This window comes from Psychrosphaera sp. HA2-10 (assembly GCF_055693745.1).
Map to the genome: position 1 here is coordinate 400,552 of NZ_CM146341.1, position 57,671 is coordinate 458,222.

The window sequence follows — 57,671 nt, forward strand, 5'->3', positions numbered from 1 at the left end:
ACGCAATCATTGCAGCGGGCTCAGAGCCAGTTAACCTGCCATTTATTCCAGAAGACGATCGTGTTATCGATTCAACTGGCGCACTAGAAATGAAAGATATTCCTGGTGAGATGCTAGTACTTGGTGGCGGCATCATCGGTTTAGAGATGGGTACTGTATACAGTGCGTTAGGCTCTAACGTATCGGTTGTAGAATTCTTGGACCAACTAGTTCCAGCAGCGGACAAAGATATCGTTCAAGCCTACACTAAATACAACAAAGATCGCTTTAACATCATGCTTTCTACAAAAGTAGTTGCAGTTGAAGCAAAAGACGATGGTTTGTATGTAACGTTTGAAGGTAAAAAAGCACCTGCTGAGCCTGTTCGTTATGACAAAATTTTAGTTGCGGTAGGCCGTAAGCCAAACGGTAACCTTTGTGATGCTGATAAAGCTGGCGTAAATGTAGATGAGCGCGGTTTCATTAATGTAGACAAGCAACTACGTACAAACGTAAATAACATCTTTGCAATTGGTGACGTAATTGGTCAACCAATGCTTGCTCACAAAGCTGTGCATGAAGGTCATGTAGCTGCTGAAGTTATCTCGGGCAAAAAACACTTCTTTGAACCTCAAGGTATTCCTTCAGTAGCCTATACAGATCCAGAAATGGCTTGGGTTGGTATCACTGAAAAAGAAGCAAAAGAGCAAGGCTTAAATGTTGAAGCGGCCAAGTTCCCTTGGGCAGCATCAGGTCGTGCGATTGCATCTGCTCGTACAGAAGGTTTCACTAAACTAATTTTTGATAAAGACACACACCGCATTTTAGGTGGCGCGATTGTTGGTATCAACGCTGGTGAAATGCTTGGTGAAATCGGCTTAGCAATTGAAATGGGCGCAGACGCAGAAGATATCGCATTAACTGTTCATGCTCACCCTACGCTAAACGAGTCTATCGGACTTGCGGCAGAGATTTACGAAGGTTCTATTACTGATCTTCCTAATCCAAAAGCGAAAAAGAAATAGCAGTTACTAAATAGTTAAAAAACTATTATTAAACCTTAAAAGAGCGGCCATTGGTCGCTCTTTTTGCATTTTAGTCGTGCTAAAATAGCGATATCCGAAAGTGCTAATGGCATACATATCAGCACAGACATTTTAATATTTACATAATTTCATCCCTATTATTGGGCATTTAACAGGCATCATGGCACATATCAATTCAGTTCGTAGGTTAAGAGAACACGAATTACAGTTCTCAAAAAAAGAATTTAAAGCGCGTGGTGCTGCATTAAAGCGATGCACCGAATGTATGCTGGAACAACGGGAATGTATTTGTGGTTCAGTAAGTCCGGTTGATACTGAACTAGGAGTTTGTATGCTTATGTATCACGCCGAGTACTACAAACCGTCTAATACCGGACAGTTAATCTGTGAGGTGGTTCCAGATAACTTTGCATATCGCTGGCAGCGTACAGAAGTTCAGGACGAATTGTTATCGTTATTAAATTCGGAGACCTGGTTTCCTATAATTGTTTTCGTGCATGATGCCACCGAGCCCTCACGACAAATTCACAACATACCAGCTAAAAGCGAAATTGATGGTAAACGCCCACTGCTGATATTTTTAGACGGCACTTGGCGACAAGCCAAAAAAATGTTCATTAAATCACCTTATTTAGATAACTTTCCCGTTTTGCAACTATCTGGTTTTAACAAAGGCGCTTATCAGCTACGAGAGTCGTACCATGAACATCATCTAAGTACTGTCGAGGTCGCCTTTGAATTGTTTAAGCAAAATGGTGAGTTAGAATTAGGTGATACATTAGAGCAGTTATTTGATAACTTCCGTACTGCCTATCAAGTACATAAGCGTTAAAAAAACATGGTGAAAAAATGAAATTATTTATGGTCTACTTAGGCGGTTCGGCCGGCAAATCAAATATCGAAGTGCATGATATCCGTTTTGTGCTTGGTGACACTATTGAAGATACAATCCCTGAACTTATCGAACAGTGGTATGGCGATAGAAAAGGGTTACATATCGACTGCTACATGGAAATTAAACATGTCGATGGGTATCAGGTAGAAATTAAGACAGTCCCAAGTTCATCACCTCTAGATTTGTATTTTGTTAACCTTGGCGGTTATCAACCAGATAAGTTTACCGAATTACATGAGTTTGGTTTGTTTGTTGCTGCTTCGGGTGATGATGCGAAACAACAAGCAAAAGCATCATTGATGACATACGGTAGTATCCCGCATAAAGATAATTTAATGAATGTTGATGATTGTTTTCCAGTCAACTTGTTAGACGATCGCTTTTATATACATTTAACTGAAAAGCCGGGTGGTCAAACTTTAAAACCGGACTGGTTTGGTTATCGAGTAATTTCCTAAATTAGTAATCTAATTGACTGAAAGCACTCATTTTGTATGTACTGATTACACACGTTGACTTTAAATCTCCTTTCATTACTCTAGTGCTAATTATAAAAAAGTAATATGGATTGGGGATGAATCAAATGAAAAAACTAACTACGGTTGCCGTTGGCGTCGCGTTAGCCTTGGGGGCGCTGTCATTAACAGCTTGTTCACCAAAAACAGAGCAGACTTCACAAGAAGTAAAAGTTGAAGAACAAGCAGAAAAGCAACTTACTTCCGGTATTTCATTAGAAAATATGGATACTAACGCTGCTCCACAGGAAGATTTTTATGTTTACACTAATGGTACTTGGTTAAAAAATCAGGTTATCCCCGCAGATAAGTCAAATTATGGTTCATTTACAAAACTGTATGACGATGCACAAAAAAACTTAAAATTAATCATCGAACAAGCTTCTGCAGATCAGAGCGCCGCGGTTGGTAGTGAACAACAAAAACTTGGAGACTTCTATAATTCCTTTATGGATGAAGAGGCCGTTAATGCAAAAGGTGTTACGCCACTCAAGCCGATGTTTGATTCAATCGACAATATAAAAACTCACGACGACGTTGCTGAAATGTTTGGTGCCTTATATCGTAAAGGTGTGAGTGGTCCTTTAGGTGGTTATGTTTACAACGACGCGAAACAATCAGACCAATACATTTTTTATGTAGGACAATCAGGTTTAGGCCTGCCGGACCGAGATTATTATTTTAAAGAAGATGATAAAAGCAAAGCAAATCGTGAAGCCTATGTAGCCTATATGGCGGACATGTTTGATATGGCAGGTGTTCCAGATGCAAAAGACGCAGCTGCGCGCGTTATGGACTTGGAAACAAAGCTTGCCGATAAAATGTGGACACGAGTAGAGAGCAGAGATGCCAATAAACGTTACAACAAATACTCTACCGAAGAGTTTGTTGAGTATATGGGTGGCTTTGCATGGGAAAAGTACTCATCGGCTATGGGATTATCAACTACCGAGCTGGTGGCTAGTCAAAATACATACATGAAAGCATTAGGTGAGATGTTTACAGACATTGATGTTGAGACATGGAAAGAGTACATGAAGCTTCGTACTTTATCAGAATTCGCATCGCAATTATCTACCAACTTTGCCGACCGTAATTTTGCTTTCTATGGCACAACTCTCCGCGGTATTGAAGAGCAACAACCTCGTTGGAAACAAGCTGTATCAGGCGCAAACTCTATTCTTGGTGAGATGTTAGGTAAGTTGTACGTTGAAAAACACTTTAAACCAGAAGCAAAAGAGCGAATGGAGCAACTAGTTCAAAACGTAATAAAAGGTTTTGAAGTCGGTATTAAAGAACTAGAGTGGATGACGGAAGAAACGAAGATCGCAGCGCTAGAAAAGCTGTCTAAGTTTACTCCAAAAATTGGTTACCCAGATAAATGGACTGACTATACCGCGCTAGAAATTAAGCCAGATGACTTGGTTGGTAACTATATTCGTGCAAGCGAATTTGAAATTCAGAAAAACTTAGACAAGTTAGGTGGACCAATTGACAATACTGAGTGGGGCATGACGCCACAAACAGTTAACGCTTATTACAGCCCAGTTAAAAACGAAATTGTTTTTCCAGCCGCAATTTTACAGCCTCCTTTCTTTAATTTAGATGCTGAAGATGCAGTAAATTATGGTGGTATTGGTGCTGTTATTGGGCATGAAATTGGTCATGGTTTTGATGATCAAGGCGCGAAGTACGATGGTGATGGAAATCTTAGAAACTGGTGGACTAAAGCTGACGAGGAAAACTTCCAAGAGCGTGGTAAAAAGTTCTCTGAGCAATTCAGTAGTTTTCAGGCTTTAGAAGGCGAATTCGTAAATGGCGACTTAACGCTGGGTGAAAATATTGGTGATTTAGGTGGTTTAACAATCGCATTTAAAGCTTACAAAATGTCACTAAACGGCAAGCCATCTCCAGTGCTTGACGGCTTTACGGGTGAACAACGTGTATTCTTAGGTTGGGGACAAGTATGGCGTCGCCTATACCGTGACGAAGAGCTTCGCACTCGTCTGGTAACTGATCCACACTCACCAAGTCGCTATCGTGTAAATGGTATTGTGCAGAATATGCCTGAGTTTTATGAGGCGTTTGATGTTAAGCCAGGAAACGCACATTATTTACCAGAAGAAAAACGCGTAAAAATTTGGTAATAATCTAAATTTTATCGGACATGAAATAGGCTTAAGCTTATTCTTTGTTAAAAGCCCAGCCACTTTGGTTAACATCCAATAGCTGGGCTTTTTGTTATTTAATCTGGCTCAACGTTATTATTGTTCAGATATTAAATCCGTTCGTACCTTCGAAAATCGAGCAAATCTAGGCAATCCACTTTTACTAAATCCAGAATATTCATATGAAATTATATCGCCCACTTTAGGTGGGTTTTCGCGTTCTTTATCCGTAAAGCCAGAGCCAATTTTAAAAATTTGTCCTTTATTATTTCTAACCCACAACGCGCCTAACATACCTTTGTATTTGCCCTTCCCAGGCTGATAAGCGGTGACAACGGCTTCCGCATCGTAGAGCGGTTTTACTTTGAAAATGCCTTTGCTTCGTCCCCGTTCATATGTTGCATTACCAACGTTTAACATAACTCCTTCGCCTAATTCAGCGACGATATGGTTAAAGTATTTAGACAATTCAGCTTTATTATCGAAGACTGTATGAGTGACAAGTTTAAGCCAACTAGGGAAGGGCTGTTGTGAATCAAATATCGACTGAAGTCGTTCTTTACGCTGATAAAAAGCAAGGTTATTGATAGGTAAGTCAAATACCATGTATTTGATGTTACGCCATTCACTATCATCTGCGACCTTACGTCGAATAGCCGCAGATACATCGTCAAATCTATTTCTCGCTATCCATAGCTCACCGTCAAGCGCGTGAGTCGGAAAGGCTTCAGTGAACCAGGTTGGCGCATTGATTAGATTACCTTGCCGAGTTAAAAAGTGGCTACCTGTCCAATACGCTCGCACGCCATCGTATTTTTCACTGACATAAAAGCCTGAAGTATTGTTCGGCAAAGATGAAAGCATTTTTGTGCTGGCTAACATGACGTGTGGAATAGCATTGGATGCAAAAACAATTGGCGGTATTGTGATAATTAAACAAATGAGTAGGGTAATTAAAACAGGCATCTTCTTTCCTTTTTATTGAATATATTTAAAGGCTAGAAGAGGGCGAAAGTAAATTCCGCTGTACTTAGATAATCTGTACGGACAGTAAATAAAAAAGCCACTAAAATTAGTGGCTTTAAGAGGAGTGCTTCGCTAATCACGCGGGTTTGCGCTACTTACGTAAGAACGTCTCGTTTATTAGCTTAGCTGTAGGAACCGTTATAAGTTTTTATCAAAGTATCGAACAATTGTTTTTGCTAAATGTAAGCCTGTTTTCTTGCCTCGGATACTGTGCTTACTGCCAGGGTAAGTCATAACATCAAACTCTTTACCTAAGTCTTGTAAGTGCTTAAATAGCTTGGTTGCGTGAGTAAATAATACGTTGTCGTCCGCCATACCATGGTAAATTAACAAATCACCTTGTAGACCATCAGCGTACATAAATACGTTGCTCTTATCATAGTCTTTGCCATCAACGCCTGGGTGACCCGCGTAACGTTCAGTGTAATGTGTATCGTATAGTGTCCAGTCTGTTACTGGCGCTCCAGATACACCTACTTTAAATACATCAGGAGCTTTAAACATGCTCATAATTGTCATGTAACCACCGTAGCTGTGGCCATAAACACCAATTCGATCAGGGTCAACAAAGTCTAATGTTTTTACATAGTCCATCCCAACTAACTGGTCTTGTAATTCAACTTCGCCTAGGTGCTTATAAATAGGATCTTCAAACTTTTTACCACGATTGTAAGAACCACGATTATCAAGTTGGAAAACCACATAGCCTTTTTGGACTAAGTGTTGAAGTATAAAGTTACGACTACTCCAACTATTTGTCACAAGTTGAGCGTGAGGTCCGCCATAAACATAGTTGATAACAGGGCGTTTACCTTTGAACCCTTGAGGTTCAAAAATACGGTAATGCAATATTTGGCCATCTTCAGCAGTTAATGTGCCAAAACGAGGTTTAACCCAGTCAGAAAGATACGGATAAAGCGCATGATCTTTGTTTACTTGATTTTGCTCCATCCAAGTTAGCATTTCACCTGAAGCTTTATGCAAACTCACTTGTGTAGGCTGCGCTGTGTTGGAATATGAATCTAAATAAATACTAGAGTCTTTCGAAAAAGTAATACTATGGAAACCGCTACGCTTAGAAACCTTAGTGATCTTTTGAGGTTGATCTAAATTGACGCTATAAAGATGACGCTCAGTAGGTGTGTCTTTTCGACCCGTGAAATAGACGTTACCGGTAGACTTATCGAAGCCCTCTAAAGAATCAACTATCCAATCACCTTTCGTTAACTGCGATAATACTTTGCCGTTATAGTCGAAGTGATAAATATGTTGGAATCCATCACGCTCAGACGCCCATAAAAAACTATCGTCTAAATAAACGAGTGCTTCATGTAAATTAATCCACGTATCTGACTGTTCGGTAATAATGACTTTTTGAGACAATGATTGGCGGTCAACAAAACGAAGCTCTAATTTGTGCTGAGCTCGGTTTTGCCACTGATAACTAAATGTGTTGCTATTAGGTAACCACTTACCGCGTGTTAAATAAATGTCTTTATCTTTGCCTAAGTCTATCCAACGAATCGCGTCTTCCGACTTAGTTACATCAAGTAAACCAAGTTCGATATTTACGTTGTTAGTACCGGCGAACGGATAACGTTGATTAAATAGCTTAATGCTATCGGCGTATATTTCGTTACGGGTTGCCACTTGTACCGGAGTTGTGTCTACTTTTGTAAGTGCAATCGTCGACTCATCAGGAGACCACCAATAACCTGTCATTCGCTTCATTTCTTCTTGAGCAACAAATTCGGCCATTGCAAATTTTGTTGTTTCACCACCCGATGTGGTTAATGCTCTTGTTTTGCCCGTTTGAATGTCGATTACATATAAGTTCTGATCGCGAACAAATGAGACAAACGTGCCTTTTGGCGAGAACTTAACATCCGTTGCAAAACCTTCACCATTAGTTAATTTTTTAGCTTTACTTGAACCAAGTTTGAAGTAAAAAATGTCACCGTTTAATGGGAATAGTAGTGCAGAGCCATCTGCAGAGAAGGTATATTCCAAAATGCCTTTGCCAAAAATACGTTGGCGCTCACGACGTGCCTTTTCCTCGTCAGATAAGTTTTCTGGTCCAGATACCAATGACTCTGAGTCAACCAGCATTGAACGTTTGCCAGTTTCAACATTGTATTGCCACAAATCAAAACGGTTGTAGTCGTCTTCTCGCGCTTGAATGTATGTTGCGCGCTGACCATCAGGGGACAGTTTTAATTTTTTTGGCGCAGTGCCTGATAGGGAAGGATCGTCATATATGCGTTCCAGTGTTAATTTTTCAGCGTGTGCCGTTGAGCATAAAACAACAGCAAATGCACACAGGGTGTTAATGAGTTTTTTCATATTATTTTCTTATCGTTAACAGATTAACAAAATAGAGCTAACTGCGCTCTGGGGTGAGGCAATAATGCCAGAAGTTTACTAGCGATTAAATAGATAAGAGTTTGATATTGAGTTTAAAAGGATGAGTGTGGAAATTGCCCGTTGCAAAATCAGGATAACAACTAAATAACGAGTGTTGGCATTTTTAAGTAAAATGGATAACACAAAGAAACGAAACTTGGGTGATATTCTCCGGTTTCGTTTCTAATAGTTATTGCCGACTCTTCCACTGTTAATGTGTTTTCCCTCAATGACGCACTTAATGCTAGGCTAATTAAAACTCTGTTAGCTTGCTTTTTGTTCGTTGGCTTGATGTAAGTTAGTGCCTGCTTATTAAATCCTGCTTGTTCTGCAATATTAAGAAAAACAGAGGCTTCCGTTGTCGGTAAAATCAAATCAAATCTGCCACCGGGCTTAAGTTTTTGCTTGGCAATAACGACTAAATCCGAGAAGGGTAAACCCGAATTATGTCTTGCGGTATTTCTTGCAGCATCATCGCCAACTAACGAGTCGCTAAAATAAGGTGGATTGCAGATAATTAAGTCATAGATTTGCTCTACAGCATCACGATTTTGATCCGACTCATGACTCCAGTCTAAAACGTCAGTATTGAACACTCTAAACGAGCTAGCCCATGGGCTTTTCGAAAAGTTAAAACGAGCTTGTAAAGCCGCATCCTTATCAATTTCGATGGCATCGACTCTTACAAAAGGTAGTCCACTCTTATTGGTGAGGTCATGTAGCCGTTGCGCTACCATTAACGATAATAATCCAGTGCCGGTGCCTATATCCAACACTCGATTGGTGTCATTGTTGATGTGCGCCCAAGCACCCAAAATAATGCCATCGGTGCTAACTTTCATTGCACACTTGTCGTGCCAAATACTAAATTGTTTAAAGCGAAAGTTAGGTTTTGCGGCCATGGTCAATTTTAGGCTATCCGTTATGCGAGAATTTCCGCTATAATAGCAAATCTCTGTCTGTTCCCAAGACATAAGCGTAAACAACTCGGAAATTGCATGACATTTAGTGAATTTGATTTAGACAGCCGTTTAGAAAAGGGTATTAACTCTTTAGGCTACGTAAAACCAACCAAAGTACAACAAGCGGCAATTCCCGAAGCGCTAGAAGGTCTTGATATATTGGCCAGTGCGCCGACAGGAACCGGTAAAACAGCCGCATTCTTAATTCCAGCGATACAATATTTATTAGACTTCCCACGCAATGCCCCCGGTTTTGCGCGTGTCATGGTGTTAGCGCCAACGCGAGAATTGGCTTATCAAATTCATGAAGTTGCTGAAGGTTTATGTAGTAGCACCGATTTAAAGATTGGCGTGATCACGGGCGGTATTAATTACGGTAGCCATAAAGATATTCTTGAGAAAAATAATGACATCCTGATCTCAACACCAGGGCGTTTAATGGAATACATGGATGCTGAAACCTTTCACTGTGAAAACGTGGAAATCTTAGTTTTAGATGAAGCTGATCGCATGTTAGACATGGGTTTCAGAAACTTTATGACTCGAATTGCGGAAGAATCTCGAAACCGTAAGCAGGCTATGTTGTTTAGTGCAACGCTAGAAGGTCGCGGTATTATTGAGTTTTCAAAACAAGTTTTAAATGAAGCTGCTCGAATTGATTGCGACGCTCCGAGACGGGAACGAGGCAAAATAGTCGAGTGGACACACTTAGCGGACAGCCACGATCACAAAGTGGCGATGTTGATGAATTACCTTCAACAAGAAGATGTTCAAAAATCAATTATCTTTGTAAAAACACGTGAGCGATTAGAAGCCTTAGTGCAAACGTTACAAAGTGAAGGGATTTATGCGACTTATTTGCAAGGTGAAATGCCTCAAGATAAGCGTATGAAAGCTATAGATAAAATGAAAAACGGACGAGCAAAAGTTCTGGTTGCTACCGACGTAGCCGCTCGTGGTTTAGATATCAACGATATAACCCATGTTATTAACTTTGATATGCCTAGAACTGCAGACGTTTATGTACACCGAATTGGCCGTACAGCTCGTGCAGGCGCGAAAGGTTTCGCCATTAGCTTTATCGAAGCGCACGAAATGCCGGTATTGAAAAAAATTGAACGATACACAGATCAAGTCTTTAAACACCGCAAAATTGCAGGTTTAGAGCCTAAAAATAAAGAAGCTAAAGTGCCGGCGAAAAAGAAAAAGCCGCATAAGAAAAAATTAGCCAAGGCAAAGGCAAAAAAATCGAAGAAGTAAGTTAGGCCGTATAACTAAAAAGATTTTTACATACGGCATTAGGTTTTAATTAACTTACATTAAAAGGGAAAACCATGAGCAATGACAATATTAAAATCGGTAAACAGTTCTCGTTTATTTTTTGGATACTATTTTTAGTCATAGGTTATTGGTTTTTCTCTGATCAACTCGCATCGCAACAGAATCCAAATCAACGGCCAGTTAGTTTTGTAGATGGCTCAACAAGTACATTAGTCCTGAAACGCAATCGACAAGGGCACTATGTTACATCGGGCTATATAAATAACCAGCCTGTAACGTTTTTATTAGATACCGGAGCAACCGATGTGGCGGTGCCTGAAGCTATCGCTAATCAAATTGGTTTGCAAAAAGGTCAGCCGGTAAGAGTGGGTACCGCAAATGGCACAGCCGTCGCTTATCGCACTGAAATTGATCAATTACGCATAGGGGAGCTTAGATTAAATAATCTTCGCGCTTCTGTCTTGCCGGGCATGAAGTCAAATCAGATATTGCTTGGTATGAGCGCACTTAAACAAGTGTCTTTTTCTCAAGTTGGCGATGAGCTCACCATACAGTTGAGCCAAGGTTATTAAAGATGGTATCCGTGTCAATAAAAGTGATCATAGTTTATAAATAGCACGCATAGCACTTTGCAAAGTAGATAATGAAAAAAATAAACCGTTAAGCAGTCCCTGTTATTGCTTACCTTTTTAGTTAATTTTAGGAACGTAAAATGTATAAGTCGTTAATTCCTCTACAAGTGTCACAAGCATTACTTGAGGACTTAAATAATCAAGATGCCTCTGCTGATATTACCGCGCAACTTATTCCAGCCGATGCCAAGGCATCAGGTAAAGTGATTACCCGACAAGATGCAGTCATCTGTGGTGTTGAATGGGTTAACGAAACGTGCAAACAGGTAGATAAAAACATTTCAATAACTTGGTTAGTGCAAGACGGTGACAAGGTAAAAGCGAATCAAACTTTGTTTACATTTGAAGGACCAGCTCGCACAATTTTAACGGCAGAACGTACGGCATTAAATTTTTTGCAAACCCTATCAGCAACGGCAACATCAACAGCTAGCTACGTAAATTTTGTAAAAGAACTTGGTAGTAAAACTGAAATTTTAGACACTAGAAAAACGATTCCTGGACTTAGGCTTGCACAAAAATATGCCGTTACTTGCGGTGGCGGTAAAAACCATCGGATTGGTTTATTTGATGCGTATTTGATTAAAGAGAATCATCTCCAGGCTGCTGGTGGTATCCACGCTGCGGTTGGTCAAGCCAAACAGTTAAATCCTGGCAAACCAATTGAAGTTGAAGTGGAGTCTTTAGATGAGTTGCAACAGGCTATCGACGCTGGGGCTGATATTGTGATGTTAGATAACTTTTCCGTTGAGCAAACAAAGCAAGCGGTTGAAGTTGCAGAAGGTCGGGTTAAATTAGAAGCGTCAGGCAACATGGATGGAGAGAAGTTTAAACAATACGCTTCGTTAAATGTTGACTATATTTCTATCGGTGGTTTAACAAAACACATCAATGCAATTGATCTTTCCATGCGATTTAATGACTGAACTTAAATTTTGTACCAGTTTTGGCTTGCAATTAGGTAGCAAAGTAGTGTAAAAATTCCGGTGACTGGTTTTCGTGTTCGCAATTGATGTAAGTTGGATGCAAATTTAGTAAAACTGTCGATAAATTATTAGTGACGAATAAAAAGTGTCCTTGGATACGAGGTTTAACACGTTGAATTGAAATTCATTCTTGTAATTTCATTTAACTTAGTCACAATGGAAACAATTTTAAACAATAATAATTTCATGAAAATACATATCAGGAGTATGAATATGAAAAACCGTCAACAAAAAGGTTTTACCCTTATTGAATTAATGATCGTAATCGCGATCATCGGTATCTTGGCATCGGTAGCGGTTCCTCAGTACCAGTCTTACACTTTACGAACTGAAGCAACGACATCAGTAGCGTCAAATTTACGCCCACTACAAAATGCGATTGCAGAATTTGCAGCTCTAAATAATGCATTACCGACAACTATAGACCATTTCACAAGTGTCGGTTATGTTGATCCAGCTACAAACGCTGCTTGGACAAGCTTAACAGCAATGGGTGGTTCTGGCGATGTCGATACGTTAGGCTGGGTAGGAACTACAGGCGTTATAACTGTTACATTTACTGATGGCGTAGATGAGCCGACTGAATTTAAAGCCAAAACGGTACTTATCACAGCAACTCTTACTAACGGTGTCGTTTCTTATGAAGTAACTGGCGGTACACTAAATCCTCAATACCGTCCTCGAATCGGTTAAAGCTATCTACAACCTCGCCTTTAATCTAAAGGTTTAGGTTACGTTCCAAAAGGTCACTTCGGTGGCCTTTTTTGATCGTGTTTTTTAACTACAAGTTGCAAAAAGTCGTGTTCATTAATCTACTTTTAAAAATAACCATTTAAAACTGTTTGTCCCTAAGTTGGTTACTTTAATCAGCTTTTAAAATCTAGACCTATAATTTGTACAAAATTCCAGTAAATCCCTAATTCCTTTTAAGAAACGGTTGCTACCTAGCGCCAAGCACTACATAATCTTATTTAATAATAATCAGGATTAGTTTATTTAAGATATGCCAAATACGTACAAAGGTGCACTGCTTAGACAGCTACTAAGCCATCAACTGATTTCGGATGAAGACGTTGAAAAAGCCAAAGCAAACCGTAGCCAATACCATTCAATGCCAGAAACCTTGGTTGCTGAGAATATCGTCTCGGCGGAAAATCTTGTTTTGTTTGTTAGTCAACGTTTTGGCGTGCCACGTTTTGATATTAGCCAGTTTGATATCGCCACAATTCCTGAAGATGTAAAAAATGAAAAGCTGGCCTTAAAACATCAAGTTTTACCGGTAGCTAAAAAAGGTCGAACTTTATTCTTAGCTACAAGCGATCCTACCGACGTATCGGCACAAGAAGATTTTGAGTTTAATACTGGTATGCAAACTGAGTTTGTAGTGTGTGAACCAGGGCCACTTGCCGCCATGATCCATCATGCCTTTTCTTCACTTGAAGAAGGTTTAGGCGTAGATGAAAGTGACATGCTTGAGTTGGCCGATTTAGAAACTGAGTCAATAGATACCAACGAAAATGTTAATGATGAAAGTGGCTCAGACGATGCTCCAATCGTTGTTTACATTAATAAAATCTTAATGGACGCGATTCGAAAAGGCGCGTCGGACTTACATTTTGAACCATACGAAAAAGAATACCGAATTCGATTTCGTGTAGATGGCATATTAACAGAAGTGGCAAAACCACCAACAGCGTTAGCAGGGCGACTGTCAGCGCGTATAAAAGTTATCTCAAATCTTGATATTGCCGAAAAGCGTAAGCCGCAAGATGGGCGAATTAAGTTAAAAATATCAGCTAAAAAATCCATCGATTTTCGTGTCAGTACGTTACCAACCATTTGGGGCGAAAAAGTGGTAATGCGTATCCTTGACTCATCAAGCGCCATGTTAGGCATTGATGTACTTGGCTACGAAGAAGAGCAAAAGCGTTTGTACATGGAAGCGCTCGAGCAACCACAAGGCATGATTTTGGTAACTGGACCAACGGGTTCAGGTAAAACAGTATCACTTTATACCGGTTTAAATATTCTTAATACGCCAGAGCGAAACATCTCAACGGCGGAAGATCCGGTAGAAATTAACTTATCAGGCATAAACCAAGTTCAAATGAATGTGAAGGCCGGTTTAGACTTTGCATCTGCGCTAAAAGCCTTTTTACGACAAGATCCTGACATCATCATGGTTGGTGAGATCCGAGACTTGGAAACTGCCGAAATATCGATTAAAGCGGCACAAACTGGTCACTTAGTTTTATCGACACTGCACACAAACTCAGCGCCAGAAACACTAACGCGTTTAGCTAACATGGGCGTGCCGGCGTATAACATCGCTAGTTCCGTATCACTGATTATTGCGCAGCGACTCGCGCGTCGTTTATGCTCAAAATGTAAAGAGCCAGAAACGGACCTGCCAGAGCAAGAACTAATACGTGAAGGTTTTAGCCAAGAGCAAATAAAAACCATGACGCTGTTTAAGCCGGTTGGTTGTAATGATTGTACTAATGGCTACAAAGGCCGAGTGGGTATTTACGAAGTCTTAAAGCTGAGCGAACGAATGCGTACTATTATCATGGAAGGCGGTAACTCACTAGATATTGCCAAACAAGCGGACGCAGAAGGTGTAAACAATCTTCGTAAGTCTGGTTTGATTAAGGCTGCCTCTGGGATGACGAGCCTTACCGAAGTTAACCGCGTAACAAACTCTTAACCAAGGAAAATAAGCGAAAATTATGGCAGATAACAACAAGAAAAAAGCCGTTAAAAAGCAGATTGCCTACGTTTATGAAGGATTAAATCGCCGTGGTGGTAAAATTAAAGGCGAAATGTTCGCCATGTCGCCAACCGAAGCGAAAGGACTATTAAAAAAACAAGGCATCACGCCCACCAAGGTTCGTAAAAAGCCAACACCTTTATTTGGTTCGGGTAATAAACCAGTTGATAGCAAAGACATCGCGGTACTAACTCGACAAATAGCAACTATGCTAACTGCCGGCGTACCACTAGTGCAATCACTTGAAATGATCGCCAAAGGGGCCGAAAAACCTAACCTTCAAAAGCTCGTTACCGACGTTTTAATGCACGTTCAGTCGGGCTCTCCAGTCGCAGACGCTTTAAGAACGCAGCCTAAGTACTTTGATGAGCTATATTGTGATCTTGTGGAATCAGGTGAAAAGTCAGGCGCGCTAGACAGCATTTTCGATCGAATCGCCGTTTATAAAGAAAAATCCGAAGCCCTTAAGTCTAAAATCAAAAAAGCCATGACATACCCAATCGCGATTTTAGCGATTTCATTTATCGTTGTGGGTATCTTGTTGGTGTATGTAATTCCTAGCTTTGAAGACATATTTGCAAGTTTTGGTGCTGAATTGCCTGCACCAACTCAAATGGCCATTGCTGCCTCAAAAGTTGCGCAAGACTATTGGGTTTATGTTGTTGCCGGTATAGCCGTTGGGATTTATTTGTTTAAACGAGCATTAAGAACCAACAAACGCTTTGCTGACTCTATGGATGCCTTGTTATTAAAAGCGCCCATTGTCGGTAATATTGTTAATAAAGGTGCCATCGCTCGATATGCACGAACGCTTTCCACCACTTTTGCAGCCGGTGTACCATTGCACGAAGCGTTAAGTTCTGCTGCTGGAGCTTCGGGGAATGCAGTTTATAAGCGTGCAATTCAAGAAATTAAAGCGGATGTGTCGGCGGGTAACATGATGCATGTGGCAATGCGCGCAACGGATCTGTTTCCTGATATGGTAACTCAAATGGTTTCAATTGGTGAAGAATCGGGTGCGTTAGACACTATGCTTGAGCGAGTTGCAAACGTATACGAGCAAGAAGTAGATGACGCTGTAGATGGTATTACAGCACTAATAGAACCGTTTATTATGGTATTTCTAGGCACCATCATTGGTGGTCTTATTGTTGTTATGTACTTACCTATCTTCCAAATGGGTAATGCAGTATAACGATTAATTGCCGACTTTATATTTTATTGATGGTCGGCCCTTTTCTATAAATTAATGAGCAGAAGATCTTTTCATGTTTGATCAGTTTTTTTATTTATTGGAACACTCCAATATTTTTTTAATCTCGTTTGTTACGATTTTATCGTTATTAGTTGGTAGCTTTTTAAACGTTGTCATTTATCGACTGCCGGTAATGATGGAAAAGCAGTGGGCGTGTGAATGCCGAGAACTGTTGGAAGACGAGTTAAAAAACACGAAAAAATCTCAAAAGCAATCTGAACGAGACTTACAGTTCAACTTAGTGAAACCCGACTCACACTGTCCATCGTGCAACGCACCAGTAAAAGCATGGCAAAATATTCCAGTATTGAGCTATTTACTACTAAAAGGTAAATGTGGCTCATGTGCGAACCCAATTTCAATACGTTATCCAGCTATCGAGCTACTGACTGCAGTCGCTTCTGCGATTGTTGCGGTAAAATTTGGTTATTCGCTCCAGACTGTCTTTTTAGTGTTATTAACTTGGGTATTTGTTTGCTTGATATTTATTGATATCGACAAAATGTTATTGCCAGATCAGCTTACTTTACCGTTATTATGGCTAATGTTAATGGCGTCGGTTTGGAACGTATTCTTAGAGCCGAAGTGGGCTATCATTGGTGCCGCTGCAGGTTATTTAAGTTTATGGTTTGTTTACTGGGGTTTTAAGCTCCTAACCGGTAAAGAAGGCATGGGTTTTGGCGACTTTAAATTGCTTGCGGTCATTGGTGCGACGGTGGGTATCGTAAAGTTACCTATGGTGATTCTGCTATCTTCTGCGGTCGGTGCAGTAATTGGCTTAAGTATGATGGCTTTTGGGGATAAAACCAAAAACTCTCAAATTCCGTTTGGCCCTTATTTAGCCATTGCAGGTTGGTTAACCATGCTTTGGGGTGATGAAATGCTAAACGGTTACCTGTCATTGTTATAACCAGCAAAGGTTGATATGTGACTTCAAATACGATCCGCAATTCTAATCTAAAATTATCCACGGCTCCGGTTGTTATCGGACTAACTGGTGGCATTGGCTCCGGGAAAACGGCCGCCAGCGATATGTTCGCTGAATTTGGTGTTACCGTTGTTGATGCAGATGTGGTTGCACGAGAGGTTGTTGAGCCTGGTTCGCCAGTTTTAGTGCAAATTGCTAACACCTTTGGCAAAGACGTTTTATTATCAGATGGTAGGCTTAATCGAGCTAAATTACGTGAACTTATTTTTACGAATGAAAAAGATAAGGTCGCGTTAAATAATATAATGCAACCGGCAATTAGGCAGGCCTTATTAAAACAACTTAGCGAGGCAACTTCTACGTATGTTATTTTGTCGGCACCGTTACTGCTTGAAAATGGTTTAGAGCAATATTGTCATCGTGTGTTAGTCGTTGATGTTCCTTATCAAACTCAATTAAATCGCGCCTCACAAAGGGATCAAGTTTCTACTGAACAAATAACAGCTATTATTGCCAGCCAAATTGATCGTGATAGCAGATTAGCCAAAGCGGATGATGTGATTGATAACAATCAAGATTTGGTATTTCTTAAAGAGCAAGTTGTTAAATTACATAATAAATATTTGACACTTGGGATTGGTTAACTCATATTGGAATAACTTGTTGCCAGTTGGACTAATAACAATAAAAAAGTACGGTTAACCATGAATTCTGTTGTTTACGAACACCCACTAAATGAAAAAGTAAGACTATTAATGCGCTTGGAATTGCTTTTCACGCAATTGTCTGCCCATCAAGATGTCAGTGAACAAATTCATATCCAGCCTTTTTTTAGTGCATTATTTAGTACCATAGAGGTATTAGAGCGTAATGATATTCGTGGCACGTTAACGTACTACCTCGATTTACTTGAAAAAAGCATGTTACGTTGGTCTGCGCATCCTGAAATTCATAATGAATCTCTCCAAAAAAACCTCAAAGAAACTATCAACCTACAATCTCAAATATCAAAAATGAGTAAAGCTTGTCAGGTTTTAAAAGAAGATAAATTTTTAGCGAGTCTGCGTCAGCGCTTTGGTATTGCCGGCGGTACTTGTGACTTTGATTTACCTCAGTTTCATTACTGGCGACTTATGCCTATTGAACAGCGTCAAGAAAATATAAAAACCTGGTTAAACGTATTGGCGCCACTAGAACAAGCTTTAAACTTCTCACTTTTATTTATTCGAGAGTCTGCAGAATTTTCGACACAGCATGCCAACAAAGGGTTTTATCAAGACAGCTGTAACGATAGTGTATCCTTACTTCGTGTTAAGTACGATCCTGAGCTTGGCTATTTCCCCACGGTAAGCGGAAGCAACCGACGTTTTGCAATTAGCTTTATGAAGCCAGATAAAAGCTCTGTAAAAACTTCTGTCAGTGATACAATCGAGTTTGAATTAGCAAACTGTTGATTGGGTAAAGCATGACAACAAAAGTGAACTGTCCTACTTGTGATACAAAAGTAACGTGGGAACCAGCCTCTGAATTTAGACCATTTTGTAGCAAGCGCTGCCAGCTGATTGATTTAGGCGAATGGGCGAGTGAGTCTAATCGTATTGCTGAGTCGCCGTTAGTCTCGTCGATGTCAGAATCTGAATTAGATCAAATTGAGCGACTGTTAGAAGAGCGCGCTTCAGGCTATTTGAATAGTTAATATGATTGTAATCAACGACAATGTTAGCTTGGCCGATAATGAAATCGAAATTCATGCGATCCGTGCGCAGGGCGCGGGTGGACAAAACGTAAATAAAGTATCATCCGCTATCCATCTAAGATTTGATATAAAAGCCTCGAGTCTACCTTTGTTTTACAAAGAGCGACTTTTGGCGATGAAAGATTCGAGAGTGACAAAAGATGGTGAGCTGATCATTAAGTCTCAACAAAGCCGAACACAACAACAAAACCGAGATACGGCAATTGAGCGACTGGTTGAAATTATCCGCTCGGCGATAAAGACGCTACCACCTAGAAAAGCAACAAAACCGACGCGTTCATCCCAGAGAAAAAGGCTCGATAGCAAAACAAAACACGCACAGATTAAAAAAGCACGTGGCAAAGTAGATTTCTAAGGCGGCCACTTATGGCTCAAGCACTTGGGGTTCGGGTGTGTGATCGACTAATTGGTTTTAAGTGTGTTATCACGTCGCCAGAATGTGTCTTGATTGATTTCAATTTCCCAAAACTCAGCCGGGTTCCATGTGAATCCCCTCGGAAATTGTTTTTCATAATAAGCGCTGCCAAAATCCGAGCTCTTTCGGGCTTGCTCGTTCAATAGATTGGACTCATAACTTACTAAGGTTTGCGAAAAGTCATCGTATTTGATTTGCCGACGAGTCATTTGTTTTACTATGGCACTGTTATACTCAGGAGGATTCATGCCAATAACAATAGCTCTTTCTGGCTGCCCAGACTCTTTAGAAATAAAATAAATGCCAGAGCCTAGTGGAAATTGTCCAACCATTTTTAAAAACTGCTTACCAAAACCCGCATGGATGAGCTCTTTGTCTATTCCGCTTTTAATAATATCGTAGGCTTTATAAATAATAGAATAGTCGTGCTTAGGCTTAGTAGACAGCAAAAACGACGAGTAAATCATTGGGATACGAAGCAGGTTACCCATAGCATTATTTGGTTTCACATAACCTTTTAAAATTGATTCTGTTAAATCGTAACGATTAACGGCATTTTTATAATCTTCCGCTTCTTGAAAACTAAAGGCTTCTTGATCTGGTTTGCCTAAACCATATTCTAAATATCGATTTGTATTTTCAAAAATGGCTTTAATCAAGCCTTCTCGCTCTTTGTCATTTAGTAGTCGGTAACGATTGCCTTTATAAAACTGGCTGGCATCAACACTGTAACTACCAATTTGATGAATCAATGATGCTATTACAATTGGCCTAAGCACTTCGCATATATAATGATTCAACATGTCAGGATTTGGCTCTAGAACATCTTCATTATCTGCACTTGGAACCATAGTTGGTACTTTTTCTAAAATGCTTTTATCGTCGATCAAGTTGTGTTCGACTAGGTTGTGAAAAAGGCACGCTGTCCAAGCCGCAATGTAAATTGGTTTGTTTTTTTCATTGCTAGGGCAACGCGAATGCGCAGAGGGTAAAGGTGAACGTAGCACCAGAGTAGTTATAAACTTATTCGCGTCTTTTTCATTAAGGGTATTTTCTATAATAATATCAGCAAGCTCATTAACCATTGCAGTGCGACGGCGATATCCACCTAAGATACGAGGCTCTAGCGTTTTTATTGCAGCACGACTTTTATCTATAATTTGTTGTAATTCGTTAAGATAGGCTTCGGTATCAGATTGATCTTTAATTGCCGGGTAATAACCATTACTTTTTTCAAAAGCAATAATAGTTTCGAGTTGATGTTTAGCTTCATTTAAACGATTTTGTTCTTTTTGGTAGCGGCCAATAGTGTCATCAAACTCGAGATAAAATTGTTCAGCGTCACCGATCAGAGCCAGGTACTTATTTTTGACCTGCTTTAACACGTCGGTGATGAACAAAGATGATGCCATTAAAAATCCTTAAAAAAGCTATATTATTTATATAGTTGTAATGCATAAGTTAGCACGGTGCTAAATCTAAAGCATAGAGTTTGATTACTACATTATGTTATTGAATGATAAATATAAGCAAACATATTTTTTTTACAAAACTTCGCGTATAATTCGCGCCCAGAATTTAGAATCTTTAATTTTAATTTATATAATGGAGTTTAACCATGGCGTTAGAACGTACTTTTTCAATTATCAAACCAGACGCAGTAGCTAAAAACGTAATCGGTGCTATCTACAACCGTTTCGAATCTGCTGGTCTACGTATCGTAGCATCAAAAATGGTACACCTTTCACAAGAACAAGCTGAAGGTTTCTATGCTGAGCACAGCGAACGTCCTTTCTTTGGCGCTCTAGTATCTTTCATGACTTCTGGTCCTGTTATGGTTCAAGTTTTAGAAGGCGAAAACGCTGTTCTTAAAAACCGTGAAATCATGGGTGCGACTAACCCTGCTGAAGCACTTGCTGGTACTTTACGTGCTGACTATGCTGCATCTATCGACGAAAATGCGGTACACGGTTCTGACGCTCCTGAGTCAGCTGCACGTGAAATCGCATACTTCTTCTCTGCTGACGAACTTTGCAACCGCACTCGTTAATTTTTGCAGATAAGAATTAAATAAAAAGGACTTTAGCTTGCTAAGGTCCTTTTTGTATTTTTTGCTATAACTCTTTTAATTTTTTTATGCTACGTGAACCGCGACTCACATAAGTAGTAATAAAAGTAATTTAGGCAGGGGTTATAGCAAAAACTATGTACGCGTGTAACAACGCATCTTAATAACGATACAAGCTACATCGAGGTCAATATGTCTGTAGAAACTGTTAATCCAACTGCTGTTGAAGCAAAAGCTAAGAAAAAATTTAATTTATTAGATTACGATCGCATGGCACTTCGTCAATTTTTCAAAGATGAGTTAAATGAGAAACCGTTCAGAGCTGATCAAGCGATAAAGTGGATTTATCAGATGGGGCAAACAGACTTTTCAGAAATGACCAATTTCTCTAAAGTATTGCGCGCCAAACTCGCTGAAAAATGTGAAGTTCGAGCGCCAGAAATTTCAGTTCGTCAAGAATCTACGGACGGCACTATTAAATACGCCATGTTGCTTGAAGGTGGTCAAGAGGTCGAGGCGGTTTGGATTCCAGATGGTGATCGCAAAACCTTATGTGTTTCATCACAAGTCGGCTGTGCATTAGAGTGTACTTTCTGCTCAACAGCGCAACAAGGCTTTAACCGTAACCTAACGGTCGGCGAAATTATTGGTCAAGTTTGGCGAGTAGCGCAAGATATTGGCTGGGATGGAATGTCTACTAATCGCGCTGTGACAAACGTAGTAATGATGGGCATGGGTGAACCACTCTTAAATGTTAAAAATGTCGTTCCAGCTATGGAACTTATGATGGATGATTTTGCATTTGGTTTGTCTAAACGCCGTGTGACAATAAGTACATCAGGTGTTGTCCCTGCACTTGACCTGTTAAAAACAAAAATTGATGTGGCACTTGCTATTTCATTGCATGCGCCAAACGACGAACTTCGAGACATACTTGTGCCTATTAATAAAAAGTACAATATCCAAGAATTTTTAGCATCTTGTCGTCGTTATATAGATGGATCTACAGCTAACAAAGAAATTACCATTGAGTATGTCATGTTAAACGGTATTAATGACTCTATGGAACAGGCTCGTGAATTAGCACAAACCTTGCGCGGTACGCCTTCTAAAATTAATTTAATTCCATGGAACCCGTTCCCTGGTGCGCCGTATGAGAAATCATCAAACAGTCGAGTGGACCGATTTGCAAAAGTAATGCAAGAAGAAGGTTATACCTGTATTGTAAGACGTACTCGTGGTGACGATATTGATGCTGCGTGTGGTCAACTAGTTGGTGATGTTGTGGATAGAACCAAACGTTTATTAAAAAAACAGATGAAAGGTGATTCAATATCAGTCAAACTGGTTTAGTTAATAATAAAAATAACTAACAAAAGAAGTGGGTTATGGGACGAATTCTATATTTGCTTTGCTGTGTAACTTTGTTATCAGCTTGTGTTACGGAAAAGACATTCATCGATTCAAAAAAACAGGTACGTAGTTTTGAATTTGATCGCAACGAGGCTGCTCGAACTCGCTTGATTTTAGCGTTGAGTTATTTGGAAACAAATCGTTTTGAGCAGGCTAAGTTTAATTTAGAAAAAGCCTTAGAGTTCAACCCGAAACGTGCCGATGTTAATTATAGCCTGGGCTATTATTATCAAATGGTTGGCGAGATGGAGATAGCTGAAAAGTATTATCTTGAAGCTATCGATCTTGAGCCAGAAAATCCAGACACTTTAAATAACTACGGTACCTTTTTATGTAACGTAGGGCAGTTAGATAAAGCGGCCGTTTACTTCAAAAAAGCCATCAATATATCTAAATATACTCGAGCTGCAGACAGTTATGAGAACTTAGCGATTTGTGCGTTAACTAACGATCAAATTTTACAAGCTCAAGAGTATTTTGAGATGTCTTATAAGCATAACCCAGGTCGAGCTTATAACTTGTTATCTCTAGCAGGAATTAAGTACGCAACCGGTGATTTAGTTGCTGCACTTGAGTTTTACGCACGTTTTAATCGAATTGGTCAGCCAACGCCTCGCAGCCTTTTACTAGGCCATATTTTAGAAAGTAAACGAGGTCGTTTAAATCAAGCAAACCAGTATGCCGATCAAATTGTGGCAGAATTTCCCGATAGCACAGAAGCGCTTTATGTCACCACTAACTCAATACTTAATAGCGAGTTTGAACAATTAAGACTTAAATATCAGGCAAAGCATAATGCGAGTCCTAAAATTAAGATTATTCGCAAATCCCCTAGTAATTCAACTGCAAACAATTCAAGCAGAACAACAGCGCAGCCTAACTCATCAACGACAAACGCCAGAGTGACGACAAACAGAACTCCGTTAGCGTTACCGACGGTAATAGCTTCAGCAGTGCAGCAAGTATCGTCGAAGTCAGAATTTGCAGAGGAATTACAAAAAAAAGTAGAGATGTTTTCTAAGCCCTTAACCGATACAGAGTCAGTGAAATTACCTGAGGAAGTTCAATCATCGGTCATTTTGAAAAAAGAAGCGCCTTTACCACAAGAGCAAGTATTAGTAACAAAAGTCGCCGCGTCAAAAGTAGTGAATGACCGTGCAAGCACAGTAAATACCCGAGTTTATGTAGCACCTGAACCGGTTAATTTGATTGTACCAACTTATCAAGTTCAAGCGGGCGATAACCTATATCGAATTTCTGTAAACTTTAACGTAAAAGTTGCAAAATTGATGGAATGGAATGCGTTAAGTAACCAAGAGGTAAGCCTTGGTCAAACTCTTTTTGTGGCGGAGCCAGAGCCGTTTGTTACATTAGAAAAAGAGTTACAGGTGTCTGATGTTGCCAAGCAGGAAGGCGTAGAGTTAGAAGCGTTATTGCGTTGGAATCAACTAAATGAAGACGCCTGGCTCAAAGAAGGACAAAAGTTACTGGTTGCGGATCCTTCTTACTACACATCATTACAAGAGCAAGCTAATCGCCAAAAGGCCAGTGACTTATTAAAAGTATCGGTGCCAAACATAAATATCCCGACTCACCAGGTAAAAGCCGGTGAATTCTTATATAAAATATCGAAGAACTACAATATAAAACTTGATACGCTAATCAAGTGGAACAATTTAACTTCAAAAGCTAAATTAAAAGTCGGACAAAAGCTTTATGTAGCTAACCCAGATGTATATTACCGGGTGCCAAGTAATCAGACTTTAAAGCTAACCGCAGAACGCATGGGGATTGAACTTGCCCAGCTAAAAAAATGGAACAATATTAACCAAGATGGTGTCTTGTCAGCAGGGACCAGGTTATTGAAAGTTAATCCGGAGCAGTATCAATAATGAAAGACGAAACTCAAATCGATTCAGTAAACGACACAACTAGTTCAGAGTCTGAATCAGTAAAACTATCGGCTGGACAAATATTAGCAAATGCACGAAACGCACAAGGTTTAAGTTTAGAAGAGTTAGCCGAACAAATTAGAGTACCAGTTAAAGTTTTAGTGGCGATTGAAGCGGACGATATACCGGATAACTTGCCGGAAACCTTTATACGTGGTTACATTCGTAGTTACGCAAAAAAAGTAAATATTGATGAAAATTCGGTACTTACTCAGGTAGAAACTACCGCTCCGAGCTCTCCAAATGCGATGAAAATGCAGTCATTTTCGAAAAGAAGTAAACGTAAAAAAATAGAACGTCGTTTGACTATTATCACTTGGCTAATAGTAATTATCTTAGCGGTCGCCTTTGTATTCTGGTGGTATCAAACCAAAGGTATTGAGATGCTGGCGCCTGCTAATACCACGGAAGAAATAAGTATAAATGACAATACACCAAATGCAGCAACTCAAACCATGGATGAGAACACCGATCTTGAGTTGCTTGCCAATGACGGTGATGCGACCGAAGTTGATGAAACTATAAAACCAGCAGTTAATAATACAGCTACTGCTGATACGGCTGATAGTTTTCCAGCTAGTGCATTGAGAGTGCAGCAGTCGAAAGAAGAGCCAGCTGAGCAGTTACAAAATAATGCCACTCAAGGTGCACAAGCTACAACTGAAAGTGTTGTCAAAGTTGAGCAGGTTGAAGATAACCAATCAGTCGCTGAAGTTCAGCAAAACCAAATGTCACAGCCAGCTCAGTCACCGGTTGTTTTAAGTGATGCTGAAAAGCGTTTATTGGCTGAGAACGGTGAGTCTGACGAAGATGACTATATTAAAGTTCAGTTTAAATTTGAACAAGAAGTCTGGGTTGAAGTATACGATGCATTTGATGAGCGCATTGCGGTAGGAAATAAACCGGCCGGATACCTAATGACACTAAACGCTCAAGGCCCTTTTAGAGTATTATTAGGAAGTACCTATGGCGTTACGATTTGGGTAAATGACAAAGAATACGACATATCAGACAAGCCAACTAATCGTGTCGCCCGATTTGAAATAGAAGCACAACAGTAAAAAGAGAAAGTATAAACATGTTTGGTGAAAACCCGATTAAGAGACGTAAATCCACACAAATTATGGTCGGCAATGTGCCGGTCGGTGGAGATGCGCCCATAGCCGTTCAATCAATGACTAACACCAACACAAATGATGTTGAAGCAACCGTAGCTCAAATTAACCGTATTCAAGCGGCTGGTGCCGACATTGTGCGTGTATCAGTACCAACAATGGAAGCCGCCGAAGCGTTTAAAGAAATTAAACAGCAAGTGACTATTCCTCTTGTTGCTGATATTCATTTTGATTACCGTATAGCGCTAAAAGTTGCAGAGTACGGTGTCGACTGCCTTAGGATTAACCCTGGCAATATTGGCAATGAAGAGCGCATCAAAGCTGTAATAGATGTCGCGAAAGAAAAAAATATTCCTATCAGAATTGGGGTTAATGGCGGTTCGTTAGAAAAAGATATTCAAGAAAAGTATCATGAGCCAACCCCTGAAGCATTAGTAGAATCTGCGATGCGTCATGTTGAAATATTGCAGCGTCATGACTTTCACAACTTTAAAGTCAGTGTAAAAGCGTCAGATGTACATTTAGCTGTAGGTGCTTACCGATTATTAGCGCAAAAAATAGAACAACCACTGCATTTAGGTATTACTGAAGCGGGCGGTTTTCGTTCTGGAGCGGTGAAGTCAGCTGTTGGTTTAGGCATGTTATTGGCCGAGGGCATAGGCGATACAATCCGAATTTCTCTTGCTGCTGATCCGGTTGAAGAAATTAAAGTTGGTTTTGATATCTTAAAATCATTAGGGATCCGCGCGCGTGGTATTAACTTTATTGCATGTCCAAGCTGTTCACGACAAGAGTTTGATGTTGTAAGCACCATGAATGCATTAGAAGAGCGCTTAGAAGACGTTGTCGAACCTGTTACTGTTTCTGTTATAGGTTGTGTTGTGAATGGTCCAGGTGAAGCCCTGGTATCTGATTTAGGCTTAGCGGGTGCAAATAAACGAAGCGGCTTTTATATAAATGGCCAACGTCAGAAAAAACGTATCGACAACAATAATATTGTTGAGCAATTAGAATCAGAAATACGAACTTTTATTGCGAATCGTATCCCCGCAGAAAATATAGAATAACTTTTATGAGTTAATGAAATATATTGGCCATAGATTAGGTCTAGTAATGTAACCGAATGCACTTCAATAGAAGTGCATTTTACTTTTAAAAGGGAACATTATGAAAAAGTTAGTTATTCAATCTCTATTCTTATTATCCACCTGTTTGTTTTCATTAAATAGCTTCGCTGCGGATTCGAACACAAGCGCGAAAGGAATTGCAAACAGTGCGTTTGAAGTTCGGCCAATTTTACCAGGAATGCTGGTGCCAAATACGTGTGTCGAAGATAGCCAAACAAACTCTGTGTGTACAGAAACACTCTTTGCCAAAAAACCAACCGTGCTTGTGGTATATCGCGGAGGTTGGTGTCCATACTGTAATGCCCAACTAAATCGAATGAAAAAGATTGAGTCATCTCTTGAATTTCTGGGCTTCCAAATTGTTGCTATTTCTCCAGACAGTAATAAAAATATTGCAGAGCAACAAACACGAGAAAAACTGGCATACAATTTATTAGCGGATCCTAAGTTGGCGCTAGCAAAAAACATGGGTTTAGCATTTTTCTTAGATAAGAAAACTGAGGAAAAGTACAGAGATAAACTAGGTGTACCATTTATTGATATAGATGGAGATGCCCGAGTCGCGTTACCTGTCCCGGCTGTTTATATTCTTGATCAACAAGGTATGGTTCACTTTCAATATGTTAACCCAAATATCGATGTCCGCTTAAGCGAAGATTTATTATATAAAGCGGCTTCGGAAACGATGAAAGTGATAAACGAAACTAAGCAAAACACTTTAAACAAAAAATCATAGTACACATCATTAACTAATCATGCCTTATTGCGTATAAAAACAAGCGCAACAAGGCATATTTAGTGGTGTCCTATACTTCTAGCATATCCATAATGCCGCTAGCGGCATCTCGACCTTCGGCAATTGCCGTTACAACCAAATCTGCGCCGCGAACAATATCGCCACCAGCAAATATTTTTGGATTAGACGTTTGGTAGGAAAATTGACTATTCGCGTTGGCTTTAATGGTCTTCCAGTCGGTTAACTCAACATTAAACTCCGACAGCCACTCTAAATTTAACGGTTGGAAACCAAAGGCAATGACAACGGCATCAGCCTTGAGAGTAAAATTACTGTCGTTAACCGGCTCTGGTCTTTGTCTGCCATTAGCATCTGGCTTACCAAGCTGAGTTTTCACAAACTCAACGCCAGAGGCGTTTCCTGCATCGTCGACTAAAATCTCAAGAGGCTGGGAGTTCCAGATAAACTGCACACCTTCTTCTTTTGCATTTTTTACTTCTCGGCGTGAGCCGGGCATGCTGTTCTCATCACGACGGTAGACACATCTGACTGAACTAGCACCTTGACGAATCGCGGTTCTAACGCAGTCCATTGCAGTGTCTCCACCACCAAGCACTACAACATCTTGACCTTTGAAGTCGATTTCTAATGGACCTTTACCCATCACATTACGGGTATTGCTAATAAGGTATGGTAGGGCGTTAAATACACCGCTAGCCGACTCGTTGGCAAAGCCACCTTGTAAGTTTTTATAGGTCCCGACAGCTAAAAATATGGCGTCGTACTGTTCAATAAGTTCACTCAATTGAATGTCTTTACCGACTTCACAATTAAGAATAAATTCGACGCCCATTTCTTCAAATACACGACGACGATTAATCATTACTTCTTTTTCAAGTTTAAACGCGGGTATGCCGTAGGTAAGTAGACCACCGATTTCATCATATTTATCGTATACAGTAGCCGATACTCCATTTCTAACTAATACATCGGCACAGGCCAACCCTGCAGGCCCTGCACCTATAACAGCGACCCGCTTATTAGTTTTAACGACATCAGAAATATCCGGGCGCCAGCCCATTTCGAAGGCTTTGTCTGTGATATATTTTTCGATACTGCCGATAGTCACTGCGCCAAAGTCGTCATTGAGAGTACAGGCTCCTTCACAAAGTCTGTCTTGCGGGCAAACTCGGCCACAAACCTCCGGTAAACTATTGGTTTTGTGAGATAACTCAGCTGCTTCAATAATTTTGCCTTGATTAGCTAATTCGAGCCATTGCGGTATGTAATTGTGAACTGGACATTTCCACTCACAATATGGGTTGCCGCAGTCTAAACAACGGTCAGCTTGACCTGCAGCCTGGTCAGAATCGAGAGGTTTATATATCTCGATAAAATCAGACTGGCGAATTTTAAGCGGCTGCTTTTTTGGATCAATGCGCTGCACATCGACAAATTGATAAATGTTTTTGCTCATGATCTTGCCCTACATCGCTTCAATACGTAATTCATTTGACGATCTTTGCCTGTGGCCTAATAACAAAGAAACATCGACAGATTTAGGTTTCACTAACTTAAACTTAGTTTGCCAATGGGAAAATTCGCTTAAAATCTCTAATGATCTTGCACTTTGTGTTGCTTCAAAATGATCATTTATCAAGCCGCGTAAAAATTCGATATGCAACTGATTTGGCAGACTTAAAGCTTCTACATGTTGTGGGTTTATTTTTTCATTAAGGGATTCATCTTCATCTAATAGATATGCAAATCCGCCGGTCATACCTGCACCAAAATTAATTCCAACTTTGCCCAAAACAACAACGGTACCGCCAGTCATATATTCACAGGCATTTTCGCCAGCACCTTCGATCACCGCAGTAGCACCCGAGTTACGAACTGCGAATCGCTCGCCAACACAGCCTGCGATTATTAGCTTGCCACCAGTTGCGCCGTATAAACAGGTATTGCCGGCCATGGCCGATTCATGCGTTTGATACGCGACGCCCTGAGGCGGATGGATAACAATGGTGCCGCCAGTCATCCCTTTACCGACATAATCATTTGCATCACCAATTAGGTGTAGGTTAATACCACCAGCATTCCAGACCCCAAAGCTTTGACCTGCGGTGCCTATAAAACTTAAGTTTATCGGATCTCCGGCCATACCTTGGTTCCCATATTTAGCTGCTACCTCGCCAGATAGCTGTGCGGGAACAGAACGGTCAGTATTTTTGATGTTGTAACAAAAGCTACCACCAGAACGAGTTGATAACGCCGATTGTGCATCCTCTACAATTTTATGATTTAAGGTAGCCGGATCCGCAGGAGGGTTTAGCTCCGATTTGTACAGACTGTTCGCGCTGTTAAGCGACACGGAATTTAGTATATTTTCTAGTGCTAAACCTCGCTGCTTGTCTGTTTGACCTTCAACTATTTCTAACAGGTCAGTGCGACCGATTAAGTCGACTAGATTAGCGACCCCTAAGCTGGACATCCACTGGCGAGTTTCTTCGCCTATAAACTTAAAGTAGTTTTCAACCATCTCGGGCAAGCCAATAAAATAGCGTTGTCTAAGTTGCTGGTCTTGTGTTGCGACACCGGTTGCGCAGTTATTTAAATGACATATACGTAAGTATTTACAGCCTAAAGCAACCATAGGACCGGTACCAAAACCAAAGGTTTCTGCGCCTAATATCGCAGCCTTAACTATGTCTAAACCGGTTTTGAGGCCACCATCTACTTGTAACCTAACTTTATGGCGTAAACCGTTTTCAACGAGCGCTTGATGCGTTTCGGGTAAACCCAGCTCCCAAGGACTACCTGCGTGTTTTACTGAAGTTAAAGGGCTGGCACCAGTACCGCCATCAAAACCAGAAATGGTAATTAGATCAGCATTGGCTTTGGCGACGCCAGTTGCGATAGTACCGACACCAGGCTCAGAAACTAACTTTACCGATATTAAAGCGTTTGGATTAACTTGTTTTAAATCGAAGATAAGTTGTGCCAAGTCTTCAATTGAATAAATGTCATGATGCGGTGGCGGTGAAATTAACGTGACGCCTGGAATAGAAAACCTAAGCTTAGCGATTTCAGGACTGACTTTTTCTCCTGGTAATTGACCACCTTCGCCTGGTTTTGCACCTTGTGCCACTTTAATTTGAATCACATCGGCATTTCTTAAGTAATGTGGTGTTACACCAAATCGACCCGAAGCAACTTGCTTTATCCTAGAATTTTTCAACGTTCCAAAACGTTTTGGATCTTCACCGCCCTCACCTGAATTTGAATAACCACCAAGTTTATTCATAGCGATAGCCAAGGCTTCGTGTGCTTCAGGACTTAATGCGCCTATGGACATAGCAGCAGAATCAAACTTTGGATAGAGCGCGCTAACAGGCTCCACGTCGTCTAATGGAATACTTTTAGAAGAGGTAAGCTTAAACAAATCTCTAAAGTGGCTGGCGGGGCGATTATTTACTGCATCAGCATACAGCTGGTAGTCGTTGCTATTGCCGCTTTGTACTGCTTTTTGCAATAGCTGAACAACATCAGGGTTGTAAGCGTGATATTCTCCACCATGCACATACTTTAAGTAACCACCATGCTCCAGCTCTTTGCGGGCGAGCCATGCATACTTGTTTAAGCGAATCAGTTCTGACTCAATATCTGTAAAGTCAGCGCCACCCACTCGACTGACAATATGCGGAAAGCACAACTGCATTACCTTGTTGCCTATGCCGATTAATTCAAAAAGGTTTGAGCAACGATAACTCGCAACGGTCGCGATGCCCATTTTCGACATGATCTTCAATAAGCCTTTATTTAGGCCTTTTCGGTAGTTACTAATTGCTTGTTTGGCACTTAATTGAATATCACCGTTTGCTACGTATTGCTCGACGGTTTCATATGCAAGGTAAGGGTATACAGCTGTTGCCCCAAGACCAATTAATACCGCGAGTTGATGTGAATTTCGAACTCCGCCAGATTCAACAATAATGTTAGTATCGCAACGAAGCTGACTACTAACGAGCACTTCTTGCACAGCACCTAACGCAAGCGGAGCGGGAATAACTAATTGCTCTTGCGTCGGGTTTTTATCGGATAATATGACAATGACGGTTTGATGTTCTTTTACAGAATGCGCAACTTTTTTGCATAAACTCTCAATTGCCTGTTGTAACGAAAATTGACTTGCGTTGTAGCACAAGGCAAACGTCTCGGTTCGATAATGTTCTTGATCAAATTCTTTCAGTTGCTTTAAGTCTGTGTACATTAATACCGGCGAGTCAAATAGAACTCTGTCGGCATAACCTGACGTTTCGGCAAATACATTTTGTTCGCGACCTATGCAGGTTGCTAATGACATTACATGGCTTTCGCGCAACGGATCGATAGGTGGATTTGTAACCTGGGCGAATTGTTGACGAAAATAGTCATAGAGATCGCGAACTTTATGCGACATCACGGCCATCGGCGTATCATCACCCATAGAGCCAGTGGCTTCTTGGCCATCACAAGCGAGCACTTTTACAACTTGTTCTATTTCTTCATAAGTATAATTAAAAAGCTTATGTAAGATTCGTTGTTGCTTGTCATCATACAGCCGAGTGCCAATTTTATCAGCCGCATAATCTTCAAATGGTACTAAGTGACGAATATGCTGCTCTAGCCATTCGTTGTATGGGTGGCGATCTTTTAAATCATGATCAATTTCATCCGAATACCAAACTTTACCGTTATAGGTGTCCACCGCTAACATTTCACCTGGACCAACTCGACCTTGCTCAACCACCTCGTCAGGAGTGTAGTCCCAAATACCCGACTCTGAAGCGAGCGTTAACAACTTGTCTTTTGTAATAATATACCGAGCAGGGCGCAAGCCGTTTCTATCTAAGTTACAGGCTACATGACGACCATTAGTAATCACTATGCCTGCAGGGCCGTCCCAAGGTTCCATATGCATCGAGTTAAACTCGTAAAAGGCTTTCAATTTTTCATCCATTTGAGGATGCTTTTGATAGGCAGGTGGCACCAATAATCGCATTGCTCTGAATAAGTCCATCCCACCGGCAAGAAATAACTCCAGCATGTTGTCAAGGGATGCACTATCACTACCTTCATAATTTACAAAGGGTGCCGCTTCTTTTAAATCAGCAATTAATGGCGAGTGAAACTTATATTGCCGAGCTTGAGCCCATTGACGATTACCTTTAATCGTATTTATTTCACCGTTGTGTGCAAGAAATCGAAATGGCTGAGCTAGCTTCCACTGAGGCGTGGTATTTGTGGAAAATCGCTGGTGGAATACACAAATTGCGGTAGACATTCTAATGTCAGAAAGATCTAAGTAAAAGTCTGCCAAGTCCTTCGGCATGACTAGCCCTTTATAAATAGTAACTAAACAGCTCAAGCTAGAAATATAGAAGTCGGTGTCATGCAGCATTTGTTGTTCAATTCGTCGTCGTGCCATGTAAAGTCGACGTTCAAAGTCTTTTTTACGCCAGCCCGGGGGAGCGTTAACAAATACCTGCTGGATATCTGGCAAACTTTCTGTAGCAATTTCGCCAAGTATCTTTTTATTAATTGGAACTTCACGCCAACCAACTATCTGCAGTGTTTCTTTTTCTAATTCTTTGGTGATAAGCTTTTTTGCTTGCTGATTAAGGAGAGGGTCTTGGCTAAGAAAGATATTGCCAACGGCATATTTTTTTCCAAGCCTCCAACCATTTTGCTCTGCCACGGCGGTAAAGAATTGATCGGGTTTTTGCATCAGCAAACCGCATCCATCACCCGTTTTTCCGTCGGCGGATACGCCACCTCTGTGTTGCATGCGGGCTAGACTAGTGATAGCGGTTCGAATAATTTTATGACTTGGCTCGCCCTCTAAATGCGCAATTAAGCCAAAACCACAGTTGTCTTTAACCCAACGTTCGTCATGCAGTGCATTATGTTTGATATTATTCAAATGAGAACCTCTCATATATCGCAACACGTGTATTTATCTAAAGTAAGTATAGCTATAAAAGTGGAAGTGACCGCGATTTGAAAATGCAGATAGCGATGCTAAATTAGATAGGGTGTTGTGAATATAAATTCATTAATTTTAAATAATCTATCTTTTGAAGAGGGTTTAATCAAGAGAATATTAGTATTAAAACTCTAATATTTTGTAATTTAACTACGATTTAAGCCGTAATATTCGCCTTATATCTTGATTTTACTTGGTTTGCAGCGAGGTTTTATTTCAAGTCGTACTTTATAAACAAAATCTGGGCATAAAAAAAGCAGCTAGTGATTGGTTAGCTGCTTTTATAATATTCAGATAAACTACTTAGACGAATAACCGCCCGCAATACCTTTACTTGCCACTGACACAGCATCATGAGCATGTAAAGATTCATAATGATTAACTCGTAACCAGAAGTCCTTATAACCTTCAATATTATTTAATGCAGCTTTAATACGACGACCAGCGTCTTCACAAAACATTAAGTTTTGACCGTTTAAGCGAGCAAATTCTTGCTCATCTTCACGTTTAACTGCTGCCTGAACAGGCGTTTTAAGAGCAAACTCAATAGCGTCAACTAAATCAACAATTGGAAAGTCATTAACGGCTTCTGAAAGCTTAACTTTAACTTCTGCAATTGAACGCTGGCTATGCGGAGTGGCAACAATACCTTCCGTAGAGCCTAACCATGCGTGAACAGTTTCAGCATCAACCTTAGCTTGGCCATCAAATGTCTCGTTAAATTTGTTTTGAATAAGCTGACGAGCTAATGCAGCAGAACAAGGACAAGTTGATGAGTAAGGTACTTTTACAGCAAGTTCAATATCTAATAGACCGTCTGTTAAGTTACCTGTAATTACGACTGGATAGGCTTTCCAACCGAGTTTGCCACTAATTAGTGACTTGCGACGCATATGATAATCAAATTCAAATTTAAGGTGCGCAGCATTTGAAAGATCGTGGTGACTTTCAATAAAATTAGTAAGCAGTGTTTGCAGGTTTTTAATATTTAACGCACTCTCAACTGAAAGCTCATCTAACATTAAATACAAACGAGACATGTGAATGCCTTTAGCTTTTGGCTCTTTAAGGTTAACAAACGCTTCAACAAGCGCTGAAATCGGACGAGTCTCACCTTGCATCTCAACCATTAATGGCATTTCAATGTTGCTCATCCCTACCCAATCAAGCACACCTTCAGTTTGGGCTTTCGCTTGATTTGCAATATCTGGCATTTTAGTTGGCATGTAATCTCCAAATTTTAAACAACAAAAGCCCTCATGTGTCATAGAGAGGGCTGTATATAAAGGTAATTCGCTTATAGTGTCTATTTATACCACACTTGCACGGTTTAATTAACCAAATAACCTAGTGTTTTACTCAACTTTTTACTATAAGGTTCAAAAAAAAATTATAAGTGTGATAGTGTTGCAAGTGGAGCACATATTTCATTTCATAGGGTAGTGATTAAAATGTTTTGGGACTTAAAATTAACCTCATATTTATTATTGGTTTTTTTAGCTTTTTCCAAGGTAGGTAATGCCAAAGAATTTCAAACAATACTTATTGGTGGTGGCCTAAACGTTTGTTCAAGTGTGCAACCTGAAAACTGCCTTACTCCGCTGTCTACTAACGAAACGCATCATACTCAGCATAGCTATATATTAAGTGCTGAAAATATTAAAACCCTAACCGCGTTATACAAGGCAGATGCTGCTTTACATAATTTAGAAATGGATATTTTCATTAGTAACCTCAATAAATATCCACTACAAAAAACAATGTCCTACCCAGAAAAAGAACTTGCTCGTGTTTTTAGAAATACAGGAGTAGGAGAGTCTACCGATTTAAAAGATATTCAATGGCAAATGATTTTGGATGTATTTCAAGATACCGTTATTAATCGCCGTTTTTTACAAAGAGACCAATATAAAAATGCCAAGGTTGATGTTTTTAATAGCAAAAACCTTTTTGTTGCTAAAGCATTTCGTCAGTTTATAGACAATGTTGATGGTGACAATATTCTTATTGTAACGGCAGCTAATCGAGACGCGTTTGAAGACGTTTATTGGTTAATAAAGACCTTTGAGCAGTTTGATGTCGATGTTAAATGGTTACCTCTAGATGCAGCACTAAATGCTATTTGGAAAGAAAACGGAATAAATGATGAAGATAAACTAAAGCAAGCCTGTAGCAGCTTAAATGCAGTAAGACATAAAGTGTCCAAGCGCTATTTTAGAGACAGGATATATGGTGATTTGAACGAACAGTTACTTGATGTTTGTAACTCTCCAGAAGACTTAGTGGAATTAATCGACGACGCCAATGGTATTTACTTCCATGATGGAGATCCAGAGGTGTTATTAAATAGCTTTATGTTCAGTGATATTGAGGCTAATCCAGCTTGGTTGACCATCATGAAAAGGCACCAACAAAATAAACTAACGTTAGCATTTAATGGTGGTTCAATTAGAGCGATATCTGGTAATGAAGGGCGTAATGCTTTTGTTGTAAAAGGGCGCAGTGAAGATGTGTTGATGTCGGGTTATCAAATTTTAAGTGATGTTAGTAACATTGGCTCTGTGCATATTCAAAACTCTCCGATACTAAGTTTGACGGGATTAAATTTGTTTTCTGGCATAAGCTTTGACAACAGTTTTGGTGACTCAAGTAATCAAGGCCGGTTATTATCGTTATTAGCTATGATTCGAGTTCCTTTTGGAATTGGTATTGACGAGCGCACAGTGTTATCCATAGCTAATAACAAAGGTCATTTGAAGTTTTCTGTGAGCGGTGAGGCTGGTGTTACCTTTTTAGACAATACCGCTAGTAAAATTAGTGCTTTGTCGCCTGCAAAATTTGACCAGTTTCAAATGAGTTATTTAACCCAAGACGATGTTGCGGAGCTAAAAGATAATAAACTTATTTTTGATTTCGGAAATTGGAAATATAGCTCAAACCGCTTTTCTCAGCCTGTAGTGCAATCAGGAAGTGTGTTTCGCCCAGAAGGGTTTTCGAAAACCATGTATATGTTGTGTACCACGGGAGCACAAAAGGCGGTCTTAAAGCACATTGAGTTAGGTAAAGGGCATATAATGACAGTGGAGAAGTTATCACATTCAGCGTCTGTTTCAGGGAGCAGAAACGTAAATGGGAAGAACTACGGCTATTGTTCATATCGAGGTTATAACCTTTCTGTAGTGCCGAATTAGCACTACGGCCTCAACTCTGAGTGTCGTATTAGTTGACTGTTAACTAGGATAGCGGAACGCTTCAAGTTTTTTCTACTAAAACTTAAAACTGCTTCCTGGTCTTGATAAGTGATACTTGAGATATGCCCTGTTTCTCTTAACTCCACAGAATCACTAACTGTCAGAGCGAGTTTTGATAACTCTTGGAAAGTCTCTTTTTGGTCAGCTTGAGTTGGTGCTGAATAAATGATGTTGCACATTTTAGGGTCTATTTCAGACGGGCTTTGCCATTTAATGATTTTTATTTTTCTATTTAACTGCTGGTTCATCTGTTGCTTAGTTAACACTTTGGCTACGTTAAAGCTATTCGTTCCAACAAAACAATATTGCGGAGTATCTGAAGTGCTAGGAAAGTCGACATAAAAATACAATTTATAAATTAACGCCGCTGTTTTAATTGTTTCTATCGACTCCTCATCAACTGCGTCTTGAGAAAAGGCTTTGGGAGACAAGAGTACGACTAATAAAAGTAAACTTAATTTAGTCATGGTTATTCTCCTGCAAATAAGCAGGAAACTCGATAGTAAACTGGGCACCACTTTTTAGCTCACTAACAACCGAAATGTTGCCTTTTAAGGCTTGAGTAACTAAGTTATAAACTAAATGCAAGCCAAGGCCTGAACCTCCCTCTCCGCGAGATGTAGTTACAAACGGATCAAATACTTTTTGTTTTATCTTTTCCTCAATTCCACAGCCATTATCAATAAAGTTAACAATACACCGGTCTTTATTAAGAGTTGCAGTAATTGTTATTTGTCCTTGTTCCATTGCCTTAAATCCATGGGTAATGGAATTCATTATTAGATTGATAATGATTTGATTTAGTGGTCCCGGTTTGGTTCTAATCGTTATACTCTCATCACATTCGATTGTGACTATATGTCGATATTTTTTTAACGTTGGTTGCATAGAATTTAAAATTTCGTCTAAATACTCATGCAATTTAATTTCTCGGACAACCCCTGCAGTTTGATCAACGGCCACTTGTTTGAATGAACTGATTAAGTCTGCAGCTCTGGTTAAATTTCTATAAATGATTTGCGTGTTTTCTCGGCTCTCGCTTAAAAAGCTTGTAAGTTGGGCTGCGCTAAGTGTTTTATCATCCAATTTACTTTTTATATCGTCAATTCTATCTGAAAGCATTGTTGAAGCCGTAACACCTAAGCCAATTGGAGTATTAACCTCATGAGCAACACCAGCAACCATTTGTCCTAAACTGGCCATTTTTTCTGATTGAATAACTTGAGATTGGTATTGATGTACTTGCTCAAGAGCATTGAGTAATTCTTCGTTGGATTCACGTAATGCTTTGGTCCGAAATATCACTTTTTCTTCTAAACTTTGATTCAGTTCGGTGATTTCTTGCTCGGCCAATGAAAACCGTCTTATTTGCTGAGCTATTTTTGTCAAAAGCTCATTTACAGCATCTGCGATGACACTAATTTCATCAAAGGGAATAGGAGATACTTTCTTTTTAAATTCTTGATCTTGGCTTGCACTCTCAAGCTCTCGAACAAAATTATTAATGGGCTTCAGTACTCTATTGCGTAATGATTGCGCAATTAGAAAGGCAAGGAAGGCTACAAAAGCGATCACAATAAGATTAATTTTGAGTAAATCGTAAAGGTTGTCGTAGTAAGTTGTAAGGCGAGTTCGTATGTAGACATGTCCTATCACGTCACCAACTTTAGGGTCTTTTATTGCCATCGAGTATTCTAAGTAGCCGTTATTTATTCTGGCCTGGTTCAGGTATGTTAGACGATCTATTTGCGTAGATACAGGTAACACGCCGTCTTTGTTGTAACTCGCAAAAAACTTAAGCTCCTGCTTATTAGCGTCTATTTTATAAATATGTACATTGGCGATTTCGGAGATGTTATTCAGGGTAGATAGAAATTCTTTTAAGCCTTTTCTTAGATCAAAGCTAATGGGTACAACTGAATTATAAGCAACGATTTCGCTGATGGTTTTTGCTAAGTAGGCAGACTCGTCCTCTAAACTTTTTTTGTAAACATAAGTGGAGATTGTGACTGAAATAAAAAGTGTCGCAATACTAACGAGCAGTATCGCACTGTTGATTGCTGACTTTAGAGAGATGCTACGTTTGTATAGTTTCATAACTTAAACCGATACGCACCTATGTACAAAGTTCAAGTTGTAATTTGAGACGTGCAACAGAGACTCACCCGCGTTTATTATTATTAATAGTAGCTATTCTTAAGAATAGTCATAAATAAAAATAAATAAAGAGCATTTAACCTTCTGCTTTGATTATTTTTTTTGTAGAAAAGGGGAACTGTTATGCATAGGAAATAAAGGATTTCCTGCGCATAACAATAAGTATTATTTAATGTGGTAAACCGAAAATCGTTTGTTGTTTTCCACGGTATTTGCAGCCTTCAAGTATTTTTTGAACAAAGGCTGGTAAGGCAAGAATGAGTTTGCAACTATCCACATTTCGTATTTTGACTTGAGTAGCTTTGCGCTGCTCTTCAAAAATAAGTCAACAATTGAATAGTCTGTCTGTAAACCTGTATGAAATGGAGGATTTGAAGCAATAAAGTCAAACTGGTTACTCTGGTTCATAAGATTCGATAGACCATTAGAGTGAATTGCAGTGGCGTTACAACCGTTAATTTTAAAGGTTCTATTACTGCTCTCAACGGCTAGTGCGTCAACATCAATCGCGACTATCTGATTATCATTCTTTAAGCTAAGTGCTGCAGAAATTACACCACAACCGCAACCAAAGTCGATACCTTTGCCGCTCACTGCAGTCATATTTTTTAACAGTAACTCTGTGCCATTATCCAAACGCTTAGCACTAAAAACACCAGGTAACGAGGCTAAGGTTAAGTTTATGCTAGTCCCGGCAAAATCAATGTCTAAGTTTACATCGTTAAACCAAGAGTCCATGGATTTTTTACACGTATGATTGTTAAAAGCTGCAGTAAAAAGCATGCAGTGCCTAGCCGAGTCGAGTTTCTTTGTACCGTTAGAAAAGGGCTTTAAGGCTTTGTCACAGCTTTTAACGCCACCTTTTTTTTCTCCTACGATAAATATCTGGCCGTCTTGCTCTAACAATTGACTGGCCATAGACAAATAGTAATCAAATCTTTGTTTGGCTTTAGGGTAATAAATTAGAACAGCATCAAATAAGCCTACTTGCTCGCTCGTCAGCCACGCTGATTTATGCACAGGTAACGAACCTTGCGAAGCGATACTTATATTTGAAAGTAGTTCTGCGGTATCAATATAAGGAGTATAAACGGTCCAGCTTATATCAGGCCTAAGTGCCGAAAATTCTTTGAGAGCATGGTCAGGAAGTGCATCAATTAGCAATACCTTACCAGAAGGAAGCTGTTCAATATTTCTGATTATAACTTGGTTTTCAGGTTGCATCATGTTGCTGTTTGATGCCATTTTATTTCACTCGCTCAAACATAATATCCCAAACACCATGACCTAGTCGGTGTCCGCGTTGTTCGAACTTCGTTAATGGGCGACTATCAGGACGTTCGACAAATACACTAGTGGCATTTTCAGCACTATTAATTTTACCAGCAATATTCTCAAACGAATCTGCGGCGTCCATTACCTCAATCATATGCTCAGAGTAGTTTTCCCAGTCCGTAGCCATATGAAATACGCCACCTATTTTTAATTTTGTACGTAGGCTCTCGACAAATGCTGGTTGAACAATACGACGTTTATGGTGGCGAGTTTTGTGCCAAGGATCCGGAAAAAATAACTGTACGGTTTGCAGCGATTCATCGGCAACGCAGTCGCGCAAAATTTCAATGGCGTCGTGATTGTAAAGTCTTAAGTTTGTTACACCAGCTTCATCTGCTGACGACAAGCAAGCACCAACACCGGGTAAGTGAACCTCGATGCCGATAAAGTTTTTATCTGGGGCGTTTTTAGCCATCTGCACTAAAGAGGCTCCCATGCCAAAACCAATTTCAAGTACAACGGGATTGTCATTGCCAAACACGTCAACAAAATCTATCAAGCCGTTTTTGTGTTCTAAACCCATAGTTGGCCAAAACTGATCAAGAGCTTTTTGCTGACCTTTGGTCAATCGACCTTCACGCTTTACGAAGCTTTTAATGGTACGAATGTACTTGCCTTCAGCTTTTGCTTGTTCGGCAGTTTTACGAGTATTGTCAGTCATGATTTCTTATGTTTCGTTGTATTTGGTTAAATTTGGCGCGCATTATCTTACAGCAACGCATGGGTCTCAAGCGGTTTACGCCAATTAGTAGATTATTTGTTATAGTGTGCGCTATTTAAAAATAGCGAAGAATGGCAAAAATAACAGTTATGACTGAATTAACAACGTCTCAATCACAATGGTTTTCTGGTCAAGTATTAGATTGGTACGACAAACATGGGCGTAAACATCTGCCGTGGCAACAGGAGGTAACACCATATAAAGTGTGGTTATCAGAAGTGATGTTACAGCAAACTCAGGTCACAACCGTTATCCCTTATTTTGAAACTTTTATACTGCGTTTTCCAAACATAAACGATCTAGCCAATGCTAATGAAGATGAAGTCTTACACTTATGGACTGGCTTAGGTTACTACGCAAGGGCACGAAATCTTCATAAAGCTGCGAAAAAAGTCCGTGACGAATACAAAGGAAAGTTCCCTGAAACCTTTGAAGAGGTTATCGACTTACCAGGTGTAGGGCGCTCAACGGCTGGTGCTATATTGTCATTATCATTGCAGCAGCATCATCCAATTTTAGACGGTAATGTAAAACGTGTGCTTACTCGTTATTTTGCGGTGGAAGGGTGGCCGGGCAAAAAAGCGGTAGAAAACGAGTTATGGTCTTATGCTGAGCAACTAACTCCAAGCTCACGACCCGGTAATTTTAATCAAGTCATGATGGATATTGGTGCTACTTTATGTACTCGAAGTAAACCTAAATGCGATGCGTGCCCGCTGTCTCAGCATTGTGTTGCTAAATCAGAACGACGCCAAAGCGAGTTTCCATTTTCCAAGCCTAAAAAAGATAAACCCATCAAGTTTGTTTATATGCTCATGCTGAATCACCGTAATAGTGTGTATATGTATCAGCGCCCAAGCAGTGGAATTTGGGGAGGGCTTTATAGCTTCCCTGAGTTTGAGGACCTAGCCTCCATGCAAACGTACCTAGACAGAATTGGATTGTCAGGTGTTGATCTCGACTTTCAAGAGAATAAGCTATTTCGACATACTTTTAGTCATTATCACCTTGATATTCAACCTATCTTATTGCCAGTACCAGACATGGCGGATATTCCACTGGGAGTCTCTGAGCAAACCGAAATTTGGTTTGACGCTAATAACATAACTGATACCAAAGTTGGCTTGTCGGCAGTGGCTAAGAAGTTGTTACAAGACTTATAGTTAAAACTCGCTAGCATAAGCGGATTAACCTTATTACAATGTGTGTAACTGAAATTAAACAAAAAGTGAAACTCAAATGGCACGTCAAGTTTATTGTGAATACTTAAAAAAGGAATCAGCGGGATTGGATTTCCAGTTATATCCTGGTGATATCGGCACTCGAATTTTTAATAATATTTCAAAAGAAGCGTGGGCAGAGTGGCAAAAGAAACAAGTAATGCTGATCAATGAGCATAAGCTGTCAATGCTTAACCCAGAGCACCGTGAATTATTAGAAACAACCATGGTTGGTTTTTTGTTTGAAGGCAAGGATGTTGAGATTGAAGGTTATGTACCTAAAAAATAGGGTATAAATCTAATATTATCTTCGCTTTAGACTAGCCTGATCAAACTCGAGAGTTTCATCAGGCTTTTATTTATTTATACTCTTCATTCACGTAGTTGATAACTTCGTTGAATTGTTTTTGAATAGTAGTTAACAAATTATTCAAGTCGGCTTTTTCAAGCGACTGAACATCGCTCTCTAGTGTTTGTGAAGAGTTAAACAAAGGCATTGCACCGACACTTTTTGACATCGATTTAAATTGGTGGGCAAGGTTTTTAATATTGTCACGCTCTGAGTTTTCCGCAGCAAGGTTGATCTTATCAATCAGCTCATTTCCCCTAGCCTTGAACATGTCTAAATATTTACGATGACGTTCTTTGTCATTACCAAGATAACTAACTAATACGGATTGTTGTATTGGTTCGCCATTTTCCTCTAGAGATATTGTGGTCTTTGTTCGAGTTGTTTCTTTTAAAAGTTGAGTAGACTCACTTTCTTCGATATTGAGCCATTTTTTCATAACAACTTCGAGATCATTAAGCTCTAACGGTTTTGTTAAATAACCATCCATACCTAAGCTAATACATTTTTGTTCTTCGCCTTTTAAAGCATTGGCCGTAATTGCCACGACACGAGTAAAGCTGTCGCTGGTACTCTCAGGGCCTTCTTCTCTAATTGTTTTTACAACATCATAGCCACTTTTATAAGGCATGTGCAGGTCGGTAAGTACTAACGGATAATGGTTTTTTCGCCACATTTCTATCGCTTCTTGTCCGTCATTTGCGACTTCAACGGCATAGCCCAACATATTTAACTGTTCGGTAATAACTTGTTGGTTCATGGTGTTGTCTTCAGCAAGCAATACCAATTGATTTGCTTTTCTCGCATCTTCAATAGACATAGCTTGGATCGTTTTTATGCCTTCGTCTTTTGGCGCTTCAGGGTCGTGCTTTTTATTGTCAGAAACGTCTTGAATAAGCTCAAGTAAGTTACTTCGACAAAGCGGAGTCGCATGCATGTACCATATTCTGTCATGTTCTTGAACTTGATTTTCAATGGCATTGCTCAACACTAAAAACTTAGTTTTAAGTAGACTTGGATTTTCTAGTAAGTCATACACTAAGTTTAAAGTCTCATCGTGCTGAATTGTTGCGTCTATGACCCAAATAGATTGGTGAGACGGTTCAAAGCGGTAATGTTCAATGATTTGCTTTAAGGCATCTGACGTGTGGCAAACTTCTACATTCGCTTGGTAGTGCTTTACGTAAGACTCCATTGCAGCGATGTTATGGTAGTCACTCGAAAAGCAAACTAAGTCTAATTCAGAGAAGTCGTAGTTTGGCGTAGTAACTTTGTCGATACTGGAGCGAAGTGGCAATGAAACGGTAAATTCCGAACCTTCACCAAGTTCAGATTTTACATCTATATGTCCATACATAAGGTCAGTTAGACGTTGGCATATAGTTAATCCTAAGCCTGTACCACCAAATTGACGAGTAACCGAACCTTCAGCTTGGCTAAATGGCTGGAACACATAATTGACTTGTCGGTCCGTCATGCCTTTACCATTGTCTATTACGCGCAGTACAACGTTAGTAAATTCCAAGTTTTTCTCGCTGATCTCTGCTCTAATTTGTACAACACCTTTTTTTGTTGTAGAGGTATTGGTAAATTTAATGGCATTCCCAGCAAGGTTAAATAAGATTTGTCGAATTCGAATTGGGTCACCCATTAAGCTCTCGCTGATAGCAGGGTCACAATATAATCTAAGTTCTATATTTTTTTGTTCAGCAACTGACAGGAGAGTGCGTCCTACTGCTTCTACAATTGAGTTAATAGACATAGGTATGCTTTCTACTTCAAGTTTACCTGCTTCTATTTTTGAAAAGTCTAAAATGTCATCAATAATTCTTAATAGGGAAAAGGCCGACTCACGAATTGTATCGGATAACCTGAACTGGTTCTGATTTAGCGTGCTTCTGCGCAATAAATCGATAGAACCAATAATGCCATTCATCGGTGTTCTTATTTCATGGCTCATGGTCGCTAAGAATGTCGATTTAGACTCATTAGCCTGTTCCGCTTCTTCCATTGCCATTCGCAAAGCGTTGGTACGCTCATTGATTTTACTTTCCATCTCTTGTGCTAGTTTGTCATTAGCAATATCCAACTCGATATTGTCTTTTCGCAAACTGTCGACTTTTTTGAATAGGCTATTAATGGTTGCGGCTAGAATAGCAAATGGCCCAAATCGTTTCGGAGCCAAACGTTTATCAAATTTTTCTTTATTTAGGATTAAGTTCGTTTCTGATATGAGTGGCAGGCTGTCTCGGTTCACGCTTGAGTTGAACATGGAGACTAACAAGCGAGTTAAAACTATCGCACCAATAATAGAGATAATAAATAAAGTGAAAATAAAGCCGATATCAGCTTTTTGTTTCAGCATGGTACCAATTAATAAACCAGCCTCTTCGCCATTGATGGTAATGATCTTTCTAATTTCTACCCAACTATTTAAATCGGACACGTGATTAGCAAGAATAGGGCTTGGAATATAGCCTTTTAGCTGATTGGTACTAGCTTGTTTTATAAGCTGACCGTTTTCCATGCGATATAGAAAAAATGCTTTATTTTGTGATTCGCCGTGAACTGCACTAATATAATGCTGAGCTTCAATTTGTTTATCGATGGACATTATTTCATCAGGCATGCCTTTGACAACAGAATTTACGTGTTTTTGTAAGTCGGTGGTGAGTTGGTCTGGTTGTAGCCACTTTGAAAAGGTGTATAAACCGCCAACACCTGCCATTGTAGCTAGGCATCCGAATAACACTAAACCTATGATAAATACGTGTGTTATCCTAACAAATTTGAGCTTTTTAATTTTTTTATCCATTAATGAGTGACTTTATTTATTGATTATTATTTTGAACTAGCTTATTAATACCACTAGTTGTTCACTTTATGCATACAAATGTCCGTTAAGTAAACAATACCTCCTATAACTCAGTTTAATCAAGGTTTTTGTGCTCGTAATATGGAATATATCAATTTATTAAATCGGATTACCGCAGTAGATGATGATCCGTTCTTTTTACATTTTATAGAAGATAAATTCCAAGAAATTGGTCTCAAGAACGTTAATCTTTTTAGCGATCCGAATTTAGGGTTGGAAAGTTTAATTGTTAATTCTGAATTTAACGACCTCGTGTTGGTCGATTTGCAAATGCCAGAGATTGACGGCATCGCTTTTTTAAAGTTGTTAGGCGATGCCGGCTACAAAGGTCAGGTAATTGTTATCAGTGGCTTTGAGTCTAAAGTCTTACAAATGGCTGAATCGATTGCGAAGCAGCGCCACTTGGCAATTCTTGGCCAATTAACAAAACCCTTTTCTGCTGCCCAGTTAAACGGACTTGTTGATCGTGCTTTATCTCGTATTATTTCAGCAGAAAATCCGGAGATGGCGGCAACCGTTGGGAATTATGACCCAGATAGTTTTGAGATAAACGATGTGACGTTGTGCCCGGTCATACAGCCGCAAATAAATATTGAAAATGAAAATATTATTGGCTACGAAATACTGTCTCGATTAAAAGCCCAAGATGGCTCTATTATCTATCCGAATCAGTTCATTAGTGATTTTGAAGAAAACGGACGTATTTCAGAGTTCAATAAAGTTTTGTTTAGAACGTCGTTGGCCCGAATGGCAAAATACGAAAATATCAATTTCTCAATGAATTTATCAATGCGCGATTTAAACTCTCATCGTATTGTTGATGAAATAGATTCGTTACTTTCAGAATTTGGTGTGCAACCGGCTAGATTGACTATTGAAATTACTGAGACGTGTTTGGTTGAAAATCTATTAACAGCACAAGAAATAGCGACACGCTTGAGGCTGCTAGGTTGCTCGTTAGCCATTGACGATTATGGAACTGGGTATTCAACAATGAAGCAGTTGACTGAATTTCCGTTTAAGGAATTAAAGATAGATCGCCAATACATTAGTAACTGTCATAGTCATGAAGAGAATAAAATTATTATTCGCTCAACAGTAGAAATGGCAAAAGCGCTTGGCATGAGAACTGTTGCTGAAGGTGTAGAAACCAAAGAAGAGTTAAATTTCGTCAGAGAAGCTGGTGTTGAAATAGTGCAGGGATATTTCTACTCTAAGCCCTATGTTTGGGCTTAGTTGCAAAAAAAACACCCAGATAGTTTAATTTATACCCATTCAGTGAAACTATTTAAAAAACTAGTTGACTTGAAAACCTAAAATCCGTTTAATACACGCCGCACCAAGTAGGACTGTTTAAAACATGAATATTTGCTGCAAGCACTTTGTGCCTCGATAGCTCAGTTGGTAGAGCAGAGGATTGAAAATCCTCGTGTCCCTGGTTCGATTCCGGGTCGAGGCACCATTCTTTAAAAGAGTGAGTGCAAGAGAAAATCCCAGCAATGGGTTGGTGTCGCCGACTTAGCTCAGTTGGTAGAGCAACTGACTTGTAATCAGTAGGTCGCCAGTTCGATTCCGGCAGTCGGCACCATTTTCTCTCTTTTCGCACATCTATGTGCCTCGATAGCTCAGTTGGTAGAGCAGAGGATTGAAAATCCTCGTGTCCCTGGTTCGATTCCGGGTCGAGGCACCATTTCTTTACACTCAATAGCACCCGACACCGCATCGAACTTAGATTATAAAATACCTCCTTGTATTTTACCCTTCGGGCCAGCTAAAGCTGTTCAAAATTGATCCTGTCAATTTTGTCCGGGTCGAGGCACCATTTCGTTACACTCAATAGCACCCGACACCGCATCGAACTTAGATTATAAAATACCTCCTTTATTCAAAAGCATCCTTTATTCACTAAACTCCTTATATCTCATGGTAAATTTAGTTTTTACTAGCCAGTCAGTATCTATTTCAGTAATAATCTCATCTTTATTTTCAAACTAGAGAATCTCAAATGAATGCTGTTGTTGTCGCCGTTTTATTGATGGTTGGATTAAGCTTAGTTAAGGTCAACATCGTTTTGGCATTGATAGTAAGCGCTTTAGTTGGCGGATTAGTTGGAGGTTTAGGTCTTTTAGAAACGGTTAACGTTTTTACTGGCGGATTAGGTGGTGGCGCCGCCATAGCTTTAAACTACGCCATGTTAGGTGCTTTTGCTGTCACTATTTCAAAGTCCGGTATTACAGATGTATTAGCGACAAAAATTATTGGAAAAATAAACGCCCAGACTGATAAAGCAGTTAGCACTGTTTGGGTTAAAGCTGGGCTGCTAAGTAGTATATTGTTGGCCGCCATTGCCTCTCAAAATGCCGTACCTGTTCATATCGCATTTATTCCTATCTTAATTCCTCCCTTATTACATGTAATGGCGCAGCTTAACTTAGACAGAAGAGCGGTGGCATGTTTATTAACTTTTGGTCTTACTGCTACATACATGTTGCTACCAGTTGGGTTTGGTAAAATATTCTTAAACACCATCTTATTTCAAAACCTAGTTGATAATGGCGTGGCGATAAATGTAGAGCAATTACCTCAAGTTATGGCCATTCCTGTATTTGGCATGTTTTTAGGCCTTTGTATCGCTTTGTTTGTGAGCTATCGAGGAAAAAGACAATACTCAATTGAAAAAATATTAGCCGCAGAGCCTGAAAAGGTGTCAGTTAAAGCTTCCCATTTGATAATAGCCTTTGTCGCAATTGTCGGGGCGTTAGCATCTCAATTGTATACGGACTCAGTCATTATTGGCTCGTTAGTTGGACTCGTTGTTTTTATCGCTGGTGGCGTCTTAAAAGTAGATGAAACACAAGACGTGTTTTCTAAAGGCGTTATGATTATGGGCGTATTTGGGTTTATTATGATTTCAGCGGCAGGTTTTGCTGAAGTTTTAAAAGCCACCCAAGCAATTGATTCGTTGGTATCCGCAACGGTCAGTATGGTGGGGGATAGTAAGTTGTTAGCTGCGACTTTAATGCTCGTTACCGGCTTATTAATTACCATGGGTATTGGTTCATCGTTTTCGACGATTCCAATTATCGCATCGATATATGTACCGCTTGCTTTGTCGTTTGGTTTTTCACCGTTAGCGACGGCAGCATTGGTTGGTGCGTCAGCAGCGTTAGGCGATGCCGGTTCTCCGGCGTCAGACTCAACGTTAGGACCAACATCGGGTCTCAACGTAGACGGCCAGCATGACCATATCTGGGATACGGTAGTACCAACATTTATTCATTTTAATATCCCGCTAGTATTGTTTGGAATATTAGCAGCTATGACTTTGTAAGTATTTACTAGCAACATTTAACTGCGTTTCTCTGCACTTTTAGAGCAGTGACGCCAAATAAAAAGCGACAATGGCAACGAGTGTAACTAGCCCAATTTTTACACCAAGAAAATTGTCTTGTTTTTTTTCTATAGCATCAAAGTAACGCTCAATGGCGATAGCAATTGTCGTTGGGCGTTTATCTTTATCTGACTCAATTAGTGAAGCAATCCAAGTTTTTAAAGGTTTAAACTGATTTTTGGTTGGCGCAAAACTAGGCTTTCTTTTTAATTTTTCATCGGCACTTAAGTCTGCTGTTTGTTGTATAAACGGTAACTTGTCACAACACAGCTGATAAAACACGACGCCAGCGGCGTACAAGTCGGTTGTGTGGTTAACGTCTGAGTGCAATAAATATTCTGGAGGAGCGTAATAAGGACCTCCATTTAATCGAGTTGACGTCATGTCTTTACTTAAAACGGACAAACCGAAGTCAGCAATAAAAAGATTGCCCTTGTTGTCTAACATGATATTTTCTGGCTTTATATCTAAGTGTTTTACCCCAGCTTGTTGCGCATAATTAAGCCCTTCCATAAGCTGTTGAATTATATCTAATGTTTGTCCAGCTGATAGCGACTCACTGGCAATAATATTTTCTAAACTGTCGCCTTCAATCCAGTCCATAGTAATAAAGTGTAAATCTGCTACGTGATGGTATTCATGGAACTGAATAATATTTGGATGGATCAATTTTTTTACAGCAACTAGCTCATTGCGAAAGTTACTAATGGTACTCTCATCTTCAGTCAATGAGTTATCTAAAACTTTTAATGCGATCAAAGTGTCTGAATTCATATCTAACGCTTGATAAACAAGGCCGTAGCGACCTTTGCCTTGTAGGCTTTCAATCTTATATCGGTCAAGCAGTATTTGACCTTTACAAACAACAGGCAGGCCTGCAAAATTGTGGCAGATTTTTTGTTCATCCTTCGTTAAATCTGTCTTACTCTGATCGATGTTTTTCATATTGCTTAGCTAATACTCCGTTGATATTCTTACTGTGATAAATTAATTCATGAAAAGTGACTAAAAAAACTAATTAATCTAAATAAAAAGTATCCATTGAGGCTGAATTTAGTTAAATTTAACACTGGCTGATTAATAACGATCAGTCAGCGATAAATAAAATAATAATTAAAAAAGTTGTGCGCACCCTAAGTATTTTAAGTCTTTTTTACATAATTGGTAGCTTTAACAGCTATGCCGATCAAAATTGGAGTCAGCAGAATCTAGCTGTCACAGTCTCTGCCGTTCAAAAATCCACAGAAATATATCAAGAAAATGTTACTCAAAGTAGTATAAATGCCAGCTTATCAATAACTAAGCTATTTAACGGCGTTGGCGCAAAGTTTTCAGCAGATATGGCAACATCGAAATTTTCTGATTCTAGTTCTATGAATGATATTAGCGGAGAGCTAGATTACGCCGTTAGCTTAGAAAGTCGGATTTTTCTAAGCTCAGTAATGGATGTAGACGTTTACGTTAAACAAAGTGAAAAGGTAGCATCAGTAGACCTAGAGCAAGCGAGATTTCAGTCAGACTTTTCAAGTATTGTTTCACGAGAGGTTAGTTCTCAAGGTGTATTATGGACGATAGGTCGTGCCAGTCAAAATCGCTCTTTAACTGTTGCGCTAGATCGAAACCTTGATACAGAAAACTTTACCGACACTAATTTGCTATTGAAAGAAAGCAACACATTAGCAGCATCAGTTGTTTATTCTGATCGAATATCAGAAGACTCACACTTTTTAGTACGAGTGGGTCAACGTCAAGCAAAAACCGATTTTTCCAATACAAACAAACAAAAGCTTGATATCACAAACGCATACATAGGTCTTAGAACTGCTTATCTTGGCAACAGCCAACTTGATATATTGATTGGTAATAGTCATCAATATCAAAATGATAATGCCTTAGAGTCAGATCTTTTTTCATGGCAAATTGCTAATAGAATTAAGTTAAGTGACGATTTTATATTTAATTTAGAGACGACAAGACAGTTTGACAGCTCGCCCGATGCCAATTTTGGCAGCGTAGAACAAACAGGTTACAGTGCTAACTTAGTTTGGAACGTAAATCAGAGCTGGTCGCTAAACTCCTATCTGACATACAAAGACTACCAATTTGGCAACGATATTTCAGCGGATAGTTTGGGTATAGAGCAGAGCATAAAGTGGAATTTATCTGATTATTTATCCATTTCATCAAGTCTGCGTTATGAAAATTTAGATGGTTCTCGACAAGCGCTTGTACACGACGGCTTTAATTGGTCTGTGAGCATGAACTGGGAGATTCTATAGTGTCGCAGTTAAGTATCAAACATCTGCTTAATACAACGATGATTGTTATGTTGTTCATATTGTCTGTTTGGGCTAAGCCATCCTTTGCAAGTGAATACCAATTAGGCCCAGGCGATGAAATTGAAATTTTTGTTTTTCAAGAGCCTGAACTAAACGTAAAAGCCAAAATAAGCCAAGCTGGATTTATTAATTTGCCATTAATTGGACAAGTTAATTTAGAGGGTTTAACTGGTGAAGAAGCTAAATCAAAAGTAGAAAACTTGTTTAAAGATGGATACTTAGTTAATCCTTATGTTACGTTAACAGTTCGACAATATCGTCCGTTTTTTATTCATGGCGAAGTAAAAAGCCCAGGCAGTTATAAATACCAGGCTGAATTGACGATAGAACAAGCAATAGCGTTATCCGGTGGACTTAAAGATCGTGCATCTAGCTCGGAATGGATTGTTCGACGCGGTTATCCCGAAATTACGTTTAAGGCAAAAAAATCAACGATTATTATGCCAGGTGATGTTATCAAAATAGAGAAGAGCTTCTTCTAAGATGGATGAAAAAAACAAACAAATACATCAGCTAGATGATGTTATAGACCTAGGAGAACTATTTTCGATCGTTTGGTCGAGAAAATGGTTTGTGGTCTTGTGTGTTTTGTTGTCCGGTGTTTTAACTTATAACTACTTACTTAAGGTTCCTGATAGATTTACGTCGTCTACCTTAATAATGTTTAAAGAAACCTCTTCAAAAGCAGATGCAATTCAAAACATTATGACCAGTGGCTTAACCGTTGCTGATAATACTGAAACTGAGCTTGAATTATTAAAAAGTCGCCGTTTTGCAGGCCAAATTGTTGACAACTTAAACTTAATTCATAATGTTCATTATCAAATGCAATCTGGTTATGAGCCATTTATCCACTCAGAGCAGTTGCTTGTTAAAAATCGCTCTTATGCTATTGATATACTTAGTAAACACATTAAAGTGTCGCCAAAAGCCGGAACAAACCTGGTTGAAGTATCCTACGAGTCTCACTCCCCAACGCATTCAGCTATTGTCGCTAACGAAATTGCCAAAACCTTCATTAATTTTAAAGAAGAAATTATGGAAGGGAAGAATAAAGATAATGCCTACTGGTTAGAATCAAAGCTTTCTGGGGTAAAGGAAAACTTGCTAGAAGCCGAAAGCAAAATAGCGGAGCATCAAAATGAGCATGGGTTTATCGATATTAATAGTGCCATCGCAGTAGAGAAATCAAAGCTCGAGAAGTTAACAAAAGAAAAATACGACACCACACGTGAGGTTGAGCGCTTACAAATATTAAAGCAGCAAATACTTCAGCATAAATACTCGCCAGAAGAACTCTTCAGTATCCCTGCTGTGGCTAACGCCAAAGCGTTGGGGCAAAGTAAAATTAAACTGCAAAACACGCAAGAGGCGTTTGGCCAAGTAAAACTTAGGTACGGGCCAAAGCACCCAGCATATATTAAGGCTAAATTGTTATTTGAAGACGCTCGTGCTGACGTTACGCTAGAGTTAGACAGTCACATAAAAACGTTAGATAAAACCTTACAACTTGAGAAGTCCAACTTGTCTTCTGTAGAAGAGGCGTTAACAAAAGCAACGTCTAGATTGCGTGATTTAGGAATGATTGAGTTTGAATATCAAAAGTTAAGGCGTGAATTTGATGCAAATTTAGAGCTTTATGAAAACTTAATGAAGCGTCTCAAAGAGTCTGAGATGATGCGCGATTTAGCAAATGCATCAAATCTTTTAGTTGTAGAAAAAGCTGAAGTAAGCTCAAGCCCAAATAATAAAAAGTCAGTACTCATATATACATTAGCGGCGCTAGCAAGCGCGCTGTTAGCGGCTATGATAGTACTAATAGAAGCTATGCTAGCCAGCAAAGTGCTGCAGTTTAGAAAAGTTGCTAGATCCTATAACACTAAAATAATCGGTGTCGTACCAAAAATAAAAGTACGAGGAGTGCGTAAAAAACCTCTTGTCCAACTCGACCCGTCAAAGCATATGAATTTTATGGAAGCACTTCGCTCAACCCGAACGAACATTTTGCTTGATGGTAAGTTATCGAGACAAAAAGTCATTGCTGTTACATCAATTACTCCAAACGACGGTAAATCAAGTTTATCTATTCAACTTGCCAATAGCTTTTCTGAACTTGAAAAGACCATACTTGTGGATGCTGACTTACGTTTTCCATCAATTGGCGATGCACTAGGTATTAATGTTAACAGTCCGGGTCTTACAAACTTAATCGCTAAAAAACAAAAGCTTAGTGAAAGTATTCATAGGGATACAGAATACAAATATCATGTTTTAACCGCTGGTTTCCAGTCAAAAAATCCATTGCTTTTTTTGTCTCAACCTAGACTAAAAAAGATAGTCGATGCGTTAAAATCAAACTATGAACGAGTAGTCTTAGAATGCCCACCAGTAATGTCAGTTAGTGACGCGTTTGTTATATCAAAGCACGTTGATAGTATTTATCTGATTGTTGATGTAGAAAAAACCAGTCAGAATGAATTAAGTAACTGTTTAGAAGAACTCGCACAAGCTAATATTATTGTTGGCGGCATAATATTGAATAAGGTTAAGAAAACCGAGAAGTACTACACTGGAGTATATTCAAAATATTTAAAAGCAGATTTATCAAAAGCAAGAACCGCCTGACTTAAATAATTATCAACTTTTAAACCAGTCTTTATCATCATCAGCTATTATTATTCTTAACCAATTCAAAGGAGTAATGTGTGCGCTGTAATAAAATCCTCTTTGTATTCCTCTCCTTGTTTTTAGGATCGCCATCAGCCGGTGCTGCTGAGCAAGTATCGTTGCAATTAAAGTGGATGCATCAGTTTCAGTTTGCTGGTTATTATGTCGCATTAGAGAAAGGTTATTTTAAAGAAGCTGGTTTTGACGTTACTATTAGTGAGCGTAATCCAAAAACCTCGCCTATTAATGATGTTCTCGAAGGGCGCGCTGATTTTGGCATTGCAGATTCGAGTATTGTTCTGCACCGTTTATTGGATAAAAAAGTCGTTATCGCTTCGACGATTTTCCAATCGAGCCCTTTGGTTTTAATGAGTTTAAAATCAGAGAATATAACTAGCCCTTATGATTTAGTTGGCAAGCGTATTATGTATCAACGGTCTGTTGATGATGCCTCTATTCAAGCTATGTTGCAGTTGTTCAACATTAGTAGCGAGCAGTTTACCTATGTCCCACACAATTTTAATAATTGGGCATTAGTAGATGAACAAGCGGACGTACTTTCAGCTTACTTATCGAATCAGCCTCATTTGTATAGAAAAGCAGGCTATGAGGTAAATGTGCTTGACCCTAGTAGCTATGGAATCGACTTTTATGGAGATCTTATTTTTACTACAGAGTCGCGCGTCCGTTCTGATATGGAAGGGGTTAAACGTTTTGTAGAAGCCGCGAGAAGGGGATGGCAAGACGCGGTGAATAATCCTGAGCAAGCAATCGACTTAATATTAAATAAATATAGCCCAGATGCTGATAGAGAGAAGTTACAGCTTGAGGCAAAGTCGACGCAGCAGCTTATTAAAGAGCGTTTTGTTTCAATCGGAACTGTATATCCAGAACGTTTTGAGCGCATCGCACAAGCCTACATAGATTTAGATATGGCAAATGCAGGTTCTTCAATAGCGGGATTGTTGCTGTCTGATTACCAAGCAAAGCCTTTTCAACTATCGTCAAATGCAATAGTTGTGTCAGTCGCAGGATTAATCATTTTATTCGGCTATTTGGCTTACCAAATGATATTTAATCGTCGTTTACAAGCGTTGGTCAAAGATAAAACGATAGCATTGGAAAGAGCAAACGACTATTTAAGTCATAATGTGGCGCTATTAGAAGAAAAAAATGAAGAGCTAGCACAATCAACAGAAAAAGCGGAAGTAGCAACGCGATCCAAATCAGCATTTTTAGCAAACATGAGCCATGAAGTTCGAACACCAATGAATGGAATTTTTGGTTCTCTGCAACTTATAAAGCTAGAGAACTTACCGGCGAATGTAAAACAACTAGTTGATCAAGCGTTAATATCTAGTTCATCTTTATTGACTATTATCAACGATATATTGGACTTCTCTAAAATAGAAGCAGGCAAATTATCATTGGAAACGGTTCCTTTTTCATTTAGGCGTATTTTAGATACTGTATTGGCACCACAAATTGCGTTAGCTCAAAGCAAAAACATTACATTAGAAACAGTCATTGATAGCGATTTTCATGATGGTTGGATTGGAGATCCGACGCGGATACAGCAAATATTGACCAATATTATTTCTAACGCCGTAAAGTTTACCGATGCAGGCGGAGTGATTATCAAGATTAGCGCGAGAGAAAATAAAGGTGACGTTACTCAGCTTTTGTTTACTGTAAAAGATACAGGTATCGGAATGGATGATGAGTCTGTCAGTAAGCTATTTTATCGCTTTGAGCAAGCAGACACATCGATTACAAGAAAGTTTGGTGGTACAGGGCTTGGAATGTCAATTACCTATATGTTGGTTGAACAAATGGGCGGAAATATTCAAGTAGAGAGTGACCTTGGTAAAGGCAGTTGCTTTACGATTACAATACCACTAAAACCCGATTATTCATTTTCTTCGCCTAGCAACATACAAAAAGAGGAAGAACTTGATATTCCTGATTTCGCATCGAAGCGAATTTTAGTTGCGGAAGATAACAAAGTGAACCAAATGATATTTCGCGCCATATTGTTAAAAACCGGTTGTGAGTTCGAAATAGTTGAAAATGGTCAGTTGGCCGTTGATTTAGCTCATGAACGAGATTTTGACTTAATATTGCTGGATATCCAGATGCCCGTTTTAGATGGCTTGTCGGCTTGTAAAATATTGAAAAGTAAGTCAATCGCTAGTCCAATAATTGCTGTAACTGCCAATGTTATGGCTGAAGATATAACTGAATACCAAATAGCAGGCTTTGACGATTATGTTGCTAAGCCTATTGATATAAGCAAATTTTATTTGGTTTTAATGGACCATCTAATCTGAACTATGGACGTTAATACACATGGCTAACATTAGCTTTTTAATCGATTTAGCAGAAACATCATTAATCAAATCTATACAGCCCGGTATATCAGGACCAGGCAGACAATCGTTTTATTGCACTGAACAAGGTGAGGGCCTAACTAAGCTTAAATCAGAGCCAGCAGACATTGCTCTTATACAAAGCAATCGGTTTTCTGCATCAGATTTAGCCTTGGTAAAAGAATTAAATGAGTCTACCGAAACTGAGATAATTATCTTTAGTGATGGAAAGCCAAATGCCTATTTAGATGAGGCAATGTTTAATGGTATTACTTATCACTTTAGAGCTCCCTTCGATATAAAGAATATTACCGTTACCCTTGATGAGCTTGTGGAAGACTTAGGGGAACAAAAGCATGTTTCAAAGTCAGCGAAAAAAAGTGTATTAGATCAGTTTGGGCTACTTTTGGGATCATCAAAACCAATGCGAAAGCTGTATCGCACTTTACGCAAAGTAAGCGCTACGCAGGCTAATGTTTTCGTAAACGGTGAGAGCGGGACTGGTAAAGAGCTTGTCGCCAATACAATACACTTAGTCAGTAGTCGAGCGAACGGCCCCTTCGTCGCTGTCAACTGCGGTGCATTGAGTCCAGAGTTAGTGGAAAGTGAATTGTTCGGTCATGTTAAAGGCGCATTTACCGGCGCCAATCGTGATCACAAAGGTGTGTTTGAGCAAGCAAATAATGGCACATTATTTTTAGATGAAATTACCGAAATGCCACTGGAGCACCAAGTTAAATTACTAAGAGTGTTAGAAACAGGAGACTATAGGCCTGTTGGCAGCGACAAGACTTTGCATTGCGATGTAAGGGTAGTGGCAGCTTCAAATAGAGTAATGGGTGAAAACTTTAACGAGTTTATTAGAGAGGATCTATATTACAGGCTAGCTCAATTCCCAATTCAAATGCCGCCGCTTAGAAATAGAGGCGATGATATTGTTGGTTTGGCTCAGCACTTTTTAGCATACCGGAATATGGAAAACGGTTCGGCTAAGTCAATGTCTGCAGAGGCGGTAGATATGTTAGAAGCACACCATTGGCTTGGTAATGTACGAGAATTGAAGCACGTGGTCGAGCGCAGTTTTATTTTAGCCGAAGATGTAATTGGACCCGAGCACATACTTTTTGATGAGCTTGCATCGAGTGAAGAAACCAATGCCGAGCCTGGAATTCCACTAGACGTTCCCTTAGAAGATATTGAAAAAATAGCGATTGAAAAGAACTTAGAAAAAAATAAAGGTAATAAATCTGAAACAGCGGAAAAATTAGGTATCAGCGTAAAGACGCTATACAACAAGCTAGAAAAGTACAGTGAGGATTAACTCACTGTTCAGTGCAATTATTAAAGCTGTTGGGAGATCCTACACTAGCCACCAAAATCCGGGGTGGTGGGAGAAACATCCATCATCGCCAAAAACTTCTCGCTGTTAAGTAACTTAGGTTCAAAGTGGGGGTTTCCCTTGATCTGCTCCGAATGCAAACTCAGTGAAACAGACTGCTCGTGCCAATTATATTGTTTGATAGCGGCTATTTTAATTAGGC

The 57,671-nt window shown here is 39.5% G+C and carries 45 protein-coding genes and 3 tRNA genes (2 of these 48 only partly in view); 34 read left to right on the forward strand and 14 right to left on the reverse strand.

What is annotated here, in order from left to right; all coding sequences use genetic code 11:
• The 4 genes from lpdA to ACZ1GV_RS02000 all read left to right on the forward strand — a co-directional run.
• Window positions 1-1,004: the 3' portion of a dihydrolipoyl dehydrogenase gene (lpdA, locus tag ACZ1GV_RS01985; RefSeq protein WP_472675018.1), read on the forward strand. It extends 418 nt beyond the left edge of the window; the window shows 1,004 of its 1,422 coding nt (coding positions 419-1,422); its start codon lies beyond the left edge, outside the window; its stop codon occupies window positions 1,002-1,004.
• A gap of 181 nt (window positions 1,005-1,185) precedes the next feature.
• Window positions 1,186-1,857, forward strand: coding sequence for a tRNA-uridine aminocarboxypropyltransferase (locus ACZ1GV_RS01990; protein WP_472675019.1), 672 nt, complete (start codon window positions 1,186-1,188; stop codon window positions 1,855-1,857).
• 17 nt (window positions 1,858-1,874) lie between these two features.
• Complete coding sequence (locus ACZ1GV_RS01995) at window positions 1,875-2,378, forward strand: DUF1543 domain-containing protein (protein WP_472675020.1); 504 nt, start codon at window positions 1,875-1,877, stop codon at window positions 2,376-2,378.
• Window positions 2,379-2,503: 125 nt separating this feature from the next.
• Window positions 2,504-4,582 carry a M13 family metallopeptidase gene (locus tag ACZ1GV_RS02000; RefSeq protein ID WP_472675021.1) on the forward strand — a complete coding sequence of 693 codons (2,079 nt, stop codon included), beginning with the start codon at window positions 2,504-2,506 and terminating at the stop codon, window positions 4,580-4,582.
• 117 nt (window positions 4,583-4,699) lie between these two features.
• On the opposite strand, the gene ACZ1GV_RS02005 is transcribed toward ACZ1GV_RS02000, so the two are convergent.
• The 3 genes from ACZ1GV_RS02005 to ACZ1GV_RS02015 form a co-directional block, all read right to left on the reverse strand.
• On the reverse strand, window positions 4,700-5,569 hold the full coding sequence (locus tag ACZ1GV_RS02005) for a DNA ligase (protein ID WP_472675022.1): 870 nt from the start codon (window positions 5,567-5,569) through the stop codon (window positions 4,700-4,702).
• A gap of 198 nt (window positions 5,570-5,767) precedes the next feature.
• A complete protein-coding gene (locus tag ACZ1GV_RS02010; RefSeq protein ID WP_210560224.1) occupies window positions 5,768-7,972 on the reverse strand; it encodes a S9 family peptidase in 2,205 nt (734 codons plus the stop codon).
• A gap of 161 nt (window positions 7,973-8,133) precedes the next feature.
• Window positions 8,134-8,874 carry a tRNA1(Val) (adenine(37)-N6)-methyltransferase gene (locus ACZ1GV_RS02015; protein WP_472675023.1) on the reverse strand — a complete coding sequence of 247 codons (741 nt, stop codon included), beginning with the start codon at window positions 8,872-8,874 and terminating at the stop codon, window positions 8,134-8,136.
• 156 nt (window positions 8,875-9,030) lie between these two features.
• On the opposite strand from ACZ1GV_RS02015, the gene srmB reads away from it, so the two are divergent.
• The 11 genes from srmB (at window position 9,031) to arfB (ending at window position 18,957) form a co-directional block, all read left to right on the forward strand.
• Complete coding sequence (gene srmB / locus ACZ1GV_RS02020) at window positions 9,031-10,254, forward strand: ATP-dependent RNA helicase SrmB (protein WP_210560222.1); 1,224 nt, start codon at window positions 9,031-9,033, stop codon at window positions 10,252-10,254.
• A 74-nt stretch (window positions 10,255-10,328) separates the two neighbouring features.
• Window positions 10,329-10,847: a retropepsin-like aspartic protease family protein gene (locus ACZ1GV_RS02025; RefSeq protein WP_210560221.1), complete on the forward strand. Its 519-nt coding sequence runs from the start codon at window positions 10,329-10,331 to the stop codon at window positions 10,845-10,847.
• Window positions 10,848-10,987: 140 nt separating this feature from the next.
• Complete coding sequence (gene nadC / locus ACZ1GV_RS02030) at window positions 10,988-11,833, forward strand: carboxylating nicotinate-nucleotide diphosphorylase (protein ID WP_472675024.1); 846 nt, start codon at window positions 10,988-10,990, stop codon at window positions 11,831-11,833.
• 273 nt (window positions 11,834-12,106) lie between these two features.
• Window positions 12,107-12,586, forward strand: a complete 480-nt coding sequence (locus ACZ1GV_RS02035) for a pilin (protein ID WP_472675025.1) — start codon at window positions 12,107-12,109, stop codon at window positions 12,584-12,586.
• A 310-nt stretch (window positions 12,587-12,896) separates the two neighbouring features.
• Window positions 12,897-14,600 (forward strand): type IV-A pilus assembly ATPase PilB, encoded by a 1,704-nt coding sequence (pilB, locus tag ACZ1GV_RS02040; RefSeq protein WP_472675026.1) that lies wholly within the window; start codon window positions 12,897-12,899, stop codon window positions 14,598-14,600.
• 22 nt (window positions 14,601-14,622) lie between these two features.
• The gene (locus ACZ1GV_RS02045; protein WP_472675027.1) at window positions 14,623-15,858 is read left to right on the forward strand and encodes a type II secretion system F family protein; all 1,236 of its coding nucleotides are present in this window, start codon (window positions 14,623-14,625) and stop codon (window positions 15,856-15,858) included.
• Window positions 15,859-15,931: 73 nt separating this feature from the next.
• Window positions 15,932-16,828, forward strand: a complete 897-nt coding sequence (locus ACZ1GV_RS02050) for a prepilin peptidase (RefSeq protein WP_472675028.1) — start codon at window positions 15,932-15,934, stop codon at window positions 16,826-16,828.
• Between the two features lie 17 nt (window positions 16,829-16,845).
• Window positions 16,846-17,490, forward strand: coding sequence for a dephospho-CoA kinase (coaE, locus tag ACZ1GV_RS02055; protein WP_472675029.1), 645 nt, complete (start codon window positions 16,846-16,848; stop codon window positions 17,488-17,490).
• A 60-nt stretch (window positions 17,491-17,550) separates the two neighbouring features.
• Window positions 17,551-18,300 (forward strand): cell division protein ZapD, encoded by a 750-nt coding sequence (locus ACZ1GV_RS02060; protein ID WP_472675030.1) that lies wholly within the window; start codon window positions 17,551-17,553, stop codon window positions 18,298-18,300.
• Between the two features lie 11 nt (window positions 18,301-18,311).
• A complete protein-coding gene (gene yacG, locus ACZ1GV_RS02065; RefSeq protein WP_472675031.1) occupies window positions 18,312-18,542 on the forward strand; it encodes a DNA gyrase inhibitor YacG in 231 nt (76 codons plus the stop codon).
• A 1-nt stretch (window position 18,543) separates the two neighbouring features.
• A complete protein-coding gene (arfB, locus tag ACZ1GV_RS02070) occupies window positions 18,544-18,957 on the forward strand; it encodes an alternative ribosome rescue aminoacyl-tRNA hydrolase ArfB (protein ID WP_210560212.1) in 414 nt (137 codons plus the stop codon).
• Window positions 18,958-19,004: 47 nt separating this feature from the next.
• Here arfB and ACZ1GV_RS02075 read toward each other — a convergent pair whose 3' ends face one another.
• A complete protein-coding gene (locus tag ACZ1GV_RS02075; RefSeq protein WP_472675032.1) occupies window positions 19,005-20,429 on the reverse strand; it encodes a hypothetical protein in 1,425 nt (474 codons plus the stop codon).
• A gap of 206 nt (window positions 20,430-20,635) precedes the next feature.
• Between ACZ1GV_RS02075 and ndk the strand changes: the two genes are divergently transcribed.
• The 6 genes from ndk to ACZ1GV_RS02105 all read left to right on the forward strand — a co-directional run bounded on the left by ndk (window position 20,636) and on the right by ACZ1GV_RS02105 (window position 27,428).
• On the forward strand, window positions 20,636-21,067 hold the full coding sequence (gene ndk, locus ACZ1GV_RS02080) for a nucleoside-diphosphate kinase (RefSeq protein WP_155696217.1): 432 nt from the start codon (window positions 20,636-20,638) through the stop codon (window positions 21,065-21,067).
• 210 nt (window positions 21,068-21,277) lie between these two features.
• Window positions 21,278-22,438: a dual-specificity RNA methyltransferase RlmN gene (rlmN, locus tag ACZ1GV_RS02085; RefSeq protein ID WP_472675033.1), complete on the forward strand. Its 1,161-nt coding sequence runs from the start codon at window positions 21,278-21,280 to the stop codon at window positions 22,436-22,438.
• A gap of 35 nt (window positions 22,439-22,473) precedes the next feature.
• The gene (gene pilW, locus ACZ1GV_RS02090) at window positions 22,474-24,390 is read left to right on the forward strand and encodes a type IV pilus biogenesis/stability protein PilW (protein ID WP_472675034.1); all 1,917 of its coding nucleotides are present in this window, start codon (window positions 22,474-22,476) and stop codon (window positions 24,388-24,390) included.
• A complete protein-coding gene (locus ACZ1GV_RS02095; protein WP_472675035.1) occupies window positions 24,390-25,511 on the forward strand; it encodes a RodZ domain-containing protein in 1,122 nt (373 codons plus the stop codon). The genes pilW and ACZ1GV_RS02095 overlap by 1 nt, the downstream gene beginning before the upstream one ends.
• A gap of 17 nt (window positions 25,512-25,528) precedes the next feature.
• Window positions 25,529-26,632: a flavodoxin-dependent (E)-4-hydroxy-3-methylbut-2-enyl-diphosphate synthase gene (gene ispG, locus ACZ1GV_RS02100; protein ID WP_210560207.1), complete on the forward strand. Its 1,104-nt coding sequence runs from the start codon at window positions 25,529-25,531 to the stop codon at window positions 26,630-26,632.
• Window positions 26,633-26,732: 100 nt separating this feature from the next.
• Window positions 26,733-27,428, forward strand: a complete 696-nt coding sequence (locus ACZ1GV_RS02105; RefSeq protein WP_472675036.1) for a peroxiredoxin-like family protein — start codon at window positions 26,733-26,735, stop codon at window positions 27,426-27,428.
• A 70-nt stretch (window positions 27,429-27,498) separates the two neighbouring features.
• Here the strand turns inward: ACZ1GV_RS02105 and ACZ1GV_RS02110 are convergent, their stop codons facing one another.
• The 3 genes from ACZ1GV_RS02110 to folE2 form a co-directional block, all read right to left on the reverse strand.
• Window positions 27,499-28,905 (reverse strand): FAD-dependent oxidoreductase, encoded by a 1,407-nt coding sequence (locus tag ACZ1GV_RS02110; protein ID WP_472675037.1) that lies wholly within the window; start codon window positions 28,903-28,905, stop codon window positions 27,499-27,501.
• A 9-nt stretch (window positions 28,906-28,914) separates the two neighbouring features.
• Window positions 28,915-33,393 (reverse strand): glutamate synthase large subunit, encoded by a 4,479-nt coding sequence (gltB, locus tag ACZ1GV_RS02115; protein WP_472675038.1) that lies wholly within the window; start codon window positions 33,391-33,393, stop codon window positions 28,915-28,917.
• Window positions 33,394-33,755: 362 nt separating this feature from the next.
• Complete coding sequence (gene folE2 / locus ACZ1GV_RS02120) at window positions 33,756-34,682, reverse strand: GTP cyclohydrolase FolE2 (RefSeq protein WP_472675039.1); 927 nt, start codon at window positions 34,680-34,682, stop codon at window positions 33,756-33,758.
• Window positions 34,683-34,907: 225 nt separating this feature from the next.
• Here folE2 and ACZ1GV_RS02125 point away from each other — a divergent pair, with 225 nt between their 5' ends.
• Complete coding sequence (locus ACZ1GV_RS02125) at window positions 34,908-36,647, forward strand: type 1 glutamine amidotransferase family protein (RefSeq protein ID WP_472675040.1); 1,740 nt, start codon at window positions 34,908-34,910, stop codon at window positions 36,645-36,647.
• Window positions 36,648-36,649: 2 nt separating this feature from the next.
• Here ACZ1GV_RS02125 and ACZ1GV_RS02130 read toward each other — a convergent pair whose 3' ends face one another.
• The 4 genes from ACZ1GV_RS02130 to trmB form a co-directional block, all read right to left on the reverse strand.
• Window positions 36,650-37,174 (reverse strand): YfiR/HmsC family protein, encoded by a 525-nt coding sequence (locus ACZ1GV_RS02130; protein ID WP_472675041.1) that lies wholly within the window; start codon window positions 37,172-37,174, stop codon window positions 36,650-36,652.
• Entirely contained in the window at window positions 37,167-38,804 is a 1,638-nt protein-coding gene (locus tag ACZ1GV_RS02135) for a sensor histidine kinase (protein WP_472675042.1), read from the reverse strand. Before ACZ1GV_RS02135 ends, ACZ1GV_RS02130 begins: the two co-directional genes overlap by 8 nt.
• A 225-nt stretch (window positions 38,805-39,029) precedes the next feature.
• On the reverse strand, window positions 39,030-40,109 hold the full coding sequence (locus ACZ1GV_RS02140) for a methyltransferase (RefSeq protein ID WP_472675043.1): 1,080 nt from the start codon (window positions 40,107-40,109) through the stop codon (window positions 39,030-39,032).
• A 1-nt stretch (window position 40,110) separates the two neighbouring features.
• On the reverse strand, window positions 40,111-40,860 hold the full coding sequence (gene trmB / locus ACZ1GV_RS02145) for a tRNA (guanosine(46)-N7)-methyltransferase TrmB (RefSeq protein ID WP_472675044.1): 750 nt from the start codon (window positions 40,858-40,860) through the stop codon (window positions 40,111-40,113).
• Window positions 40,861-41,009: 149 nt separating this feature from the next.
• Here trmB and mutY point away from each other — a divergent pair, with 149 nt between their 5' ends.
• Entirely contained in the window at window positions 41,010-42,083 is a 1,074-nt protein-coding gene (gene mutY / locus ACZ1GV_RS02150) for an A/G-specific adenine glycosylase (protein WP_472675856.1), read from the forward strand.
• Between the two features lie 76 nt (window positions 42,084-42,159).
• Window positions 42,160-42,429 carry an oxidative damage protection protein gene (locus ACZ1GV_RS02155; protein ID WP_472675045.1) on the forward strand — a complete coding sequence of 90 codons (270 nt, stop codon included), beginning with the start codon at window positions 42,160-42,162 and terminating at the stop codon, window positions 42,427-42,429.
• A 70-nt stretch (window positions 42,430-42,499) separates the two neighbouring features.
• Here ACZ1GV_RS02155 and ACZ1GV_RS02160 read toward each other — a convergent pair whose 3' ends face one another.
• Window positions 42,500-45,304, reverse strand: coding sequence for a hybrid sensor histidine kinase/response regulator (locus ACZ1GV_RS02160; protein ID WP_472675046.1), 2,805 nt, complete (start codon window positions 45,302-45,304; stop codon window positions 42,500-42,502).
• A gap of 141 nt (window positions 45,305-45,445) precedes the next feature.
• Between ACZ1GV_RS02160 and ACZ1GV_RS02165 the strand changes: the two genes are divergently transcribed.
• From ACZ1GV_RS02165 to ACZ1GV_RS02185, 5 genes are all read left to right on the forward strand, one after another.
• On the forward strand, window positions 45,446-46,600 hold the full coding sequence (locus tag ACZ1GV_RS02165) for an EAL domain-containing response regulator (RefSeq protein ID WP_472675047.1): 1,155 nt from the start codon (window positions 45,446-45,448) through the stop codon (window positions 46,598-46,600).
• A gap of 150 nt (window positions 46,601-46,750) precedes the next feature.
• Window positions 46,751-46,826: transfer RNA gene (locus ACZ1GV_RS02170), tRNA-Phe, on the forward strand.
• Between the two features lie 50 nt (window positions 46,827-46,876).
• A tRNA-Thr gene (locus ACZ1GV_RS02175) sits at window positions 46,877-46,952 on the forward strand.
• Window positions 46,953-46,978: 26 nt separating this feature from the next.
• Window positions 46,979-47,054 (forward strand) — tRNA-Phe (locus ACZ1GV_RS02180).
• A gap of 315 nt (window positions 47,055-47,369) precedes the next feature.
• On the forward strand, window positions 47,370-48,695 hold the full coding sequence (locus ACZ1GV_RS02185) for a Na+/H+ antiporter family protein (RefSeq protein ID WP_472675048.1): 1,326 nt from the start codon (window positions 47,370-47,372) through the stop codon (window positions 48,693-48,695).
• A 39-nt stretch (window positions 48,696-48,734) separates the two neighbouring features.
• Here the strand turns inward: ACZ1GV_RS02185 and ACZ1GV_RS02190 are convergent, their stop codons facing one another.
• Complete coding sequence (locus ACZ1GV_RS02190) at window positions 48,735-49,700, reverse strand: serine/threonine-protein kinase (RefSeq protein ID WP_472675049.1); 966 nt, start codon at window positions 49,698-49,700, stop codon at window positions 48,735-48,737.
• A 179-nt stretch (window positions 49,701-49,879) separates the two neighbouring features.
• On the opposite strand from ACZ1GV_RS02190, the gene ACZ1GV_RS02195 reads away from it, so the two are divergent.
• The 5 genes from ACZ1GV_RS02195 (at window position 49,880) to ACZ1GV_RS02215 (ending at window position 57,451) form a co-directional block, all read left to right on the forward strand.
• Entirely contained in the window at window positions 49,880-51,034 is a 1,155-nt protein-coding gene (locus ACZ1GV_RS02195; protein ID WP_472675050.1) for a hypothetical protein, read from the forward strand.
• Window positions 51,034-51,576 (forward strand): polysaccharide biosynthesis/export family protein, encoded by a 543-nt coding sequence (locus ACZ1GV_RS02200; protein WP_472675051.1) that lies wholly within the window; start codon window positions 51,034-51,036, stop codon window positions 51,574-51,576. Before ACZ1GV_RS02195 ends, ACZ1GV_RS02200 begins: the two co-directional genes overlap by 1 nt.
• A 1-nt stretch (window position 51,577) precedes the next feature.
• Window positions 51,578-53,719: a GumC family protein gene (locus tag ACZ1GV_RS02205; RefSeq protein ID WP_472675052.1), complete on the forward strand. Its 2,142-nt coding sequence runs from the start codon at window positions 51,578-51,580 to the stop codon at window positions 53,717-53,719.
• Between the two features lie 80 nt (window positions 53,720-53,799).
• A complete protein-coding gene (locus ACZ1GV_RS02210) occupies window positions 53,800-56,091 on the forward strand; it encodes an ABC transporter substrate-binding protein (protein WP_472675053.1) in 2,292 nt (763 codons plus the stop codon).
• A 19-nt stretch (window positions 56,092-56,110) separates the two neighbouring features.
• Window positions 56,111-57,451 carry a sigma-54 interaction domain-containing protein gene (locus ACZ1GV_RS02215; RefSeq protein WP_472675054.1) on the forward strand — a complete coding sequence of 447 codons (1,341 nt, stop codon included), beginning with the start codon at window positions 56,111-56,113 and terminating at the stop codon, window positions 57,449-57,451.
• A gap of 44 nt (window positions 57,452-57,495) precedes the next feature.
• Here the strand turns inward: ACZ1GV_RS02215 and ACZ1GV_RS02220 are convergent, their stop codons facing one another.
• Window positions 57,496-57,671, reverse strand: the final stretch of a protein-coding gene (locus ACZ1GV_RS02220) for a PRC-barrel domain-containing protein (protein ID WP_472675055.1). It continues 577 nt past the right edge of the window; the window shows 176 of its 753 coding nt (coding positions 578-753); its start codon lies off the right edge, out of view; it ends in the stop codon at window positions 57,496-57,498.

What these genes read in the sequence shown, in the direction of transcription:
- ACZ1GV_RS01990 (WP_472675019.1), top strand. Translation starts at nt 1,186, where the DNA reads ATGGCACATATCAATTCAGTTCGTAGGTTAAGAGAACACGAATTACAG.
- ACZ1GV_RS01995 (WP_472675020.1), top strand. Translation starts at nt 1,875, where the DNA reads ATGAAATTATTTATGGTCTACTTAGGCGGTTCGGCCGGCAAATCAAAT.
- ACZ1GV_RS02000 (WP_472675021.1), top strand. Translation starts at nt 2,504, where the DNA reads ATGAAAAAACTAACTACGGTTGCCGTTGGCGTCGCGTTAGCCTTGGGG.
- ACZ1GV_RS02005 (WP_472675022.1), bottom strand. Translation starts at nt 5,569, where the DNA reads ATGCCTGTTTTAATTACCCTACTCATTTGTTTAATTATCACAATACCG.
- ACZ1GV_RS02010 (WP_210560224.1), bottom strand. Translation starts at nt 7,972, where the DNA reads ATGAAAAAACTCATTAACACCCTGTGTGCATTTGCTGTTGTTTTATGC.
- ACZ1GV_RS02015 (WP_472675023.1), bottom strand. Translation starts at nt 8,874, where the DNA reads ATGAAAGTTAGCACCGATGGCATTATTTTGGGTGCTTGGGCGCACATC.
- srmB (WP_210560222.1), top strand. Translation starts at nt 9,031, where the DNA reads ATGACATTTAGTGAATTTGATTTAGACAGCCGTTTAGAAAAGGGTATT.
- ACZ1GV_RS02025 (WP_210560221.1), top strand. Translation starts at nt 10,329, where the DNA reads ATGAGCAATGACAATATTAAAATCGGTAAACAGTTCTCGTTTATTTTT.
- nadC (WP_472675024.1), top strand. Translation starts at nt 10,988, where the DNA reads ATGTATAAGTCGTTAATTCCTCTACAAGTGTCACAAGCATTACTTGAG.
- ACZ1GV_RS02035 (WP_472675025.1), top strand. Translation starts at nt 12,107, where the DNA reads ATGAAAAACCGTCAACAAAAAGGTTTTACCCTTATTGAATTAATGATC.
- pilB (WP_472675026.1), top strand. Translation starts at nt 12,897, where the DNA reads ATGCCAAATACGTACAAAGGTGCACTGCTTAGACAGCTACTAAGCCAT.
- ACZ1GV_RS02045 (WP_472675027.1), top strand. Translation starts at nt 14,623, where the DNA reads ATGGCAGATAACAACAAGAAAAAAGCCGTTAAAAAGCAGATTGCCTAC.
- ACZ1GV_RS02050 (WP_472675028.1), top strand. Translation starts at nt 15,932, where the DNA reads ATGTTTGATCAGTTTTTTTATTTATTGGAACACTCCAATATTTTTTTA.
- ACZ1GV_RS02060 (WP_472675030.1), top strand. Translation starts at nt 17,551, where the DNA reads ATGAATTCTGTTGTTTACGAACACCCACTAAATGAAAAAGTAAGACTA.
- yacG (WP_472675031.1), top strand. Translation starts at nt 18,312, where the DNA reads ATGACAACAAAAGTGAACTGTCCTACTTGTGATACAAAAGTAACGTGG.
- arfB (WP_210560212.1), top strand. Translation starts at nt 18,544, where the DNA reads ATGATTGTAATCAACGACAATGTTAGCTTGGCCGATAATGAAATCGAA.
- ACZ1GV_RS02075 (WP_472675032.1), bottom strand. Translation starts at nt 20,429, where the DNA reads ATGGCATCATCTTTGTTCATCACCGACGTGTTAAAGCAGGTCAAAAAT.
- ndk (WP_155696217.1), top strand. Translation starts at nt 20,636, where the DNA reads ATGGCGTTAGAACGTACTTTTTCAATTATCAAACCAGACGCAGTAGCT.
- rlmN (WP_472675033.1), top strand. Translation starts at nt 21,278, where the DNA reads ATGTCTGTAGAAACTGTTAATCCAACTGCTGTTGAAGCAAAAGCTAAG.
- pilW (WP_472675034.1), top strand. Translation starts at nt 22,474, where the DNA reads ATGGGACGAATTCTATATTTGCTTTGCTGTGTAACTTTGTTATCAGCT.
- ACZ1GV_RS02095 (WP_472675035.1), top strand. Translation starts at nt 24,390, where the DNA reads ATGAAAGACGAAACTCAAATCGATTCAGTAAACGACACAACTAGTTCA.
- ispG (WP_210560207.1), top strand. Translation starts at nt 25,529, where the DNA reads ATGTTTGGTGAAAACCCGATTAAGAGACGTAAATCCACACAAATTATG.
- ACZ1GV_RS02105 (WP_472675036.1), top strand. Translation starts at nt 26,733, where the DNA reads ATGAAAAAGTTAGTTATTCAATCTCTATTCTTATTATCCACCTGTTTG.
- ACZ1GV_RS02110 (WP_472675037.1), bottom strand. Translation starts at nt 28,905, where the DNA reads ATGAGCAAAAACATTTATCAATTTGTCGATGTGCAGCGCATTGATCCA.
- folE2 (WP_472675039.1), bottom strand. Translation starts at nt 34,682, where the DNA reads ATGCCAACTAAAATGCCAGATATTGCAAATCAAGCGAAAGCCCAAACT.
- ACZ1GV_RS02125 (WP_472675040.1), top strand. Translation starts at nt 34,908, where the DNA reads ATGTTTTGGGACTTAAAATTAACCTCATATTTATTATTGGTTTTTTTA.
- ACZ1GV_RS02130 (WP_472675041.1), bottom strand. Translation starts at nt 37,174, where the DNA reads ATGACTAAATTAAGTTTACTTTTATTAGTCGTACTCTTGTCTCCCAAA.
- ACZ1GV_RS02135 (WP_472675042.1), bottom strand. Translation starts at nt 38,804, where the DNA reads ATGAAACTATACAAACGTAGCATCTCTCTAAAGTCAGCAATCAACAGT.
- ACZ1GV_RS02140 (WP_472675043.1), bottom strand. Translation starts at nt 40,109, where the DNA reads ATGGCATCAAACAGCAACATGATGCAACCTGAAAACCAAGTTATAATC.
- trmB (WP_472675044.1), bottom strand. Translation starts at nt 40,860, where the DNA reads ATGACTGACAATACTCGTAAAACTGCCGAACAAGCAAAAGCTGAAGGC.
- mutY (WP_472675856.1), top strand. Translation starts at nt 41,010, where the DNA reads ATGACTGAATTAACAACGTCTCAATCACAATGGTTTTCTGGTCAAGTA.
- ACZ1GV_RS02155 (WP_472675045.1), top strand. Translation starts at nt 42,160, where the DNA reads ATGGCACGTCAAGTTTATTGTGAATACTTAAAAAAGGAATCAGCGGGA.
- ACZ1GV_RS02160 (WP_472675046.1), bottom strand. Translation starts at nt 45,304, where the DNA reads ATGGATAAAAAAATTAAAAAGCTCAAATTTGTTAGGATAACACACGTA.
- ACZ1GV_RS02165 (WP_472675047.1), top strand. Translation starts at nt 45,446, where the DNA reads ATGGAATATATCAATTTATTAAATCGGATTACCGCAGTAGATGATGAT.
- ACZ1GV_RS02185 (WP_472675048.1), top strand. Translation starts at nt 47,370, where the DNA reads ATGAATGCTGTTGTTGTCGCCGTTTTATTGATGGTTGGATTAAGCTTA.
- ACZ1GV_RS02190 (WP_472675049.1), bottom strand. Translation starts at nt 49,700, where the DNA reads ATGAAAAACATCGATCAGAGTAAGACAGATTTAACGAAGGATGAACAA.
- ACZ1GV_RS02205 (WP_472675052.1), top strand. Translation starts at nt 51,578, where the DNA reads ATGGATGAAAAAAACAAACAAATACATCAGCTAGATGATGTTATAGAC.
- ACZ1GV_RS02215 (WP_472675054.1), top strand. Translation starts at nt 56,111, where the DNA reads ATGGCTAACATTAGCTTTTTAATCGATTTAGCAGAAACATCATTAATC.